Annotated in this window: 42 protein-coding genes, 2 tRNA genes and 1 riboswitch; of the genes, 4 read left to right on the top strand and 40 right to left on the bottom strand. The window is 30.9% G+C overall.

Annotation, left to right across the window (positions count from 1 at the left end; translation table 11 throughout):
- Nucleotides 1-156: 156 nt before the first annotated feature.
- The 9 genes from CRN98_RS14865 to CRN98_RS14825 form a co-directional block, all read right to left on the bottom strand.
- Nucleotides 157-951, bottom strand: coding sequence for an XdhC family protein (locus tag CRN98_RS14865; protein ID WP_097028213.1), 795 nt, complete (start codon nt 949-951; stop codon nt 157-159).
- Between the two features lie 56 nt (nt 952-1,007).
- Complete coding sequence (locus CRN98_RS14860; protein ID WP_097028212.1) at nt 1,008-3,269, bottom strand: xanthine dehydrogenase family protein molybdopterin-binding subunit; 2,262 nt, start codon at nt 3,267-3,269, stop codon at nt 1,008-1,010.
- A 15-nt stretch (nt 3,270-3,284) separates the two neighbouring features.
- Nucleotides 3,285-4,133 carry an FAD binding domain-containing protein gene (locus tag CRN98_RS14855; protein WP_179632181.1) on the bottom strand — a complete coding sequence of 283 codons (849 nt, stop codon included), beginning with the start codon at nt 4,131-4,133 and terminating at the stop codon, nt 3,285-3,287.
- A 24-nt stretch (nt 4,134-4,157) separates the two neighbouring features.
- Nucleotides 4,158-4,619 (bottom strand): (2Fe-2S)-binding protein, encoded by a 462-nt coding sequence (locus CRN98_RS14850; protein WP_097028218.1) that lies wholly within the window; start codon nt 4,617-4,619, stop codon nt 4,158-4,160.
- 177 nt (nt 4,620-4,796) lie between these two features.
- Nucleotides 4,797-6,323 (bottom strand): HAL/PAL/TAL family ammonia-lyase, encoded by a 1,527-nt coding sequence (locus tag CRN98_RS14845; RefSeq protein ID WP_097028210.1) that lies wholly within the window; start codon nt 6,321-6,323, stop codon nt 4,797-4,799.
- 138 nt (nt 6,324-6,461) lie between these two features.
- Nucleotides 6,462-8,075, bottom strand: a complete 1,614-nt coding sequence (locus CRN98_RS14840) for a BCCT family transporter (protein ID WP_097028209.1) — start codon at nt 8,073-8,075, stop codon at nt 6,462-6,464.
- Nucleotides 8,076-8,215: 140 nt separating this feature from the next.
- Complete coding sequence (locus CRN98_RS14835; RefSeq protein WP_097028208.1) at nt 8,216-11,116, bottom strand: AAA family ATPase; 2,901 nt, start codon at nt 11,114-11,116, stop codon at nt 8,216-8,218.
- A gap of 170 nt (nt 11,117-11,286) precedes the next feature.
- The gene (locus CRN98_RS14830; RefSeq protein ID WP_097028207.1) at nt 11,287-11,688 is read right to left on the bottom strand and encodes an HNH endonuclease signature motif containing protein; all 402 of its coding nucleotides are present in this window, start codon (nt 11,686-11,688) and stop codon (nt 11,287-11,289) included.
- Between the two features lie 137 nt (nt 11,689-11,825).
- The gene (locus CRN98_RS14825; protein WP_097028206.1) at nt 11,826-12,764 is read right to left on the bottom strand and encodes a metal ABC transporter substrate-binding protein; all 939 of its coding nucleotides are present in this window, start codon (nt 12,762-12,764) and stop codon (nt 11,826-11,828) included.
- 158 nt (nt 12,765-12,922) lie between these two features.
- Between CRN98_RS14825 and CRN98_RS14820 the strand changes: the two genes are divergently transcribed.
- The 3 genes from CRN98_RS14820 (at nt 12,923) to perR (ending at nt 14,985) form a co-directional block, all read left to right on the top strand.
- Nucleotides 12,923-13,621 (top strand): metal ABC transporter ATP-binding protein, encoded by a 699-nt coding sequence (locus tag CRN98_RS14820; protein WP_097028205.1) that lies wholly within the window; start codon nt 12,923-12,925, stop codon nt 13,619-13,621.
- A 16-nt stretch (nt 13,622-13,637) separates the two neighbouring features.
- Complete coding sequence (locus CRN98_RS14815; RefSeq protein WP_097028204.1) at nt 13,638-14,435, top strand: metal ABC transporter permease; 798 nt, start codon at nt 13,638-13,640, stop codon at nt 14,433-14,435.
- Nucleotides 14,436-14,547: 112 nt separating this feature from the next.
- The gene (gene perR / locus CRN98_RS14810; protein ID WP_097028203.1) at nt 14,548-14,985 is read left to right on the top strand and encodes a transcriptional regulator PerR; all 438 of its coding nucleotides are present in this window, start codon (nt 14,548-14,550) and stop codon (nt 14,983-14,985) included.
- 2 nt (nt 14,986-14,987) lie between these two features.
- Here the strand turns inward: perR and CRN98_RS14805 are convergent, their stop codons facing one another.
- Nucleotides 14,988-16,226, bottom strand: coding sequence for an ABC transporter substrate-binding protein (locus CRN98_RS14805; protein WP_097028202.1), 1,239 nt, complete (start codon nt 16,224-16,226; stop codon nt 14,988-14,990).
- Nucleotides 16,227-16,464: 238 nt separating this feature from the next.
- Entirely contained in the window at nt 16,465-17,421 is a 957-nt protein-coding gene (locus tag CRN98_RS14800; protein WP_097028201.1) for a helix-turn-helix transcriptional regulator, read from the bottom strand.
- Between the two features lie 166 nt (nt 17,422-17,587).
- Here CRN98_RS14800 and CRN98_RS14795 point away from each other — a divergent pair, with 166 nt between their 5' ends.
- Nucleotides 17,588-17,962 carry a bactofilin family protein gene (locus CRN98_RS14795; RefSeq protein WP_097028200.1) on the top strand — a complete coding sequence of 125 codons (375 nt, stop codon included), beginning with the start codon at nt 17,588-17,590 and terminating at the stop codon, nt 17,960-17,962.
- A 43-nt stretch (nt 17,963-18,005) separates the two neighbouring features.
- On the opposite strand, the gene CRN98_RS17980 is transcribed toward CRN98_RS14795, so the two are convergent.
- The 29 genes from CRN98_RS17980 to CRN98_RS14655 all read right to left on the bottom strand — a co-directional run bounded on the left by CRN98_RS17980 (nt 18,006) and on the right by CRN98_RS14655 (nt 48,696).
- A complete protein-coding gene (locus CRN98_RS17980) occupies nt 18,006-18,458 on the bottom strand; it encodes a hypothetical protein (protein ID WP_242960996.1) in 453 nt (150 codons plus the stop codon).
- Nucleotides 18,459-18,563: 105 nt separating this feature from the next.
- A complete protein-coding gene (locus CRN98_RS14785) occupies nt 18,564-18,839 on the bottom strand; it encodes a hypothetical protein (RefSeq protein WP_242960994.1) in 276 nt (91 codons plus the stop codon).
- A gap of 69 nt (nt 18,840-18,908) precedes the next feature.
- Nucleotides 18,909-19,451 (bottom strand): hypothetical protein, encoded by a 543-nt coding sequence (locus tag CRN98_RS17790; RefSeq protein WP_179632179.1) that lies wholly within the window; start codon nt 19,449-19,451, stop codon nt 18,909-18,911.
- A 336-nt stretch (nt 19,452-19,787) separates the two neighbouring features.
- Nucleotides 19,788-20,513, bottom strand: a complete 726-nt coding sequence (locus CRN98_RS14780; protein ID WP_097028199.1) for a CPBP family intramembrane glutamic endopeptidase — start codon at nt 20,511-20,513, stop codon at nt 19,788-19,790.
- A 169-nt stretch (nt 20,514-20,682) separates the two neighbouring features.
- Complete coding sequence (yihA, locus tag CRN98_RS14775; protein WP_097028198.1) at nt 20,683-21,279, bottom strand: ribosome biogenesis GTP-binding protein YihA/YsxC; 597 nt, start codon at nt 21,277-21,279, stop codon at nt 20,683-20,685.
- Between the two features lies 1 nt (nt 21,280).
- The gene (gene lon, locus CRN98_RS14770) at nt 21,281-23,617 is read right to left on the bottom strand and encodes an endopeptidase La (protein WP_097028197.1); all 2,337 of its coding nucleotides are present in this window, start codon (nt 23,615-23,617) and stop codon (nt 21,281-21,283) included.
- 171 nt (nt 23,618-23,788) lie between these two features.
- Complete coding sequence (gene lonB, locus CRN98_RS14765) at nt 23,789-25,480, bottom strand: ATP-dependent protease LonB (protein ID WP_097028196.1); 1,692 nt, start codon at nt 25,478-25,480, stop codon at nt 23,789-23,791.
- A gap of 117 nt (nt 25,481-25,597) precedes the next feature.
- A complete protein-coding gene (gene clpX, locus CRN98_RS14760) occupies nt 25,598-26,887 on the bottom strand; it encodes an ATP-dependent Clp protease ATP-binding subunit ClpX (protein WP_097028195.1) in 1,290 nt (429 codons plus the stop codon).
- Between the two features lie 20 nt (nt 26,888-26,907).
- Entirely contained in the window at nt 26,908-27,492 is a 585-nt protein-coding gene (clpP, locus tag CRN98_RS14755; RefSeq protein WP_097028194.1) for an ATP-dependent Clp endopeptidase proteolytic subunit ClpP, read from the bottom strand.
- 113 nt (nt 27,493-27,605) lie between these two features.
- Entirely contained in the window at nt 27,606-28,901 is a 1,296-nt protein-coding gene (tig, locus tag CRN98_RS14750; RefSeq protein WP_097028193.1) for a trigger factor, read from the bottom strand.
- Between the two features lie 172 nt (nt 28,902-29,073).
- Entirely contained in the window at nt 29,074-29,865 is a 792-nt protein-coding gene (locus CRN98_RS14745) for a sugar phosphate isomerase/epimerase family protein (RefSeq protein ID WP_097028215.1), read from the bottom strand.
- A gap of 20 nt (nt 29,866-29,885) precedes the next feature.
- On the bottom strand, nt 29,886-30,695 hold the full coding sequence (locus tag CRN98_RS14740) for a hypothetical protein (protein ID WP_097028192.1): 810 nt from the start codon (nt 30,693-30,695) through the stop codon (nt 29,886-29,888).
- A gap of 104 nt (nt 30,696-30,799) precedes the next feature.
- A complete protein-coding gene (gene carB, locus CRN98_RS14735) occupies nt 30,800-33,946 on the bottom strand; it encodes a carbamoyl-phosphate synthase (glutamine-hydrolyzing) large subunit (protein WP_097028191.1) in 3,147 nt (1,048 codons plus the stop codon).
- 16 nt (nt 33,947-33,962) lie between these two features.
- The gene (gene carA / locus CRN98_RS14730) at nt 33,963-35,045 is read right to left on the bottom strand and encodes a glutamine-hydrolyzing carbamoyl-phosphate synthase small subunit (protein WP_097028190.1); all 1,083 of its coding nucleotides are present in this window, start codon (nt 35,043-35,045) and stop codon (nt 33,963-33,965) included.
- A 12-nt stretch (nt 35,046-35,057) separates the two neighbouring features.
- The gene (pyrE, locus tag CRN98_RS14725; RefSeq protein WP_097028189.1) at nt 35,058-35,636 is read right to left on the bottom strand and encodes an orotate phosphoribosyltransferase; all 579 of its coding nucleotides are present in this window, start codon (nt 35,634-35,636) and stop codon (nt 35,058-35,060) included.
- A 20-nt stretch (nt 35,637-35,656) separates the two neighbouring features.
- The gene (locus tag CRN98_RS14720) at nt 35,657-36,550 is read right to left on the bottom strand and encodes a dihydroorotate dehydrogenase (RefSeq protein ID WP_097028188.1); all 894 of its coding nucleotides are present in this window, start codon (nt 36,548-36,550) and stop codon (nt 35,657-35,659) included.
- Nucleotides 36,551-36,552: 2 nt separating this feature from the next.
- A complete protein-coding gene (locus CRN98_RS14715; RefSeq protein WP_097028187.1) occupies nt 36,553-37,275 on the bottom strand; it encodes a dihydroorotate dehydrogenase electron transfer subunit in 723 nt (240 codons plus the stop codon).
- A gap of 91 nt (nt 37,276-37,366) precedes the next feature.
- A complete protein-coding gene (pyrF, locus tag CRN98_RS14710) occupies nt 37,367-38,245 on the bottom strand; it encodes an orotidine-5'-phosphate decarboxylase (protein ID WP_097028186.1) in 879 nt (292 codons plus the stop codon).
- Nucleotides 38,239-39,435: a dihydroorotase gene (locus tag CRN98_RS14705; protein WP_097028185.1), complete on the bottom strand. Its 1,197-nt coding sequence runs from the start codon at nt 39,433-39,435 to the stop codon at nt 38,239-38,241. The genes pyrF and CRN98_RS14705 overlap by 7 nt, the downstream gene beginning before the upstream one ends.
- A gap of 1 nt (nt 39,436) precedes the next feature.
- Entirely contained in the window at nt 39,437-40,360 is a 924-nt protein-coding gene (gene pyrB, locus CRN98_RS14700; protein ID WP_097028184.1) for an aspartate carbamoyltransferase, read from the bottom strand.
- Between the two features lie 245 nt (nt 40,361-40,605).
- On the bottom strand, nt 40,606-41,541 hold the full coding sequence (locus CRN98_RS14695) for an ABC transporter permease (protein WP_097028183.1): 936 nt from the start codon (nt 41,539-41,541) through the stop codon (nt 40,606-40,608).
- Between the two features lies 1 nt (nt 41,542).
- Nucleotides 41,543-42,616 carry an ABC transporter permease gene (locus tag CRN98_RS14690; RefSeq protein ID WP_097028182.1) on the bottom strand — a complete coding sequence of 358 codons (1,074 nt, stop codon included), beginning with the start codon at nt 42,614-42,616 and terminating at the stop codon, nt 41,543-41,545.
- Nucleotides 42,609-44,141: an ABC transporter ATP-binding protein gene (locus CRN98_RS14685; protein WP_097028181.1), complete on the bottom strand. Its 1,533-nt coding sequence runs from the start codon at nt 44,139-44,141 to the stop codon at nt 42,609-42,611. Before CRN98_RS14685 ends, CRN98_RS14690 begins: the two co-directional genes overlap by 8 nt.
- A gap of 21 nt (nt 44,142-44,162) precedes the next feature.
- On the bottom strand, nt 44,163-45,281 hold the full coding sequence (locus CRN98_RS14680; protein WP_097028180.1) for a BMP family ABC transporter substrate-binding protein: 1,119 nt from the start codon (nt 45,279-45,281) through the stop codon (nt 44,163-44,165).
- Nucleotides 45,282-45,345: 64 nt separating this feature from the next.
- Nucleotides 45,346-45,924 carry a xanthine phosphoribosyltransferase gene (locus tag CRN98_RS14675; RefSeq protein ID WP_097028179.1) on the bottom strand — a complete coding sequence of 193 codons (579 nt, stop codon included), beginning with the start codon at nt 45,922-45,924 and terminating at the stop codon, nt 45,346-45,348.
- Nucleotides 45,925-46,250: 326 nt separating this feature from the next.
- Nucleotides 46,251-46,352: riboswitch (purine riboswitch) on the bottom strand.
- A 182-nt stretch (nt 46,353-46,534) separates the two neighbouring features.
- Nucleotides 46,535-47,806, bottom strand: a complete 1,272-nt coding sequence (locus CRN98_RS14670; protein WP_341455819.1) for a dicarboxylate/amino acid:cation symporter — start codon at nt 47,804-47,806, stop codon at nt 46,535-46,537.
- A gap of 228 nt (nt 47,807-48,034) precedes the next feature.
- Nucleotides 48,035-48,298, bottom strand: coding sequence for a hypothetical protein (locus CRN98_RS14665; RefSeq protein ID WP_097028178.1), 264 nt, complete (start codon nt 48,296-48,298; stop codon nt 48,035-48,037).
- A 219-nt stretch (nt 48,299-48,517) separates the two neighbouring features.
- Nucleotides 48,518-48,594 (bottom strand) — tRNA-Arg (locus CRN98_RS14660).
- Between the two features lie 28 nt (nt 48,595-48,622).
- Nucleotides 48,623-48,696, bottom strand: a tRNA-Gly gene (locus CRN98_RS14655).
- Nucleotides 48,697-48,740: the final 44 nt, after the last annotated feature.

Raw genomic sequence — 48,740 nt, 5'->3', positions numbered from 1 at the left:
AAATGTCGTTAAGAACCTTCTACTGTCTGACCAAAGGGAGTTTAGAAGGTTTAGATATTTTAATTTCAGAAATATTAGACCTTTTTTGCGAAACGAACGCTTTCTTAAATGCAAATTCCCTGCGGGAGGTTCAACATTAAAAATGTCGCATTATTTCTAAAGTTTCATATGCTTCAAGGCCCCGCCGTTTTTAATCATTAAAATTTCTGCAAATATGCTTATAGCAATTTCATTTGGCTCATTACCTCCAAGCTTTAAGCCTATAGGAGCATATACCTTATTTAAAGCTTCTTTATCTACTCCCTTTTCTTGAAGTCTATTAATCATATTTATAACTTTGCCCTTACTTCCTATCATACCTATATATTTAGCTTTTGAATTAATTACACTTTCTAAAGCTATTTCATCACATAAATGCCCTCTAGTTACTATTATTATATAGGTGTTTTCATCAATAGGGTATTTACTTAAGTTTTCTTTAAAATCTCCTACAATGGTTTCTTCTACATCTTTAAATCTTTCTTTATTTGCATATTCTTCTCTATCATCAAATACTACTGTATAGTAATTTAAAAACTTACTAATTTTTGCAAGCTCTATTCCTATATGTCCACCCCCAACTATTAAAAGTTTAGGTGTAGGTAAAAAGGATTTTATAAATACTTTAGTCTGTCCCCCGCAGTCCATTTGTAGACCTCCTTCACCGGTCTGCAATGAATAGATAAATTCCTTACTTATTCCTTTTTCTATACATTCTAAAGAATCCTTAATTGTTGTATATTCAAGCTTTCCGCCGCCTACAGTTCCACAGGTTGTACCATCTTCAAAAACAGCCATCATTGCGTTTATTTTTCCTGGAGAGGATCCTTGTACTTCCGTTACCATTGCTAAAGCACATTTTTTATTTTCATTAACTTTCTTTAGTACTTCTTCCATTATCCTTGCTTCCATCTTTAATTAACCCCCAGTTTTTAATCATAATATTACTTATATTATAATTATATCCTTTATTTTCTATTTTTCAAAGCGGATATTATTCTCTCTGGAGTTGCTGGAAGCTCAGTTATGTTAACCTTAAGAGTATTATTTATAGCATTTATAATAGCCGGTCCCATCCCATTTGTTGCAATTTCCCCAACACTCTTTGCACCATAAGGACCATATTCATCTGGATATTCAATTAAATCAATATTCACTTTAGGCATATCAGGGGCATTTACTACGTGGTACTTGCTGAAACTGTTGTTCTTAATTCTTCCATTTTTATCTATTTCCATTTCCTCAGTTAATGCATAACCTATACCCATTTGTGCCGCTCCCTGTATTTGTCCTTCTACAAAAGTTTTGTTTATAGCTCTTCCTATATCATGTACAGCTAATATTTCATTAACCTTAGTCATTCCCGTTAAAGTATCCACTGTGACTTCTGCAAATACCACTGCATATACTCCAGGATTTGCTGGTGAGTGATAGGTATAAGTTACAGACATATCATCGCTAAACTTTTTCTCAGCTAAAACCACTATTTCTCCATAACTTAAAACCTTATCTTCATCGTTTTTATTCCATGCCTTTTCATTTTTTATAACTATATCTTCTTCACTGCATTCAAGTATTTTAGCAGCATAATTTTTTATTCTTTCCTTAAGTAATTCTGAAACCTTTTTAGCTGCTCCTCCATTTACATAGGTAACCCTACTTGCTTGAGTTCCTGCTGAATCATAAGGAGTTACAAAAGTATCCCCCTCTAGTGCTCTTACTTTTTCAATATCCATATCTAAAGCTTCTGCTACTATTTGCCTCATAACCGTTACAGTTCCACATCCCAAATCATGTACTGTTTCCTTTAAAAGTACGCTTCCATCAGTATCCATTTGTATTGTAGCTGTAGTAAAGTCTGGATGTGCTCCATAATAACCATTTCCATGAGTTACACAGGCCATTCCAACTCCTGTGGCATATCTTCCATCAAAGCTTGTGTCATTCCATCTCTCCTTCCAATTAAACCTTTCCATCCCTCTAACTACGCAATCGACTACTCTAGCATTGCCTAGGTCTACTCCTTTAGCTAAATCCTTATCATAAGGATGCACTAAATTTTTAAGTCTAAACTCTGCAGGATCCATATTTAATTTCCTTGCCACGTTATCCATATTTATTTCAGTTATGGCATGAACTTGAGGTGCCCCATATCCCCTGCAGGCTCCTCCTATAGGAGTATTTGTATAAACCACATGAGCTGTGTATTTTTGATTTTCTATTCTATAAAGTCTAGATAATTTTTTACCGATGGACATACAAATTGCATCACCATTAGTAAAATATGCTCCAGTATCTACTATAAGGTCAACTTCTCTTCCTAATATACTTCCATCCTTTGTTACAGCAGTTTTTACATTCCCTATTATATTATGTCTTGTTCTACTGCCTACTATGGTTTGACTTCTATCCAATTGAATTTTTATAGGTCTTTTTAAATCTAATGCCACATAGGCACATATTGGTTCTACTATAGGATGAGTTTTTCCCCCAAAGGAACCTCCCATAGGTGATTTTATTATCCTTATTTTTCTTTTAGGTATATTAAGTGCATCAGACACTACAAGCTGACTTTGAAAAACCTCCTGACATGGAGAATAAACTATTATATTATTAAATTCATCTATTTTAGCTATTGCTAAATGGGTTTCCATAGCTGCATGATGTATTTTAGGAGTAGTTATAGTATCCTCAACTATTAAATCTGCTTTCTCAAAAGCTCTTCTACTATCTCCATATTCAATTCTCTTGTCCATTACATGATTATCATTTTCTTCATGAATTTTAAAAGAACTTTTATTAAGAGCTTCTCTAGGGTCTACAACTACAGGAAGCTTCTCATATTCAACTTTTATGAGTTTAGCTGCTTTTTCTGCAGTTAAATTATCTTTAGCAACTACGAGCGCTACTCTATCTCCTACAAATCTTACTTCACTATCAAACATCAGCTCATCTTTTATAGTTTCTAATGCTTCATACCATCTATGTGAATTATAATAATTTTTAGGTGTGTTTTTATAGGTATATATCTTTACAACTCCTGGAAGTTTTTCAGCTTCTTTTGTATCTATATCCTTTATGATTCCATGAGCTACATCACTTAATAAAAGCTTTCCATGAAGCATTCCTTCAAATTTCATATCACTTACATACTTTAGCTTTCCTGTTACCTTTTCATTTACATCATGTACTGGAACATAATTTCCTATATATCTAAATTCCTCCGCCATATTATCACCATCCCATTATCTAAAAATATTTTTAAGTACATCCCCGCCAATTCCTCTTATTGCTTCTCTTTTATAAGGTCTAGATTCCCTTGTAGGTATTGATAAATCAACTTGTCTTTGGAGTGTATCTTTAAATTCTTCTAAAAGCTCCTGTGTAAAAACTTTACCTTCTAATAATTCCTCAGCTATTTTAGACCTAAAAGCCTTAGGCCCTAGTGATCCTATTGCTACTTTTACATCTTTCATTCTATCTTCATATTTTAAAGCTATAGAAATGCTTAATTTTGAAATAGTTACGCTGCTTCTACTTCCAACCTTCACAAATGAGGTGTTATATTCTTTGTATTTTAAAGGAACTAAGATTTCAGTGATAACTTCTCCAAGCTCTAAATTATTTTTATGAAGCCCTGCTACCACATCATCTAATTTTCTTATGTTTTCTTGTGCATATTTATTTAAGGTTTTCACCTCTGCATCTAAAGATAAAAGTGCTGGAATGGAATCTGCTGCTGGAGATGCATTTGCTATGTTTCCAGCTATGGTTGCAGTATTTCTTATTTGGGTAGAACCAACTTTTTCTGCAGATTCTTTTAAGCATTTAAAATATTTATTTACTGTAGGGTTATATTCTATTTCTGAAAAAGTAGTATTTGCACCTATCTTTAAAAAGTTATCTTCTTCTTTTATATATTTAAGTTTTTCTATTCCTGAAAGGTCTATTATATTGATATTATATAATCCCTTTTCTCTCATCTTTACAATAAAATCTGTGCCCCCAGATATAAAGTAAGTGTTATTGTCTATGTTCTTAAGCAAAGACTTAAATTCTTCTAAGTTCTTTGGAGTTTCTGCTTTCATAGTCATAATTTTACCTCCCATAAAGCTTTATTATTTTTCTACAGTGATAGCATCTATAACTGCTTCAATTATTTTTGTATATCCTGTACATCTGCATAAATTTCCTTCAATAGCTCTTTTTATCTCTTCAGATGTAGGGCTGGAATTTTTCATAAGAAGTGCCTTACAGGACATAAGCATTCCAGGTGTACAAAACCCACATTGTACTGCTCCTTTTTTTATGAAGGACTTTTGCAGCTGGTCAAGTTCTCCATCCTGCTCTAAATATTCTATAGTAAGTATTTCTTTATCCCTTGCTTGTATTCCAAGCACCATACAAGAATTTACTGCTTTACCGTTCATTATAACTGTACAAGCACCACATTCCCCTTCGCTGCATCCCTCTTTTGTACCTGTAAGCTCTAAATTTTCTCTTAATATATCAAGTAGCCTTTTAGCTGGATCTATATCTAATTCATGATTAATTCCATTTACTCTTAAGTGTAGTAGCATCTTTTTCAGCTCCTCATATTCATTATTTAAATTAATATTATCATCTAAAAGTCTAAAAAAAGTCACAAAGTAATTTCCTATTTAGTTATTAGTAATATAAGGCGATGTTTTAATATTATAAACATCGCCTTATATTTAAATCTTATTTACATTGGCCCAAAATTTATAGTTATATTTTTACTCGTTTTTACTCATTTCTTCCGTTACCCTATTTAAAATTTTGTTTGATTTTATAAGTTCATAAGCTTTTCTTATATCCTCTGTTAGGTTTCTGTCCTTATGATAAAATGGAATAACTTCTCTTATAGTTTCATATGCAATTTTCGTTCCTCTTCCTTGATGAATATCATTTCTCAAGTCAATTGCTTGTACTGCATGAAGCATTTCTATACCTAGTATATATCTTAAATTATCAACAATCTTTCTTGTCTTTTGTACTACATATGGTGAGTTATTAGCATGATCCTCTATATCTCCTGCAACAGAAAAGAAGTCACTAGTTGATGGATTTGATAAATGTCTTATCTCAGCATCCAATGATGTAAATGCCTTTTGTATAGTTCCATAGCATATTACATTATCCGCTGGAGATAAAAATCTTGGAAGCTTTGTAAAATCAGGATTACTTAACTTCATAGTTCTATAACAGCTAACCTTTGACAAATGACTTAACGCAATTCCTAACATTTCAAAACCAAGTACCCAAGTAGTTGGTTCAAAATTAGAGCAAGATATCATTCTTCTCTCATCTAATATTACACATGGATTATCGTCTGATGAGTTCATTTGTATTGTCAAATATTTTGTTACATACTCAAGTGCATCTCTTATAGATCCATGCACATGAGCCGAACCTCTAAAGCTTAATGGATCCTGTACTGGCTTTTTCCAATCTGGCTCCCAAATATAACTGCCCTCAAGATATTTTGTTATTTTTTCTGCACTATATCTTTGTCCTGGGAACGGTCTAACTTCATGAGTTTTAGGGTCAAGCGGTGAGGTATTTCCATTGAGTCCTTCAAGGGATAAGGCATATATTATATCTGCAATATCTAGTAAATCCTCTACATCTTTTACTACTAATGCTCCCTCTCCTGCTGCTAACGCATTAGAACTTACAATAGCAAGTCCATCTTTAGGCCCTAATATTACAGAATTTAGTCCTGCCTTTTCTAACGCTTCCTTTGCTGGCATTTTAAATCCATTATAGTAGGCATCTCCTTCACCAAGCATTGTGAGTCCTATATGAGATAAGCACGCTATATCTGCTTCACCTACGGAACCTCTTTCTGGCATAACTGGAGTTACATCACTATTTAACATTTCTGCATACATAAAAGCCACTTCTGGCTGAATTCCTGTACAACCGCAAAGCAACGTATTAAGTCTTGTAAGCATTATTGCTCTAACTTCTTCTATACTTGCCTCAGGCTCTATTGCTACACAATGAGCACGTATTAAATTGGTGTTGTACTCCTGAAAAAAATCCTTAAACACTCTTTTATCCTTATTCCAGCCTACCCCTGTATTAAATCCATATACTGGGACATTGCTATCTGCTAAATCAAATACAAGCTTTCTTGATTCATGTAATTTATTTTTTCCTTCTTCACTTATCTCTACTTTATATCCTTCTCTTGCAACTTTACTAAGATCATCTATAGTTAAATCCTTACCGTTTAACACTATTGTCTTTTCCTTCATAGTTTAAACTCTCCCTTCAAATTTCTTCCATAACCCCAGGGGTCATTACATATTTTACAAGATAAAGTATTAGTTAAAAGTCGGCCTGAGCCGACTTTTTTCAATAATTATTCATTGTTATATATTAATCATTATTTGCTATACTGTTTCCCCATTAGATTTTGTTTCTAATGAAATTTTTTCTACTTGAGCAGTATCAGGGTGATAAATAACATCATATTTTTCACTCTTAACTATTAATTTAACCGTACAATAAGCCATAATTAACATCAAAAACAATATTGGAAATCCTGCAACCGTTGATATTTGCTTTGTGGCATCTATTCCTGTTATCTTTCCTCCACCTGTACATAAAATGTTTATTATAGCCATAGAAGCCATTGCAATTCCCCAGTATATTTTAAGTGAGCTTGGTGCCTCTTGATTGTCGTCATTGTATGCAGTACTTGTAAGGGATGCAACTGTTGAAGTCATAGAATCACAAAGTGTTACTATTGAAATAAATATAGTTATTACAAAAACCCAAGAAATAACCTTTGAAAGTGGATAATGACTCAAGAATGCAAACACTGAGGCCTCTAGTCCACCCTTCTGTATAGCTTCCCATAATCCACCACCGTTTAATTGAACATTTATTGCAGCTCCTCCAAACACAGCAAACCAAACTATACCAAATATTGCAGGGCAAATGAGATTTACAATTATAAACTCTCTTATGGTTCTTCCTTTACATAATGAAGCAAAGAACATTCCTTCCATTGGAGCATATGCAAGCCATATTGCCCAATAGTATATAGGCCACCATCTTGGCCATTCTGAACCTTCAATAGGGCTTAAGTAGTGAGTTCTTGTAAAATAATTTTGTATAAAATCTCCTACTCCTTGTGTACCCATTTTTAATATAAATGTAGTTGGTCCAACCACTAATATAAATATCATTAAGAATAGATATATTTTGGAATTTTTATCTGACAACCATCTTATACCCTTTGTAAGGCCTGTCCAGCTACAAAATATATATGCTATTACTAAAAGTGCTAATAATATAACCCACAGAGTTTTCCCTGTTTGTATACCTGTAAGTACGTTAAGTCCACTTCCCATTTGCATAGCTCCAACTCCAAGTACTGCTGCTACAGCACCTACCATTGCAAACATACAAATATTATCTACTACTGCACCTACAGTTCCATAAACTCTTTTACCAAAAATAGGATAAAGTAATGAACTTATTTGATATGGAAGCTTCATATTGTGTACACAAAAGGCTATACCCAAACCTGCTATAGCATACATAGCATATGGAATAAATGTCCAGTGAATAAATGATGTAGTCATAGCAAAATTTGCAGCAGCTTCACTTCCTGGTTTGAGTCCCAATTCCTTTGGAGGATTCATAAAGTGAGTTATCGGCTCTGCAATTCCCCAAAAGCATATTCCAGTAGCTATACCTGCACAAAGTGTTATTGCAAACCAATCCCAATACTTAAGTGTAGGCTTTGCATCCGGTCCTCCAAATTTTATATCGCCATATTTAGAAAACATAAAGAAAATACAAATAAATAAAAATAAGTTACCAGATATTTGGAACAACCATCCAAAGTCTTCAAAAGCAAACTGAACTATTTTATTTTGCGCATTATAAAATTGCTCTGGTGCCACTACCCCTGTAATAATTGCAATTAAGAGTATTACGCTCATTGGTATAAATATAGACCATCTAATATGAGCCTTAACTTTTGATTTTTCCATGCTCTTTTCCCCCTTACATTATTATTGCTTTAATTTTCTGAAGATTTAAAATTTCATTTATAGTTTATCAAGCCTTAGTCAAAAAAAAGTCAAAACGTTATCATAAAAATAAGCCTTTAATAAAAATTAAAGGCTTATTTTTAAATGTTTATTCTTTGTTTTATGCCTTCTAATATGCCATATTCTTGTGGATTCTTTAGTAATTTATAATATGCCTCTGCTTTTGCAAAAGCCTTCAAAGCTTCTGTGTTATCTTTTGACTTTGATAAAATTAATGCAAGTATTCCATAAGCTGAAGCCTTCTCCCATATTACATCCATTTTTTCATACATATTTAAGGCCTTCTCTATATATACCTTCGATGTATCACTTATATTAAGTTCATGGGCTACATACGCTGCATGGGTATAAAATATAGGCAACCCCTGTTTTATATGATTCTCTTCGCACATAGCTATTGCCTTCTCATAATTTTTTAAGGCTTCTTCAAGTTTACCTTCTCTTTTTTTAATTTCACCCAAAAAGTCATAGGCTGCTGCTATATTTAATATATATTTATTTCTATCCCTTAATTCATTAAACTTATCTATAGAATTTTTTAAAATCACTTCAGCCTCTTCGTACTTGTTTTGCATTATATTTTGAAATCCTGTAAGCCTATATAAAATAGGTATTTCTTCTTTTAAATCGTTTTCAATTGTTATATCTAGTGCCCTCTTTAAATACTTGTCCATTTTAACTGAATCATATATATTCATTGAATAATATATCAGTTGTTTATATGCATTAAGTATATGTGTTATATGTACCTCTAAAGAACCTTCATTTATTATACTTTCCATTATTTCTACACCTTTGGTATAATTGCCGCTTCTTATATGATTTCTACCAATCATATACTCTAACGTAATTTTAAGTTCCTTTAATTCCTTTGCATTATCAGGAGTTTCATTTATTTCATAAAGTATATTATTAAACTTTTCAAATTTATCATAGGCTTCTGCATCCGTTAAAAAACCTAGAGTTGTATTTTTCAATTCTTCATTTACTATAGGGAATATTTCATGATGGCTTTGAAGATACATATTTAGTTCCTTTATCATATATTTTAAGGATTTAAGCTTATTTCCGCTTCTTTCAAAATGATATATAAGCTTAGAATTAAATATATTATCTGCTATACTGTGGTTTAAACTTTCTTCGATTAATTGCCCTATCTTTTCATGCAATACTTTTTTTTCTAATAGTCCTGCTTTCGAATACACAAATTCTCTCATCTTTTGATGTGTAAATTGAATATTTATGTTTTCATTTTTAAAGCTTTCTCTTATAATGCATCTATTTTTTAGTTCACCTAATATGTCAATAAGCTCAAAATCATCGTAATTACATAACTTTTTTAAATTCTGAAAGTTTACCTTATCAAAAAATACAGATATTATATCTAAAATTCTTCTTTCTCTTTTGTTTAAACTATATAATCTAGTTTGAAGTATATTTTCCATTTTAGGAGAAATCAAATTAAAATCTTTACTTTCCTTTATATTATTTAGCATTTCCGTTATAAAGAATATATTTCCCTCTGTTTCTTCATATATAGCCTCTATTTTTTTATTATTTAAATTAAAATTCGGTATATATTTTAATATGAATTCAATGGTTTGTTCCCTATTCAACCTATCCAGCTGAATTTCACTTGTAAGATTTTTAACCTGAAGCTGATTGAAAAAATTTATAATTTTATCATTATATTCTTCTCTTGATACTAATATAGGTAATATATTTTTATTCTTATTTTGCAATATTAAATTTTTAAGCATAGTTATACTTAGCTTATCTATCCATTGTATATCATCAAAAAATAATATTAGCTTTTTACTCTTTGCACACTCATTTAATATTTTTATGGCAGCTTCTTCCGCCGCTTGATATTTTATCATATCCATGCTTTTATAAATATTTGTATGATTACCCTTATTAAGCTGAAACGTTGGAAAAATACAACTTATAATTTCTATAAGTTCTTGGGATACTTTTATATTTTGAGAATGTATTATATTAGATATTTGATTAAATACATTATTCCATGGTTTTAAAAGATACTCTTCCTCTGCTTGATAACATACAGTACTTATGACATTTATTTTTTTAGTATTTATTGTACTTAAAAATTTACATACCAAACTGCTTTTGCCTATACCAGCTTCCCCAATTATAATAGGTGTTTTTACAGACTTATTTAATATAAAATTATTATAATTATTCTTAAGTAAATTTAATTCTTTATTTCTTCCATAAAAAAAACTAAATTCATCACATTCTTCACAAACTTTTTCAGAGTTTTTTATATGTATTATTTCTTTGTATAAATTTATGGTTTTTTCATCTGGGGAAACTTCTAATTCCTTTTTTAATAAGCCTAATAATTTATTATATATATATATTGCTTTATCATATTTTCCTTCTTCTTTATATGAATACATAATTGTTCTATATGCTTTTTCATTATATTCATCTACTAATATAAGGGCCTTACAATATTTCTTTAATTTTTTTATATCATTACTACTTTCATATTGTTCGATTATCTCTTGAAGTTTATGAATATATAAATCTTTATAATACTCCCTTAGCTGCAGTACCCATTCTTCAAAGCACTCCTCATATTTCAGATAAAATCCTTCTAAAAAATCTCCTTTATAACCCTCTATACTTTCTTCTAAAGATGATGATAAAAACTTTTCTATGTCTACTTCTACATTTATTTCTGGATTTAACATAATCACAGATCTTTTAGGTGAAATAAGAACTTCTTCATTAAATATCTTTTTTATAGAATACACAGCATTTCTTAAATTTTTCTTAGCTACTGCTTCTTCTAAATCTCCCCATAAAAGATTTACAATTGTATCTCTAGAGGCTTGTCTATAAAGAACCATATAAAAAATTAATGCTTCTGCTTTTTTAAATGGGAAATTTATTTTTTCTCCATCCTTAAATATTTCTGGATATGCAAAAAGATTTACTTTTATATTTGTCATTTTATCACCTCTGTCTTAATATTATAAAAATTAAGCATAATCTAATAATACCATTAATTTCAAGAAATTTTAATACTCTTTTAATATATAATAACTAAACAATAAATATATCCTCATGTTATAATTTGTAACATATAAAAAAGCAGTAGCAAACTTTTGCCACTGCTTTTTTATACTACTACTAAGGGTATAAAATCATCATATTCATCCATCATGTATTCATCATATACTCTATTGCCCATAAATCTTAAAATTATATCTTCTCTTTTGTAACCTTCTTTATGCAACTTTAACTGCTTAATTATCTTCTTAGCCTTACTTTTATTTAAGTGAAGTATTTCTTCTATTTCTTCTAAAGTATAAAACTCCTTACAGAAAAGCTTATTTAACTTTTCTTGAAGCTCTAACTTATACTCAAGATCAATTTTAGAGTCCTTATGAGGACTATTTCTACCTCTGTGATGCTCCGAACAAAGATACTTATAATTTACTTCACAATCCAATCCACCCTGGCATCGGTTGATTATGTGGTGTATCTCGGCTTTCTTGCCGCATACTTCACACTTAAGCAATAAGTTCACTCCTTTTTTATAATTTATTTTGTAATTTATAAATCATAGTTATTTATATTAATTCCCTTATATCAATTATACTATTTTTTTTATAAATTCAAAAATCCTTTTTCTGGTGAAAGAACTTTTAAAATAAATTATTTAAGGCTTTCATATACTTCCTTTATATTGCTTTCCATACTTTGTATGTAACTTTTATTGTCTTCACTGGCTTCCACAGTATATATAGTTTTTATATCTGCTCCAACTTCCTTTGCTAAGGTCTCAGACACCTTAGGACTTACCATATCTTCTACAAATATTGTTTTAACTTTATTTTCTTTACAGTAATCTGTAAGCGCCTTAAGCTTTTTAGGGGTTGGTTCTCCCTCTGCAAATACTCCTTCTACACTATTTTGCTTTAATCCAAAATCCCTACAAAAATATGCAAAAGCAGCATGCCCAGTAACAAAATTTTTATTTTTTAAAGCTTCAAATTTAGGCTTATATTCATTTAATAACTTATCTATTTCATTTTCAAATTCTTTATAATTTTTTTCATAAAAGTCTTTGTTTTTCCCATCAACCTTTATTAATGCATCCATTATATTTTTAGCTTGAACTTTTGCACTAGTAAGCCCTAGCCATATATGAGGGTCATAATCCCCATGGTCATTTTTTTCTGCATCCTCGTGCTTATTTTCTTCTATTTTTATAGCATTAACATTTTTAGATGATTCTACTTTTATTAAATCTTTATTCTGAAGATTAGAAATTACCCTATCTACCCATGGCTCCATATTGAGTCCATTATAAACAAATATATCTGCATTTTCTATATTTATTAAATCCTTTGCTCTAGGATCAAAGTCATGTGGTTCACTACCATTAGGAATAATCGTCTCCACTTGAACCTTATCTCCTCCAACAGCTTCTGCAAACTCTTTTAAAGGATTAAATGTAACAGCAATTTTTATTTTTTCATTTCCACTTGATTCTACTTTACTAGTTTGTTTTGTATCAGCACTTTTATTACATGCGACTAGAGACATTATTAATGATATTACAGTAACCAAATATAATAACTTTTTCTTCATAAATTTTCTCTCCTTAAATTATCACTTGCAAATGACTTGCATCTTAATAATATTATTCCACAATTTTACTAATGTCAAGTATATTTTTCAATGATGTTGCAAATAATTTGCAAATAGGTATATAATATTTATGATACTTTTAAGAAAGGAGTTAATTTATGATTGAAATAAATAATTTGCATTTTTCTTATACTGGAAAACATCCTTATATTTTAGAAAATGTAAATTTGAATATACACCGAGGAGATTATATTTCCGTAGTTGGAGAAAATGGAAGTAGCAAGAGCACCCTTGTTAAACTTATTTTAACTCTATTAAAACCATGTAGTGGTAAGATAAATCTGCATACAAGTAAAATAGGATACGTTCCTCAGCGTGGAGAAAACTTTAATTCAGAGTTTCCTATAACTGTAGAAGAAATATTGAAATTTCATCAAAAGGTCTTAAAGAAAAAAGAAAAAAATCTTATAAAAGATTCATTATCTCTTGTTGGAATGGAAAACTTTAAAAAACATTTGATAGGAAATCTCTCTGGAGGTCAACAACAAAAGGTCTTTATTGCAAGAGCTATTATGGGTAATCCTGATATTATAATACTTGATGAACCTTCAACCGGAATCGATACTAAAAGTCAACGGGATATATATTCATTTTTAAAAGACTTAAATATAAAAATTGGTACAACTATATTGTCTGTGGAACATAATATAGATGCAGTGCTGAAATATTCAACTCATGTAATTAGAATGGATAGAGGAAGCGCATATTTTTATACCATATCCGATTATAAAAGGTATTTAAATGACTCTAAGAAACACGACCCTAACTGCGATTGCTTAAAACTCGTAAACAAATAATTTTTGGGAGGTTACTATGCTTCAATATACATTTATACAAAATGCACTTATAGCAGCCTTCTTAATTGCACTTCTTTGTCCTTCTGTAGGAACATTTTTAGTGCTTAAGAGATATTCTATGATGGGAGATACCTTATCTCATGCTTCCTTTGCAGGAGTGGCCATAGGTCTTGTAGCAGGCTTTAATCCCATATTAAGTGCCTTTATATTTACTTCTATATGCGCTATATTTATAGAAGTGTTAAGAAACTACTATAAAAAATATTCAGAGCTTATACTTGTCATTGTAATGACATTATGTTTAGGAATTGCAATAACCCTAATAAGTACAGGAAAAACTTCTGCAAATGTTAATTCATTTTTATTTGGAAGTATACTTACTGTTACTCGCGAGGATTTATATACTATATTAATATTAAGTATAATATCTATTTGCTTATTAGTATCTTTATTTAATAAAATTGCCTATGTTACATTTGATGAGGATGGTGCAAAGATAGCAGGACTAAATGTTAAATTAATAAATTATATTTTTGCTCTTTTAGTAGGAACGACCATCGCCCTTTCCATGCGAATAATGGGAATACTTGTAGTATCTTCTATGATAGCAGTACCAGTAGCTACAGCAATGCAATTAAATAAAGGATTTAAGTTTACATTTATATATTCTTTAATATTTGGACTTATAGATATAATGATTGGATTATTCACTTCATTTTACATAGACTGCGCCCCTGGGGGAACTATTGCAATTACCTCAGTTATAATACTTATAATTACTATAGCTTTTTCAAAAATAAAATGTACAAATTAATTGTACATTTTATTTTTACATAATTTACTAATACATACTTTTAGCTAATACGAATTGACAGCTAATAATGTTTATTATATAATATATTTAATCTATAAGAAGGATGGTGTTTATGAATAATATTACTGCTATTTTTAAAGAAAAAAAATTAAAACTTACTCCTCAGCGTATTGCAGTATATAAGTATCTTAAATCCACAGAGGAACACCCTTCTGCAGAAACCATTTATAAGGCATTACAGCCTGAGTATCCTACAATGAGTTTAGCAACAGTATATAAAGCCTTAAAAACTCTTGTGGAAGTAGATTTAGTACAAGAGTTAAATGTTGGAGAAGGTAATTTTAGATATGATGGAAATACTTGTCCTCACTCCCACATACAATGTTTACAATGCGGAAGAGTAGACGATATTAAAGATGTATGTTTTTCAGATTTAAATGAAAAAATTGCACCTTATACAAATTATGAAGTTCTTACAAATCAAATTTATTTTTATGGTCTTTGTAATGAATGTAAGCAAAATAAAGACACATTAACAGAAGCAGACTAATATTAGCCTGCTTCTTCTATTAGTTCCTTCCATTCGCTTCCTGTGTGTTTTTTATTCAATACACTTTTTACTTTATTTGAAAATCCCTTTTGAATTTTCTCAGGTAAATTGTACATAAATAGTATACTGTTTTCATTGCTTTCTTCCAAATGTTTTACCACTAAAGCAGAATTGCCTATAAATATTTTATTTGCTTCCTTACTTCCTGTTAAAAAGCCTTGCTTAGCTAACTTTTCTTGCATCTTCTTTCCGTATAAAAATTCTATAAATTTACCTGCTTCAACAGGATTTTTTGATTTAAGAGGTATACATAATAAGCCGTTTACAATAACAGGCACATTTTCTTTAATGGATGCTGACTGAGCATAGCTAGTTACTAAACCTATATTCTCTTTTTCAAGTTCCTTCATGTAATAGGATATAGTTATGAGCATAGGTATTTCTCCTTCGGTAAGCTTATTTATAGAAGCTTTATTTCCCATCTCAAAAGTACCTTGATTAATTATTCCTTGTTTACTTAAGCTATCTAAATAATCAAATATATTTTGTACTTCCTTTTTTTCTAGATACTTTTCCTTTGAACTATTATATATATTATCTATATCATACATATTGCTTGTATTACCTGCTATAAGTGCTGCAATTACGTTATTTACATCAGCATCTTCTGTAACTACCACTGGAATTTTAATAGACTCTTCATTTACCTTCTTCATTATTTCATATGCTTCACCTAAAGTTTTGGGAGGGCTTACATTATACTTCTTTAGTACATCTTTATTATATGCAATTTCTAATGTGTATGGAATTAAGGACATTCCATAAGATTTATTTAAATATCTTCCATAAGAACCAACTACTTTATAATACTTCTCATCTAATTTTAGCTTGTCATAGTAAGACTGCATATCTTCAAGAAGTCCTTTGTTTTGCATTTCTATCATTTTGTTTCTAGAAGTAACTATTATATCTCCTTCTTGTTTATCTCCATCATTCATTATACTTTCCCCAAGTGAACTATTAATAATAATATTTACATCTTTATTTTCTTTCTTATATTCATCGATTATAGCTCTCAATATGCTAAGAGAATGATTATCTTTAATTTCCACTTGCATTATTAAGTCTTTATTTTTATTATCTCCCTTTTTTCCTTTATTGCAGCTTATGAAAACTATTGAAATACACACAAGTAATATCAATGCAATTAAAAATTTCTTTTTACGAAAGAAATTAGCCATTATATCACCTCAACTTTAACTTTATATAAAACATTATCTAAAGTATATTGTGTGCATTAATTATTATTTTTATTATATCAAAAAAAGAAACGGGACCGTTTTACGGTCCCAAAGGGGGATGGGGGGTTCTTGCATTAAACAAAATTATATAACTTTATTTAATGCTTAGGAGATTTTTATCTCCTTTACAATTATTATGATATCCCGTTTACTATCTTTTATACATCTATTAAAAACTTTATTTATAAAATTTTATTAACTTATTTATTTCTTCTTCTATTTCTTTTCTTAGACTTTTAGGCTCTAAAACTTCCGCTTCTCCCCCAAAACCTAGCACCCATGATTTTATATCTCCTATATCATCTAAGAATAAGCTCAATATTAGGCCTCCATTTTTTCCATCCTCTATAACTTGATTTGGACACCATTTTATTTCTTTTATGAACTTACTTAATGAATCATTAAATCTTATTTTTACTAAAGTTTTGTCTCCAGAAAAAATTCCCCACTGATTTTTCAAATATTCCTTTAATGAAAAATCACGAGGTTTTATAAATATAAAATTTATTATTTTAAATTCACAAATCCTAGATAGCTTTAAAACCTCCACTTCATTTTTTTCATGGCAATAGCAAATTACAAACCACTCTCCATCTTTATAAATCAAGTTATATGGGTCTATTATGCTTTCTCTTATTTCATTTTTGCTTTCAGAAAAACACCTTATGTTAAGAGATCTTCCCTTATCCATAGAAGCATTTATGTATTCTATCTTTTCATCTAAACTCAATTCGTTACCTAGTTTATTTAAATCAAATTTATGATTTTTATAAATATTATTTAACTCCTCATGCTCTTCTATGCAAGTAGTCCTTACTTTTATAATCGCGTTTTTAAAATCTTTTTTAAATGGAAATATACTATTACAACCTAATATTTCTTCTGCTGCTAAAATTGCATGTAATTCTTCCAAAGTCAATTTAGGAGGTTTCATATAAAATTCCTCATCTATATAAAAACCACCATATCTTCCCTTTTTGGTATGAATGGGTATATCCGCTAAATTCAGATTATTTATATATCTATAAATAGTTTTTTTATCTACATTTAAGGTTTCAGCTAGTTCTGAAGCTGTTGTAAATTTTTTATGTTGTAAAGTTAATAAAAGCTGCATCAAATGGGAAATCTTAGACATTAACTTATCCTCCTATATACTTATATATAGACTATCGTCCTTTAACGAATAAATTTTAGTTAATTTATTATAAAAGAATAAATTATATTATTTTTTATTCATAATGTTATAACTTATAAAATATAAATATCTTAATTGTACATATAAGTTATAGGAGGTATTTTGTATGTTTAAATCCAATGAAAAAGAAACTCCCATAAATAAAATTGAAACACTTATTGGTGAAGGATGTAGTGTTATTGGCTCCTTAAAAGGTGATGATTTGCTTAAAGTTGATGGATACGTGGAGGGTAATATAACATGGCAAAATGATATAATCTTTGGATCCACAGGATACTGCAAGGGAAATATATATTGTAAAGCAGCCTATATAAATGGAAAAATAGATGGAAATATAAATTGCGAGGAAACCCTTTGTATCGAGTCTTATGGAAAAATTACAGGCGATATTAACGTTAAAAATATAATAATAAAAGATGGTGGAATCTTTCAAGGAAATTGTTCAATACGAAATACAGATGATTTTAATAGTCTAGAATAGTATAAAAAATAATAGAAAGACCTATGCCTTTCTATTATTTTTATTATCTATTCATTACCTTACCTAAGGAATAGATTTGTATTATTCTATCTATAAGCATTGCTTTATCTGGAGTTAACATAGGCTTTAAAGTATAAAGTAGTTGAACAGTTTTATCTTGTACTGGAGGCATATTTGCCATATTTCCCGCGTTAGCCATATCACCCGTATTTTCCATGTTACCCATAAATGGATTATTTACTCCTAAGCTTTGCATGAAGTTATTTAATTGCTCTTGGTCTATATTATTCAACATATCCATTATATTATTGCCATTCATATTACTTATATTATTCATATTGTTCATATTATTCATAGCACTATTTATATTATTAGAATTTTGTACATTTTCCCTATTACCATTTCTATCTCTACGCCCATCTCTACCTCTTTCAATGTCTTCATCTCTATCTCTATCTATATCTCTATTATGTCCATGCCTTCTATGTTTAGCCATCCTAATCCTCCTATATAAAATTAATAAGTAAACATCTCCACTGGCTTGAGATATGATCATTTATTTAATAAGGAGGGCTATAAAAAGCCCCCCAATTAGTCAATATTAGAAACCGAAACCGTCACATCCACAACCTAAGGTAAATCTATTGCTGTGGCATACTAAGAAGAATAAAGTGATAAGGAATAATATACTATTGTCTATAACTCCTGAACGACAATCGTCATCGTCGTCATGATGACCTCTTCTACAGTTTTTAAATTGAAGTGCTATTAATATTAATATTAATAGGCCATTGCCGCTTCCGCAACTGTTAACGCCGCCTATGCCGAACTCTCTACGTGGTGTTCTGCAACAACAACAACATCTTTCTCTTGACATGTTAAACCCCCCTTTCTATGGGCATTGGTTTTGATTTTATTTTGATTTTATTTTGATTTTTATTCTAATTTATTCTTCATCCTGTGTTCTTGTATTTACTTGACCTAAGTTCATTATACTGCCTAAGCCATTATCATCTCTTCTACAGTCATCATCATCTCTTCTGCATAAAAAGAGAAGTATAATTATAGCTATTATGAATATGAAATTACCTCCTCCAAAGCCATTGCCACAGCCACAGCCATTGCCAAAGCCATTTCCAAAGCCAAAGCCACCACCACCGCAACAATTATTATTGAAGCCATTATCGCAGCAGTTAGTTGGGCAGCAGAAGAAGCACTCTTCCTCTTCATCATGACAGCGTTTCCTCTTATGTTTTCGATGTCTACGACGTCTTCTGCAACAGCAGCAATCATCATCATCATCATTATCCAAAGGGCAGCATACGAAGCCATTATTTCTGTTTCCTACATTCCCAAATCCACATAGTATTAAGATTACTATGATAATGAGAAAGAAATTGTTAGATCTTCCTCCCCCTCCGAGCAATGACTTTGCTGAGAAGTTGCCGTCCTCACTCATTAAAGAGTTTAACAAGCTGTTGAAATCCAATTCACTTCCTCCTTTCAGAAGTTTCTTCTACTCTTTTGTACTTCTAATATATACTATTCTGCTTTTTTATTTTTGCTACTGTTCTAAAAACAATTTTTTGTACATATACTTTATATTTTTTCTTTTGAGTTTTTATGAAATGATTTATTCATGATTTATGAAATCCTTGATTTCTTTATAAATCATTGGATCTCAACCCCTTGGACTAATCTCTTATAAATCATTCATAATATATACTATGAATATGTCAAAGATTTGTGATTAAAATAATCCCTATTAATACATATTTAAAAAAGGTATATTGAAAGCATTAACTTTCAATATACCTTTGAGTCTCTATCCTAAATTTATATATCCTAGTTTTTGAAATAGTATCAAAAAAGTAGAAACGGAATTAAACACCATGTGATTAAATACAGAATACCAATACCCTTTCTTATGAATTAGATAGCAGTTGAAGAGTCCTATTCCAAAAATAACAAAGGATGATTTTAAGTTAAAGTGAGTAGCACTGAACATTAAGCTTGTAATTATAGCCCCTAGTATTACACCAATTCTTCTTTTACAAATTCTTTCAAAGAATAGCCATCTAAATACAAACTCTTCTACTATTGGCGCAAAAATCACAGTAACTGGAATAAGTATAATAAATGTTCTAAGAGGAACATCTATCATAATAGATACAATTTCTTGTTCCTTTACAGATAGCTTAAAATATTCAAACACTTGCATACCTATTGCTCCAAGTATTATCACCATAATATAAGAAACCATAGCATACTTTAAGCCCTTGAATAAATTAAACCCTCTTAATGAAAAACCATATTTCCTGTAATCTTTATAATAAATTTCACTTCTTCTAAAACTAACTATACATATCGTTGTTGCTATAAAAGGAAGTAAATTTTGAGTAAATAAGCTAATTGCTATATATATTATCCCTAGAAATAATAATAAAAACTTATTCATTCCTTTTTCTCTTAAAACCTTCCATAGTATAAGCAAAGGAGGCAAACAAACCACCGCAAATACTATAATATCTTTAGCAAGATTCAAATTCACCTTTTTTCCTCCTTGAAATTGAAATTTACTTTATATTATATTGTTATTTTATCATAAAAAGCACCTATACTTTATGTATTTAATAAATATTAGTAAAGTAAAAAATAATAAGGTATGCTGTGAGCATACCTTATTACTTTTTAAGTGTTCAAAACATATCCTCAGCTTACTAAAGCATTTCACCATTTAATGAAAGCTCTATATCATCTAATACTTGTTCTTTGCCTATCTTCTTTAGAGTAGAATAAAATATTATCTTTTCCTCTGCACTCATTCCTAAAGTTTCTCTAATTGTCTTAATACTCTTAGCCATTTCGCTCTTTTTTATCTTATCACACTTAGTAGCTATTATTGTAGATTCATAGCCATAGTGTTTTATCCAATTATACATAATTATATCATCTTCAGTAGGCTTATGTCTTGAATCTACTAGTAACATAATCTTCTTTAATTGAGGTCTATTTAAAAGGTATGTTTCTATAGTTTTACCCCAAGTAGCCTGTTCTACCTTAGATACTTTAGCATAACCATATCCCGGCAAATCCACAAAGTAAAAACTATTATTTATTATAAAAAAGTTAACCAACCTAGTTTTTCCTGGTGTACCACTTACCTTTACTAGCTTTCTTCTATTTGTTAAATTATTTATTAATGAAGACTTTCCCACATTTGATCTACCTACAAAAGCTATCTCTAACATACTATCTATAGGATATTGATTTAGACTTACAGCCGATGTTACGAACTCTGACTGTTTTATTTCCATATCATTTCCACTCCTTACCACTTTCTTCTAAAAGAGCATTATCTAAAACTTTATCTATATACTCAGCTAGAATTATATTTAATTTACCTTTTATGCTCTTTGGAATCTTTAGCAAGTCCTTTTCATTTTCTTTAGGAATTATAATAGTATCTATACCTGCTCTAAAGGCAGCAAGTGTTTTTTCTTTCAATCCACCTATTGCTAAAACCTTACCTGTTAATGTAATTTCTCCAGTCATAGCAACATTATGCTTAACCTTTCTACCACTTAACGCAGATACCATGGCTGTAATCATGGTTACTCCTGCAGAGGGACCATCTTTAGGAACTGCTCCCTCTGGGACATGTATATGTATATCCTTTTCTTTATAAAAGTCTGGATTTATATTATACTTTTCTGCATGTGCTCTAACATAACTATATCCCGCTCTAGCAGATTCCTTCATTACATCTCCTAATTGCCCTGTAAGTTCTAGTTTCCCACTGCCTGACATGACTGTGACTTCTATTGGAAGTGTATCTCCACCATAACCAGTCCATGCCATTCCCATAACTACTCCTACTTGATCTTCTTTGTTTGCTTTTTCATAGCTATAAACTTCAGGTCCTAGATATTTCTTAACATGATTTATTGTTATATTTATATTCTCTTTATCCTTTTCAACCATTTCTGCGATAGATTTTCTTACTACAGCAGAAATTTTTCTTTCAAGATTTCTAACTCCTGATTCTCTTGTATAATTTTCTATGATGTAATATATAGCGGATTCAGAAAATTTTATTACATCTTCTTCTAAATTATGCTCCTTAATAATTTTATTTATTAAATGATCCTTAGCTATATAGAATTTTTCCTCAGTTGTATATCCTGATACCTCTATAACTTCCATTCTATCTAATAAAGGTCTAGGAATAGTATCTAATGTATTTGCTGTAGTTATAAATAAAACATTAGAAAGATCAAATTCTAGCTCCAGGTAATGATCTCTGAAAGTACTATTTTGTTCACTATCTAGAACTTCTAAAAGTGCCCCTGATGGATCACCTCTAAAATCATTACTCATTTTATCAATTTCATCCAAAAGAAATAACGGATTTTTAGACTTTGCCTGTCTCATTCCGTATATGATACGGCCTGGTATAGCTCCCACATAAGTCTTTCTATGTCCTCTTATTTCAGCTTCATCCCTTACTCCACCTAAAGACATTCTTACAAAGTTTCTATTTAATGCATTAGCAATGGATTTACCTATGGAAGTTTTCCCAACTCCAGGAGGTCCTACAAGACATAATATAGGCCCCTTTAAAGTATTACTCATCTTTTTGACAGCTAAATATTCGATTATTCTGGTCTTTACATCTTCTAATCCATGATGTTCAGCCTCTAAAGTTTTCCTGGCTGCTTTTATATCAAGATCATCTTCTGTTTCATTATTCCATGGAAGTTCTAATATCCAGTCTAAATATGTTCTTATAACTCCGCCTTCAGCTGAATATGTACCACTATTTTTTAATCTATCTAACTCATAGAGTGCCTTTTCTTTAACGTCTTTAGGTAACTTTGCCTTATTTATTTTATTTTTATATCTTTTTATTTCCTTTTTATCTTCGTCTTCTTCCCCTAATTCTTCTTGTATAGCTTTTAATTGTTCCCTAAGATAATATTCTTTTTGAACTTTATCAATCTTATTTTTTACCTTTATTCCTATCTTCTTTTCTACTTTTAAAATATCTATTTCATTTTTTAATACAATTAGAAGTCCTTCTAATCTTTTTTCAACATCAAAAGCTTCGAGAAGTTCTTGCTTCTTGCTTTGTTTTAATATCATATAGGAACTTATAACATCTGAGAGTCTTCCAGGGCTTTCTATATCCTCTAAAGAAAGTATTACTTCTGTTGGAATGTTTCCTGATAACTTTATGTATTCTTCAAAAGATTTTCTAACTGTTCTCATAAGTGCTTCACACTTACTGTCTTCTGCACACTCTTCTTCTTCTAATATATGTATTTCAGCCTTAAAAAAAGGATCCATTTGTACTATATTTTTTATAGTAGCTCTTTTTTCTCCTTCAACTAATACTCTTACTGTATCACCTGGCAGCTTTAATATCTGCTTTATATTGCAAAATGTACCAACTGTAGATATATCCTCTTCTCCTGGCTCCTCTATTTTTGCTTCTTTTTGAGTAGCCAAAAAGATCTTCTGTCCATTTAACATAGCCTCTTCTAAAGCTAAAACTGATTTTTCCCTACCTACATCAAAATGCATAACCATATATGGAAATATAGTTATACCTCTTAGAGGAATTAGAGGAAGAATTATCAATTCATTTTCCATATTTCTCCCCTCACTTCTTAAAATTATAATATGTAACAATTACCTAAATATAATTAGACTAATATATTATACCTATAAAAGAAAGTTTTTTCAATTAAAATGTAAATCAAGCTATGCTTTAATAATATACCTTAAAGCATAGCTATCTATAATAATTAGCTTTTATATTAATTAGCTATTTATTGTATTATTTAATGGCTTAGCAGAAAGCACTTCTCCTGTAGTTTCAATATATACCGAAGAGTTGTTGTTACTTTCTTTAATTAATGACATTTCTAACACCTGCTGAATACTTTTAACTCCTATAACAGTTGCTTCTTTTATACTGCCAAAGCTATCTTGCCAATTCTCTTCTGGAATTATAATCTTTTTTGCTCCTGCTTTAATGGCTGCTTGTATTTTGCTATTTACTCCTCCTACAGGCTTTACTTCTCCATGAAGAGATATCTCACCGGTCATAGCCACTTTATTATCTATATAGGTATTAGTTATGGCACTATATAAAGCCGTTGCCATACTTATACCTGCAGAAGGGCCATCTACAGGCACTCCTCCTGGAAAATTTATATGTATATTGTGATCTTCAAAATTAAAGTCAAATATATTTTCTAAAGCAGTCATTACATTTTCAACCGAGCATCTTGCCATGCTTTTTCTTCTTATTTTCTTGCCGTAACTACTTATTTGTTCTTCCTCTACTATTCCTGTTATATTTATCTTACCTTTTCCAAATCTATTTTTTGCAGCAGCTACCTCAATCTCCATAACTGTTCCTAGATTAGCTCCATATACTGCTAAACCATTTACATATCCTACCCTTGGCTCATCCTGTATCTTTATCTCTGGTCTAGGGCTATAATGACCATTTTCTATTATCCACTCCACATCTTCTACTGTAATGTTTTTTCTGTTATCACTTAATGCAATACCTGCAGCTAACTGTACCAAATTTACTGCTTCTCTTCCATTACCTGCATATCTCCCTATAGTTCTTAATGCCTTTTCTTCTAATTCATAATCCACCTTTAGAGATGCATTTAATGCAATTTTTTCTATTTCTTCTGGAAGAAGAGATCTAAAAAATATTTCTACACATCTAGATCTTATGGCTGGAGCTATTTCCTCTGGGCTTCTAGTTGTTGCTCCTACCAGTCTAAAATCTGCTGGAAGTCCGTTATCAAATATATCTTTTATATAATTAGGTACATTTGGATCTGATGAATTATAATATGCACTGTCCAAGAATACCTTTCTATCCTCTAAAACCTTTAAAAGTTTATTCATTTCTATAGGATGTAATTCACCTATTTCATCTATAAATAACACTCCTCCATGCGCCTTAGTTACAGCTCCTGGCTTTGGTTGAGGAACTCCAGCAACTCCTAATGGACCTGCTCCTTGATATATTGGATCATGCACTGAACCTATAAGTGGGTCTGCTATTCCCCTGTCATCAAACCGTACAGTTGTAGCATCTATTTCTATAAATTTAGATTCTGGTTTAAAAGGCGAATAAGTTCTTTTTTTTGCATCTTCTAGTACCAATCTTGCTGCAGCGGTTTTCCCTATGCCTGGAGGTCCATATATTATTACATGTTGTGGGTTAGGTCCGCACAAAGCTGCTTGTAATGCCTTTATTCCCTTCTCTTGCCCTATTATATCTTCAAATGAAGTAGGTCTACTTTTTTCACTTAATGGCACAGTAAGGTTTATATCTCTTAGTTTCTTTAAATTTTCTGTTTCCTTTCTGTTTTCTTTATCAACTACTACTTTATTACTTTGTTGTCCTTTAAGGGCATTAAAAAAATAAAGCCCCATTATTATAGTTATTGCAAATTGAACCATCCACAGCACATTATTCATAAAAGCTTCCTCCCATTCATAACTTTTCTTTTTTTTATTATGCACTAAATTTTTTTTAATATTCTTAAGGAAACAAAAAAAGGAATGGAGTTTTCTCCATTCCTTTTATATGATATTTTAAGCTGTTTCAGGTCCCTTTTTAGTTCTAGGTTTTTTTACTTTTACAGGAGTCCTTTTCCCATCTTCAGATTTAATAACTTCGGGATTCTTATTTTCGATTGTATCCTTTGTTATTATAACCTTAGTTATACTTTCTTCGGAAGGTATATCAAACATGATATTTTGCATTACATCTTCCATTATAGCTCTAAGTCCTCTAGCTCCAGTATTTCTCTTTATAGCTTCCTCAGCTATGGCTTCTAACGCATCATTATTAAATTCTAATTCTACGTCATCTAACTCAAAAAGCTTTCTATACTGTTTTACTAAAGCATTTTTAGGCTTAGAAAGTATATTTATTAAAGCTTCCTTATCCAAAGCATTTAATGTAACTATAATCGGTAATCTTCCTACAAACTCTGGAATTAAACCAAACTTTAACAAATCTCCTGGCATTATATCTTTTAAAAGCTTTCCTGCTTCATTTTCTTTTTTAGATTTTACATCTGCTCCAAATCCTAAAGAACTATTTGTGGTTCTTTTTTCTATTATTTTTTCAACTCCATCAAAAGCTCCTCCACAAATAAATAGTACATTTGTAGTGTTTATTTGTATAAATTCTTGATGAGGATGTTTTCTTCCTCCTTGAGGCGGTACAGATGCTATAGTTCCTTCTAAAATCTTTAGAAGTGCCTGCTGAACACCTTCACCTGATACATCTCTAGTAATAGACGGATTTTCTGACTTTCTAGCTATCTTATCTATTTCGTCTATATATATTATACCTCTTTCTGCTCTTTCTATATCATAATCAGAATTTTGTATAAGCTTCAAAAGTATATTTTCAACATCTTCACCTACATATCCTGCTTCAGTTAAAGTAGTTGCATCTGCTATAGCAAAAGGTACATTTAAAAATTTTGCTAAAGTTTGAGCAAGTAGCGTTTTACCTGAACCTGTAGGTCCTAATAATAATATATTACTCTTTTGTAATTCTACATCATCATTATTAGCGTTAGAATTTATTCTTTTATAATGATTATATACTGCCACCGAAAGTGCTTTTTTTGCTTGATCCTGTCCTATTACATATTGATCCAAGTAGGTCTTTATTTCCATAGGTTTTGGAAGTGCACCCATTTCTACGTTTACATCTTCTTCAAACTCATCAGTTATTATTTCAGAACAAAGTTCTATACATTCATCACAAATATATACTCCTGGCCCTGCAATAAGTCTTCTTACTTGATCTTGTGTTTTACCACAAAAAGAACATTTTAATTGTTTCTTGTCATCTAATTTGGCCATATTCACACCTCACAATAAGGTTATTTTTTCTTGGTCATAACTTCATCTATTAGTCCATATTCCTTAGCTTCGTAAGCTTCCATAAAGTTATCTCTTTCAGTATCTCTTTCAATTACTTCTAGCGGCTGACCAGTTCTTTCACTTAGTATTGTATTTAACTTCTTCTTGATATTTAAAATTCTCTTTGCATGTATGCCTATATCTGTAGCTTGACCTTGGAATCCTCCAAGTGGTTGATGTATCATTATTTCACTGTTAGGTAGCGCATATCTTTTTCCCTTTGCTCCTGCTACAAGTAAAAATGCTCCCATTGAGGCTGCCATACCAACACAAATAGTACATACATCAGGTTTAATATATTGCATAGTATCATAAATTGCCATACCAGAAGTAATAGAACCTCCTGGACTATTTATGTACAAATATATATCTTTGTCTGGATCTTCTGCTTCTAAGAATAATAACTGTGATACTACTAAGCTTGCAGTAACATCGTTTACTTCATCACTTAGCATTATTATTCTATCCTTTAAAAGTCTAGAATAAATATCATAGGATCTTTCCCCTCTATTTGTTTGTTCTACAACAACTGGAACTAAACTCATAAACATTCTCCTCCCTGTTATAAATGTTATAGTATATTTTGATTATTCCCCTTATTTAGTAAATTAAAATTAATTGCCAGAAATTCTTCCTGGCAATTAATTGTAAATACATATTAAGCTATAGTTTTGCTATTGTCAACTAATAATTTTATAACTTTTTCATTCACTACATCCATTTTAAGAGCTGACTTTTGAGAAGTAGCTATTAACTTAGCAGTTTTTTCAACTTCATTTCCACCATATTGTTCAGCCATTTCTTTAGCTTTTTCCATTATTTCTTCATCAGTTGCTTCTATGTTTTCTGCTTTTGAAATTTCATTTAAAACTAAATCAGTTTTTACTCTTTTCACAGCAGTATCATTCATATATTCTCTAACTTTTTCTTCACTGCTATTAGTATATTGATAGTATGTGTTAAGATCTAATCCTTGATATTTTAATCTCATTTCAAGATCCTTTAACATGTTATTTGTTTCATTAGTTACCATAACTTCTGGTATTTCAACTGTTGCATTTTCACAAGCTGCATTTATAACAGCCTCTTCATATTCTCTTTGAGCTCTTAAGCTGTTTTCTTCTTCTTTTTTCTTTCTTAAATCAGCCTTCATTTCTTCTAATGTATCAAACTCTGAAACTTCCTTAGCAAATTCATCATCTAATGCTGGAAGTTCCTTAGCTTTTATTTCTTTTATAGTAACTACAAATTTAGCTGGCTTGCTATTTAAATCATCTCTGCCATACTGTTCTGGGAAATTAACATTAACGTCTTTTGTTTCTCCCACTTTCATTCCCACTAATTGCTCTTCAAAAGTATCAATGAATGTACCTGAACCTATTTCTAGTGGATAATCAAAACCTTCTCCACCTTCAAAAGCAACTTCATCTACATATCCTTTGAAATCTATAGTAGCTATATTACCATTTTCAACTACAGCATCTTCTGCTTTAACTTCAATTCTTGCATTTCTTTCTTGCATAGTTTTTAATTCATTTTCTATTTCTTCATCATTTACTTCGTATGTGTTTTTCTTAACTTCTATTCCTTTATATTCACCTAATTCTACTTCTGGAACTACTGTAACTGTAGCAGAATATTTGAAATCCTTTCCTTCGCCTATTTCAAGTATGTCTATAGATGGATAATCAACTGGCTTTATATCATATTGCTTTAATGCTTCTGGATAAGTTTCATCACAGCAGAAATTTATAGCATCTTCATAAAATACGCCTTCTCCATAATGCTTTTTGATTATATTCATAGGAGCTTTACCTTTTCTAAAGCCTGGAATATTAAATTGCTTAACATTTTTTGAATATGCCTTTTTAACAGCTTCATTAAATTTTGCTGCTTCTACCGTTATTTCTAATTTAACAACATTCTTTTCTATTTTTTCCATATTAACGTTCATAATGTTACTCCTCCTAATTACCTCTTATGTTTTAAACCACAATATTATAACATATATTTTTAATTATTTATATATGTTTACAATCATTTTACTTTAATCCTAACTTTTAGCCTTATCCTTTAAATAATTATATACAAATACTTCAAATTTTACAAATAAATTTTCTTTTATATTATGTATATATTATGCATTTTTTTAAAAAATCTCTTGATTCTATTATTTCATCATATTTATTATAATTCTCACTGTAAACTTCTATTACACCTGGACCCTTATAATTCATGTCTTTAAGCTTTAAAAATAAGCCTTTGAAATCAACTTTTCCTCTACCTGGAAGCTTACATAAACTTTTTTCATCTTTATCATTCAAATGAAGGTTTACAAGCCTTCCATTCATAACCTTTAGATATTCATCTATTGGAACAGATGCTCTATAGGATTGCTTAATATCTAATGTAAAGTATATAGGATATTTGCATTTTTCAATTAAGTTTTGTAAAAAATTTATATTAGAAGACATACACCATGCTACATTTTCTTGTGCTAACTTTATTCCTTCTTCTGCAGCTGTATATATGAGCTTATTATATAAGTCTATAACTAAATTCCAATTTACATTTTCTATATTTCCAATACGCATTCCATGAAAAGTGTAGCATGTAGCTCCCATTATTCTAGCAGCTCTACACATCTTTTTAAAATATTTAAACATATCATCTCTTCTTCTTTTATAGTCATCAAAAAGATAAGGCTCAAAAGAAGAAGAAAAGCTATGTACAGATTTAATATTAAAATCGTACATTAGCTTCTCTTGTAGAACCTTTTTTGCAAAATCTTCTTCATACTCTTGATAAGTATTTAAAAAAAGTTCTCCCGAATCAAATCCCAGTTCCTTCATAACTTTTATGCTGTCTTCTACTTGTATATGAGGATAGAAACTTGCTGAGGATAAACCTATTTTCATGGCATCTTCATTATGTATCATTATTTTATAACCTCTCCAGTAGTTTTTAGGTAAAATACATTGCCATCTATTGTAATAGCTAACCCCTTTGGATCAATGTTATTAAACTTTATATTTTCTCCACTAACACTTGTAACATAAACATGATTACTTCCCTGTGTATTTGTTATCCATATATATTTAGTAGACTTATTTAACCATGGAAGCTGACTTATATATGCTATGTTATTATCATCAATAAATTTAGGCGACGTGCACCATATGTAATCCGATCTAGATTGAAGCAATTCATCATGATTTACTACTACATTTCCACCAGTTGAAACATATTGATTTCTTGTTATATCTGTTATCTTTCCAGATATGTCTATGTATTTTATTCTTTGTACTTTATCATCAAACACAACTGCCGCTTTTCCATTAGGGCTTATATCATATTGTGTCTTACTTTCTAAAGGTAATATGTGTTTAAACTTTTTTTCTTCTCCTTGCCCTTCATATACAACTTTTATCTTTGATCCATTTGCAAGAGCTAGATCATATGCTTCTTCTTTATTTTCCTTTACAGTTTTTTCAGTTGGAGATTTAACTTCATTTTGTTTTTTATTTAAATTCTTTTGGCTTTCCTTATCTATTTGTTTGCTTATATTATTTTCCTTTGTCAAAAAATCAGTTTTAATATCTGTCACTTTTTTCTTAAAACTATCTTTTGTAAGTAACCAAGTGGCTGTTACTGCTAATATAGCACAAATTACTATCAAACCTATGAATATTCTTCGTTTTTTCATTCTTCGATTATAATTGCTACTAAAAATACTTGGTTTCCCCACACCAAATCCCTCCTAATAATTTTCTACAATATTTAACCAAATATGCTATGCACAATTTATTATAACTCAATTAGGAGGTATTTAGTAATAGTTTTTTATAAAAATTAATTTTTTGAAAAATAAGAATCTGCAAATATTTTAGCTGTATCCATACAAGTAAATAGTGGGATTTTACAAGCTGTACAAATACTTCTTAATTTAAACCCTTGCCTACTGGAATCATTACCCTTATTAGGTATATTTATAACTAATGAAATTTTATTTTTCCTTATACAATTTACTATTTCCTTAAAAGATGCTTCCATAGAATCTATTCCATTTGAATTTAAAAATCTTGTAGTTCCTTCAGATGCTATAATTGAAAATCCTAAGCTGTTGTATTTTTTTAATATATCTAAAGTTTCCTGATTTTTTTCAAATTCATTTAAGGATACATAAATATGATTGTTTTCATTTAAATTAATTCCTGTAGATCTAAATGCCTTATAAACTGCTTTATTAAAATCTTCATCTATGCCTAATACTTCACCTGTAGACTTCATTTCTGGTCCTAGATATATATCCGCATTATTTAACTTTTCACCTGAAAATACAGGTGCCTTTACTGCATAGTAATTTTTATTTGGAAGAATTCCCGTTCCATAATTAGACTCCTTCAGACTTTTTCCTAGCTTTATTTCCAAGGAAATATCAATCATAGGTACTTTTGTCACTTTACTTAATATAGGCACTGTTCTTGATGCTCGTGGATTAACTTCTATAACATAAACCCTTTCTCCGTCAAAAGCATATTGTATATTTACTAGTCCTTTTATATTTAATCCTACTGCTATTTGTTTTGTATGATGGACCAAAGTGTCTATTACTTCCTTACTTAAACTCACTGGTGGATATACAGTTATACTATCTCCGGAATGCACTCCAGTTCTTTCTATATGCTCCATTATTCCTGGGATTAATATTTCCTCTCCATCACAAAGTGCATCTACTTCTATTTCCGTACCCATTATATATCTATCTATAAGAATAGGATGTTCCTTAGATACTTTTACAGCTTCAGTTATATATTTTAAGAGTCCTTCATCGTTATGAATTATCTCCATAGCTCTTCCACCTATAACATAAGAAGGTCTAAGTACAAGAGGATATCCAAGTTCCTCTGCTGCTGCAATGGCTTCTTCCCTATTTCTTGCACACTTTCCTTCTGGTGCATATATGCCTAAACTCTTAAGGAATTTACCGAATTTATCTCTATCTTCTGCTATATCAATGGATTCAAAGGAAGTTCCAAATATTTTTATTCCCCTTTTATTAAGTTCCATTGCTAAATTTATAGAAGTTTGCCCTCCAAATTCTAATATAACTCCTTCTATTTTTTCTCTTTGTATTATATCTATAACATTTTCTATTGTTATAGGTTCAAAGTATAATTTATCCGCTATATCAAAATCTGTACTAACTGTTTCTGGATTACTATTTATTATTATAGGTGAATATCCATTCTTTTTAACTGCCCATATTCCATGCACAGAGCAGTAATCAAACTCTATTCCCTGACCTATTCTTATAGGACCTGACCCAACTATTAATATCTTTCTTTCACTACTTATTATATTTTCATCCTCTTCACCATAAGTAGAATAATAATATGGAGTAGTTGCTTCAAATTCCCCGCTGCAAGTATCTACTATTTTATAGGATGGTACTATATTATTTTCTCTTCTCATTTCCTCTATATATTCTTCACTAAGGTCTACAATCTTACTTATATCCTTATCTGAAAAGCCCATTTTTTTGCATTCTCTTAAGTTATATATATTTAATCCTTCACTTTGAAGTTTTCTTTCCATACTTATTATGTTATTTATTCCATCTAAGAACCACATATCAATTTTAGTTATTTCATGTATTTCATTTAAAGACATGTCTCTTCTTATAGCTTCTGCTATAAAAAATAATCTTCTATCATCTTGGCATCTTATGCCATCCTTTATTTCATCTAAGGACAATCTCATAATTTCATCTACTAAAAGAGAATTTATATTTCCATCTAAAGATGCTACAGCCTTCATAAGAGATGCTTCAAAGCTTCTCGCCAATGCCATAACTTCCCCTGTTGCCTTCATTTGTGTTCCAAGTTTTCTATCTGCCCTTTCAAATTTATCAAAAGGCCATCTAGGTATCTTAGTTACTATATAGTCTATAGCTGGTTCAAAACATGCACTAGAATTTCCTGTAACAGGATTCCTAAGTTCATCTAAGCTATATCCTAACGCAATTTTTGATGCTATTTTTGCTATAGGATATCCTGTAGCTTTAGAAGCTAGTGCGCTAGATCTGCTTACCCTTGGATTTACTTCAATTACTACATATTTATTCTCATTAGGATTTAATGCAAGTTGTACATTACATCCTCCTTCTATTTTTAAGCTTCTTACTATATCTGTAGAAGCTTTTCTAAGCATTTGATATTCTTTATCTCTTAAAGTTTGTGATGGAGCAACTACTATACTATCACCTGTATGTATTCCTACAGGATCCATATTTTCCATATTACATACTATAATACAGTTATCTTTTTTATCTCTTATAACTTCGTATTCTATTTCTTTCCATCCTGCAACACTTTGCTCTAATAATATTTGATTTATAGGACTCATATTTATTCCTCTTGAGCATATTTCTACAAGCTCTTCTATGTTAGAAGCAATTCCACCACCTGTTCCTCCTAAGGTAAAGGCTGGTCTTATTATTACAGGAAATCCGTGAGTAGTTACAAATTCCTTACACTCATCAACATTTGTAGCTATGATGCTTTCTGGAATAGGCTGTCCTATTTCTAGCATTAACTTTTTAAATTCTTCTCTATCCTCTGATTTTTTTATGGCATCACTATTTATACCAAGAAGCTTAACTTGAAACTTATCAAGTACCCCTTGATCTTTAAGTTCCATAGCAAGATTTAAAGCTGTTTGTCCTCCAAATCCAGCCATAATACCTTCAGGTCTTTCCTTTTCTATTATCTCTTCTATAGACTCTACATCAAGGGGCTCTATATATACTTTATCTGCTATTTCAGTATCAGTCATTATAGTAGCAGGGTTACTATTTACTAGAACTACCTCAATTCCCTCTTCTCTTACAGCAGTACAAGCTTGAGTTCCTGAGTAATCAAATTCAGCAGCCTGTCCGATTATTATAGGACCTGAACCTAGTATTAAAACCTTCTTTAAACTTTTATCTAATGCCATAATTTTTACCTCCTATTTATGCACTTATTGTTTTATTACTGCTTGCCATATTATCTAAAAATTTTTCAAAGAGATATGCTGAATCCTGTGGTCCTGGACATCCCTCTGGATGAAATTGTACAGAAAAAACTTTATAGTGCTTGTGTCTTATTCCCTCTATAGTTCCATCATTTAAATTTACATGAGTAATTACTATATCTTTATCCTTAATACTTTCTTCTTGTACTGCATAACTATGATTTTGGGAAGTTATGAACACCTTATCTTTCTCTATATCGTGAACGCCATGATTTCCGCCTCTGTGTCCATATTTTAATTTATATGTATCTCCGCCTAATGCTAATGAAAGCATTTGATGTCCTAAACATATTCCAAATACAGGTACTTTATCTATAAGCTTTTTTATATTTTCTACAGCTTCAGTCATCTCTTTTGGATCTCCTGGCCCATTACTTAAAAGCACTCCATCTGGCTGTATACTTAATATTTCTTCCGCAGATGTATTGTATGGAAATATTGTTATGTCACATTTTCTTTCTTTTAAACTTCTAATTATATTGGCCTTAGCTCCGAAATCCATTAAAGCAACTTTAAATCCATCGCCTTTTATATGAACTACTTCTTTAGTACTTACTTGTTTTACAAAATCACTTCCAAAATCCTTTTGAAATAATTCCTTAAGCTTTTCTTCACTATATATTTCATTGGATATTACACACTTCATAGTTCCTTTTTCTCTTATTCTTTTAGTTATTGCTCTTGTATCCACATCATATAGTACAGTTATCCCCATATTGTTTAAGAAATTATTTAAATCCTGTTCATTTAAATAATGTGAAGGAGTTTTGCTTAATTCCTTTACAACTAAGCCCTTAGCATGAACCTTATTACTTTCTACATCAAAGCTATTTATTCCGTAGTTTCCTATTAGGGGATAAGTCATGTTTATAATCTGTCCTGCATAAGATGGATCTGTAAGTATTTCTTCATATCCTGTCATAGAAGTATTAAATACTATCTCTCCTAAGGTTTCTTTAACTTCTCCAGCTATTTTTCCTTCATAGACCTTTCCATCTTCTAAATATAGATATCCCTTCATGTATATCCCCCCTTATTTTATATTTCTGCTTCCTGGCTTTACGTATGGTATATTTGCGCTGCAAAGTGGACATTCTTCCTTTTCATAAGAATTTACTTCTAGCTTTATAGCACTATATACAGGATAAGGAACTTCCACTCCTTCTCCCCTTCTATCTACTATTGAACAAAGTGCAACCACTTCTCCGCCTAATTCTTCTATTAATTTAGCTACTTCTAAGGAAGATTTTCCTGTAGTTATTACATCTTCAGATATTATTACCTTTTGTCCCTTTTTAATTTCAAATCCTCTTCTTAAGGTCATTATCCCTTCTTGTCTTTCTGTAAATATTCCAGGCTTATTTAACTGCCTTGCTAGCTCATAAGCTACGACTACTCCTCCCATAGCTGGGCCAACTACTATATCAAACTCAATATTTTTTAGCTTATCTGCTACAATGCTTAAAACCTTTGCTGCCTTATCTGGATATTGTAAAAGTCTTGCACATTGGCAGTATTTATCACTATGTCTTCCTGATGATAATAAAAAGTGTCCCTCTAGTAGTGCTTCACATTCTCTTAATATATCTATTACATTTATATCTTTTCCCATAAATTATCTCTCCTTTAATTTTAAATAATTCCTCTTATTTCTGATAAATCTTTTATTCCCTCTTTGTTCATATACTCTTTTATTCCCTGTACAATTTCTAAAGCTGCATAAGGATTCATAAAATTAGCAGTTCCCACTTGTATAGCATGCGCTCCTGCCATAATAAATTCTACGGCATCCTTCCAAGTTGTTATGCCTCCCATTCCAATTACAGGTATGGAAACTTCCTTACATACCTCATATACCATTCTTAAAGCTATAGGTTTTATAGCCGGTCCCGAAAGCCCTGCAGTGACATTGTTGAATACAGGTTTTTTAGTCTTTATATCTATAGCCATGCCCTTAAATGTATTTACTAGAGATATGGAATCCGCTCCAGCTTCTTGACACTTCACCGCCATATCTACTATATCTTCAGCATTAGGAGATAACTTTACAATAAGTGGTTTTTTGCATATACTTCTTACCTTACTTACCACTTCATAAGCCACTTTAGATTTTATTCCAAATGCCATACCTCCGTCCTTTACATTAGGACAAGATATGTTTAGTTCTATCATGTCTACGTCAGTTTTATTAATTTTATCTACAGCCTGAAGATAATCTTCTAAAGTTCCGCCCCCTATATTGGCCATTATCACTGTATTCATCTTCATCATCTCAGGTAATTCTTCATTTATAAAACTTTCTATTCCTGGATTCTGCAGTCCTACACTGTTTAATATTCCTGAAGATGTTTCATGTATTCTAATTCCTTCATTTCCTTCTTTTTTATTTATCGTAAGTCCCTTTGTACTTATTCCTCCCAGTTCACCTACATCATAAAACTCACTGTATTCTTTTCCAAATCCATAGGTTCCTGATGCAGCTATAACTGGATTTTTAAACTCAATTCCACATATATTAACCTTCATATCTATTCCTCCAATTCTTCTGCTAAGAATACAGGGCCATCTTTACAACTTTTTTTATTTCCATCCTTTGTCTTGCAAGTACATACAAGACATGCTCCTATACCACAAGCCATCTTCTTTTCTAAGGATACATATAAAGGTACTTTCTTTTCCTTACACATTTCAATGACCTTATTCATCATAATTTCCGGGCCGCAACATAGTACTATTTCATACTTATCAGGATTAAATATCTCTGTTATATATCCCTTATGTCCTTGTACACCATTTTCAGTAGATATATATAAGTCTTTTACATAAGACTTCAGCTCTTCCATTCCGTATACTTCTTCCCTGAAACCTGAATATAAGTCTATATCACAATTTTTAAGGTTTTTTACAACATAGTTCATAGGAGCTATTCCTATTCCTCCAGTTATAACTGCAACTTTCCCGCTTATATTTTCTAATGGAAAGCCGTTACCGAGTGGCCCCATAACCTTTACTTCATCGTTAGTTTTCAGATTTTTAAATATTTCCGTTCCTTTTCCACATACATGATATAAAAAGCTTATTCCTTCATCATCTATATCATGTATACTTATAGGTCTGTTAAGTATAGGTTCTTGTTCCCAAGCTCTTAGCATAAAAAATTGTCCTGGCTTTCCAGTAAAATTTCCTTCTAATTTTAATTTATATATATCTTCAGATATATATTTATTTTCTAAAACTTTCACATTTTTCATATATAAAACCTACACCCTTTCCTATTTATATACAGCATGTATTTTTAGTGAAACATCTCACTGTCTTGAGATGTACTGATTTATAACGAAATCACAGATTTCTATAAATCATGCAGCTTTTTTTTATTTTATCTCTCATACTTAAGGCTTCAGCGCGAGAGCACTCTTCAAAGCTTAAAGAAGAATCTTTATATTTTTTATAAGCAAGTAGAATTCCTCTTGAAGAATTTACTACTCCTCCATTTCCCTCATTGAGATATAAGCTTACATCTTCTTCTGTGCCGCCTTGTGCTCCGTAACCTGGTATTAAAAAGAAGGTATTATTAAACTTTTCTCTAATCTTTAATGCATCTTCTCTATGAGTACAACCAATTACTCCGCCTATAGAGCTGTATCCACAGTCTCCCATAAAATTTTCACCTATGGCTTCAATTTTTTCTCCAACTGTTTCATATACTTTTTTTCCATCTTTAGTATTTAAAAATTCTATGTCTTTTGCTCCTTCATTAGACGTTCTTACAAGTACAAAGATACCCTTTTCTTTGTCTTTTACATAATCTAAATATGGCTCTATGCTGTCCATCCCCATGTAAGGACTTAATGTTATAAAATCCGTTTCAAAATCTCCTTCAAAATGAGCCTTAGCATACATGCTTGCTGTTGAAGAAATATCTCCTCTTTTTATATCAGATATGGCTATATTTCCTTGGCTTCTTATATATTCTAAGGTTTTCTTATATGCCATCATTCCCTTAATTCCTAATGCCTCATAATAGGCTATTTGAACTTTAAAGCAAGCTGCAATATCATAAGTGGCATCTATAATTCTTTGGTTAAACCTAAATATTGCATCTTCTTCAAAATGATATTTATCTTTAAACTCCTTTGGGATATACTCCATACACGTATCAAGTCCTACACATACATTTCCCTTTGATTCCACTTCTTCATATAATCTATCTATTAACATTCAAGATTCTCCTTTTCATAAACTATTTCGCCATATCTTATAGTCTTCAATATTTCCCCGTAAACGCTCATTCCTTCAAACGGTGTATTTTTACCCTTTGATTTAAATTTACTAGCATCTATTTCTATTTTCTTATCTATATCTATTAAAACCAAATCTCCATCTTTTCCAATCTCTATTTCTCCCTTATTTATTCCCATTATCCTTGATGGATTTTTAGACATAACTTCTGATAGTTTATTTAAACTTAATCCTTCTTCTTTTACAAGCCTTGTATAGCATACTGAAAAAGATGTTTCTATTCCTGAAATTCCTGGGCTTCCTTTTAACTTATCCTCTATGGTATGTGGAGCATGATCTGTGGCTATAGCATCTACATATCCTTCTCTTATAGCACTTACTATATAATCTACATCTTCTTTATTTCTTATAGGTGGATTTACGCTATAATCTGAGTCCCATAGTGCTATGTGATGAGGGGTTACCTCACAGGTTAACTTAGTTTCTTTATCCTTAGCTTCCTTAATATAATCAATTGCTTCCTTTGTACTTACATGGCAAAGATGCATTTTACATCCTGTATACTTAGATAATGTTATATTTCTCCAAGTCATTAAATTTTCTGCCATTCTAGAATCTGTGGAAGCTAAAGTTTCATCTTCAGAATGACAAAGTACTGTAAAGTTATTCTCCTTTGCCTTTATCATTGCATTCATCATAACTTTGCTATTTAATACATCTTTTCCATCTTCCGAAATCATTCTTACCTCATTACCTAATTCATCAAAACTAGTTAATGTATTTCCATCAAAGCCTTTGGTTATAGAGGCTACTTGATGCACATCTACTAAGGCTACTTCACGACTCTTATTAAGTACATACTCTATAGTTTCTTTATTGCTGCACACTGGATTTGTATTTGCCATAAGATTTACTGCAGTATATCCGCCCTTTACAGCCGCCTTACTTCCACTTAGCATATCTTCTTTATGAGTAAATCCTGGATCTCTAAAATGAGTGTGCAAGTCTACAAAAGATGGCATCAGTAATTTTCCTCTTGCATCTATAGTGCTGCAATTTTTAATTAAATCTGATCCTATTTCATATATAAGTCCATCTTTTATATAAACATCTCCTATGAAATCGCTACTCCAATCTACAACTCTTGCTCCCTTAATTAAAAGTTCCATGTTATATCACCCCCAAAAGCTTTGATATAAGAGCCATTCTTACATACATTCCATATCGTGCTTGTTTAAAATACGCCGCTCTTTTATCTAAATCTATCTCAGGATGTATTTCATTAACTCTTGGTAGAGGATGAAGTACTAACATATCATCTTTAGCATTTTTTAATTTTTCTTTAGTTAATATATAGCTGTCTTTAAGCCTTAAGTATTCCTCTTCACTGCTGAATCTTTCTTTTTGTATTCTAGTCATATAAAGTATATCTAGATTATCTATGACTTCTTCTAAAGATTTAACTTCTTGAATTTCCATTGAAGTGTTTTTTAAAGCTTCCTCTTTAATATAATCTGGAATTTTTAATTCGTCAGGTGATATTAAAATAATTTTATTATTTGAATATCTAGACAAAGCCTTTATAAGAGAGTGAACTGTTCTACCAAACTTCAAGTCTCCACAAAGCCCTACTGTAAGATTTGATAATCTTCCTTTTAAATTTTGAATAGTTGATAAATCTGTTAATGTTTGAGTAGGATGTTGATTAGCTCCATCCCCTGCATTTATTACAGGGACATCAGAGTATAGAGAAGCCCTCTTTGCAGAGCCTTCCTGAGGATGTCTTATAGCAATAATATCCGAATAACAAGATATAATTTTTATAGTATCTTCAAGACTTTCTCCCTTGGATATAGAAGTTGAATTAGGCTCTGAAAAACCTATAATTCTTCCTCCAAGTCTTAGCATTGCTGCTTCAAAACTTAATCTTGTTCTAGTGCTTGGTTCATAGAATAGTGCAGCAAGTATTTTGCCACTACATAGATTTGAATACCTCTCTGGATTTTTTTCCATATCTTGAGCTAGTATTAAAATTTCATTTATTTCATCTGTTGAGAAGTCAGTTGGGTCAATTAAATCTCTTACCTTTATCATTATTATCTCCTCCTTTTTAGTATCACAGTACTATCTTAAAGGCATAAAAAAACCTTCCTTTTATCAAAAGGAAGGTATAGTCTCGCACCTAACATAAAATTAATTTAACATATCATTTAAATTAATTTTATACACACTAATTACCATTCCTTTTAGGTCTCACAGAACCTTTCTTAAAGGAAAACATTTATATTACTCTTTGTAAAAAGAGTACCACTTGTCTTGTTAAAAGTCAAGTATAATTTTTATCTCTCTTCTCTAAAATATGATACTCCAAGTCCCTTAGGTGGTAAACTATTAATAGAATTTTTAGCCGAAACTACTACCATAGCAATTATAGTAACTACATATGGCATCATATCTATTATATACTGAGAAATATTTATATTTAATCCCTGCATTCTAAATCCCACTATATCCAATGCCCCAAATACATATGCACCTATTAACGCCTTATATGGATTCCAGGATACAAATATAACTAAGGCTACAGCTATCCATCCTCTTCCTGCGGTTATTCCCTCCTGCCAAGCTGGCACATACACTAGTGATAAATAAGCACCGCCAAGTCCACATAAAGCTCCTCCTATAAGAAGATGAATGTATTTATATAAATTTATGTTTATTCCCGCTGCATCAGCAGATTTTGGATTCTCTCCTACAGCCCTTAAATTTAATCCTTTTGAGGTACAATACATATATATTCCCATTGCAACTGCTAATACATATCCTAAATACACAAATAAATCCTGTCTAAAGAATATTTCACCTATAAAAGGAATATGCCCAAGTATTGGCACAAATACAGGCTTAAAGAAATCTTTTATTGCATTTGGTGCTACTTGGCCTATTAAGCTTTTTCCTACCATACTTGAAAATCCTGTACCAAATATGGTTAAGGTAAGACCTGATACTACTTGATTTGCCCTTAAGGATACTGTTAAAAATGAATATATAAGCGCGCCTAAAGCTCCGGCTATCATTGCACCTAATATTGCAATTATAGGATTTTCTGTTTTAATTCCAACCATGAATCCTATAACTGCTCCCATAAGCATCATACCTTCTACTCCGAGATTTAAATTTCCAGATTTCTCTGAAATAAGTTCTCCTAAAGTTGCAAATAAGAGTGGAGTTCCGGCTACTATGGAAGCTTGAAGTAAAGAAATTATCATATCCATATTAAGCTGCCTCCTTAAGTACTTTCATTGTATTTTTTGCTACTACCTTATACTTTATAAAAAATTCACTTCCTAGTACAAAGAAAAGTATAGTTGATTGTAATATTAACGCTGCAGCTTCAGGTATTCCAAAGGCTGTTTGTATAAATGCTCCTCCTTCTAAAAGAGCCGCAAATAATACTCCCACGATTAATATAACTGGTGCCTTTAAAGCTGAAAGCCAAGCTACTATTATAGCAGTGTATCCTACTCCTCCAGATACTTCTACGGATAAAGTGCCACTCACTGCGGATGCTTGAATCATACCCGTAAGGCCACATAATCCTCCACTTAAAAGCATTGCTATAATAAGTGTTCTTTTTATATTAATTCCTGCATAAATAGCTGTTTTCTCACTTTCTCCAAGCACAGATATTTCGTATCCCTTTTTAGTATGATTTATAAATACATGCACAGCTATAACCAGTATTAAAGTTATAATCCATCCTAAATGCACTCCCATAACTTCAGGAAGTACTGCATTATCAGAAAAGCTAGCTATCTTAGGAAAGCCCTGAGCTTTAGGGTCTTTCCATGGTCCATATTGAAGATACGTAACAAACTTTAAAGCTATATAATTCATCATAAGAGTTACTATCGTTTCATTGGTATTAAATTTAAACTTTAAAATTGAAGGAATATACGCCCATATTGCTCCACCTACCATACCTGCTACAGCCATAATGGTTAATAGTAAAAATTTATTCATATCAGAAAAATTTAATGCAAAATATGATGAAAAGAGGGCCCCCATAACTATTTGACCTTCTCCTCCAATATTCCAAAACTGCATCTTAAATGCTATAGAAACTCCAAGAGCGGTTATTATGAGAGGAATAGACTTTACTATTGTCTCTTTTATACTATATAAAGATCCAAAAGAGCCTTTTAGCATTGCTCCATATACTTTAATAGGATTTAATCCTAAAATGCTTATAAATGCAGCTACTACTAAAAAGGCTAATGCTATGGAAATACATCTTATGAGTATACTTCTTTTAGTTGTAATTTCTTCTATCTTAATTATTTTAAACAACTTCGTATTCCTCGCCTTCTATTTTATTTCCTGCCATTAAATATCCTACCTTTTCTCTTGTAGCTTCTTTACCCTTAAGTTCCCCTGTAACCTCTCCATTACAAAGCACAATAATTCTATCACATAAATTTATAAGAACATCTATGTCTTCACCAATATATAACGTGGATACTCCGCTTTTCTTTTGTTCATCAATTAAGTTATATATGGTATAACATGTATTTATATCAAGTCCTCTAACCGGATAAGCCATTATAAGAAGTTTCGGCTTTAAATCTAATTCTCTTCCTAAAAGTATCTTTTGAATATTTCCGCCAGAAAGATTTTTTACTGGGTAATATATACTAGGAGTTTTTATATCAAAGTGTTTTTTTATATTAATTGCCTTTTCTTCAGCTTCTTTCTTTCTAAGTAAAAATCCTTTTTGTTTGTGATAAGATTTCAAGAGAAGATTATTTACTATATCCATTGAACCTATGAGTCCCATGCCAAGTCTATCCTCTGGTACAAAGCTCATACTTATGCCCTTTTTAATAATATCTCTTGGTGAAAGGCCAACCATATTTTCACCTTCCATAGTTATTTCTCCAGATTCTATAGGATATATTCCAGATATTGCTTCACATATTTCCTTTTGACCACTTCCTGCTACTCCTGCAATTCCAACTACTTCTCCCTTTTTAACATTGAATGTTATTCCCTTTACAGCTTTAGCTTTTTCTTCATTTAAAACTACTAAATCTTTTACTTTTAAAAGTTCTTCTTTAAAATTTACATCAGCTCTTTTTATAGATAAGTTTAATGCCTTTCCAACCATAAGCTCTGCCAATATTTTAGGAGAAGCTTCTTTTATATCGATAGTTGATACTGTTTCTCCTTTTCTTAAAATAGTTATCTTATCGCATATTTCCATAACCTCATCCATTTTGTGAGATATAAAAATTACAGCACAATTATTTTCTCTCATTTTATTTATTATTTTAAACAACTTACTTACTTCTTGAGGTGTAAAAACCGTAGTTGGTTCATCAAATATAAGTATATCTGCTCCCCTATATAAAACCTTAATTATTTCTACTATTTGTTTTTCTCCTACGGACATATCCTTTATCAATTTATCTAATGAAATATCTATTCCAAACTTATCACATATTTCATTTATTTTATTTAATGCAGCCCCTTTATTTATAAAAAAACTATTTTTTTGACCAATTATTATGTTTTGAAATACCGTCATGTTATCTACTAATTTAAAATGTTGATATATCATTCCTATTCCATGGTTTATGGAATCCTTAGGAGATGAAAAAAATGTATCTTTTCCATGTACACAAATGCTTCCGCTATCTGGAGTATAAACCCCAGATAGCATATTCATAAGTGTACTCTTTCCTGCTCCATTTTCCCCTAAAAGAGCATGAACTTCTCCGCCATGAACTTTAAAGTTTATATTTTTATTTGCTATGACTTTTCCGAAGCTTTTATTTATATCTTTCATAACTATATATGGAACAGTTTTATTCATAATCATCACCTATACTTTTATTTATTTTGCTAATTGACCCTTTACACCTTCTACAAACCAATCAAAGCTTAATAGTTCTTCATCTGTCATAACCTTATCTTTTTCAACCTTTATATTTCCGCTTTGATCCTTTATTGGTCCTACAAATATTTTATTCTTTCCGTCCATTATTTCCTTCTGAGCCTTTTCAACTGCTTCCTTTGCTCCAGCCGGTGCATTTTCAGTTAATGGAGCAAGTGCTACCATACCTGTTTCCAGTCCACCCCAAACGTTTTGTGATTTCCATGTTCCTTCTTTAATTGCCTTTACTTGCTCAACATAATATGGTCCCCAGTTCCATACAGGCGCTGTCATATATGCCTTTGGCGCTTTATCTTTCATATCTGTGTTATATCCTATAGAAAATGCTCCTTTTTCTTCTGCTGCTTGCTGTGGTCCTGCTGTATCTTGGTGCTGAGTTATTACATCTGCTCCTTCTGCAAGTAATGCCTTAGCTGCTTCCTTTTCTTTTGCAGGGTCATACCAAGTATTTGTCCATTTAACTGAAACCTCTGCCTTTGGATTAACTGATTTTACTCCTAGTGTAAATGCATTTATTCCTCTTACAACCTCTGGAATTGAAAATGCACCTACGTATCCTATTTTATTTGTTTTTGTTTTCATTCCTGCAACTATACCTGAAAGATATCTTGCTTGATATATTCTTCCAAAATAATTAGCCATATTTTCTGAAGACTTGTATCCTGATGCGTGTAAAAACTTAACATCTTTGTGCTTTTGAGCTTCTTTTTCCATTCCATCCATAAATCCAAAGCTTGTACCAATTATTACATTACAGCCTTGATTTATCATGTCTTCTACAACTTTTTGTACTTCAGCAGTATCCTCTTTAACAGATTCTTTATAAATAGTTGGAACCTTTAGCTCTTTTTCTAAGTACTTTCTGCCTTCATCGTGAGAATATGTCCATCCGCCATCTCCTACAGGTCCTACATACAAAAATCCTACCTTTGTGTCATTTTTGTCTGATGCAGCAGTTTGAGTACTTGCTTCTTTTTTGCTACTTCCACATCCTGCTAAAGCTAATCCTATACACATTACAGATGCTAATAATAAAGATGTTATTTTAAATTTTTTCATCTTAATGTTCCCCCTATATAATTTTTATATTAAAATTTTATTTAGAATCAAAATTAAAAGCATATTATTCTTTGCTAAATACAACTTTTCCATCTTCTAATGCTTCAACTATTGCTAAGGATTCTAATTGTATTCCCTTATTTAATATTTCCTGTCTTCCTTGTTGAAACTTCTTTTCTATTGCTATTCCTATTCCTTCTACAGCTGCCCCTGCTTGTTCGCATAAACTAATAAGTCCTGCTGATGCGCTTCCCATGGCTAGAAAATCATCTATTATAAGTACCTTATCATTCTCGTTCAAATAATTCTTAGAAACTCTTATCTTATAATCCTTGTTTTTTGTAAAGGAATATACATCTGCTTCATATACATTTGCATCCATATTAGTACCTGAATGTTTTTTTGCAAATACTACTGGTACATTATCAAAATATTGCGCTACTATACATGCAATACCTATCCCAGAGGTTTCCAAAGTCATTATTTTGTTTATATCTTTATCCTTAAATCTTTCTTTAAATTCTTTTCCCATCCAGTTAAACAATTCTACATCAATTTGATGATTTAAAAAATTATCAACTTTTAATATTCTATCTTCTATAACCTTACCTTCTCGGATAATTTTATTTACTAATTTATTCATATTTTCATCCCTTTCTATGTATGATTTATTAGTAAATTATACATAATTCAATCTATTTTAAGCATTTATTATAAAAAAAGCTCCTACGTCGCTTTCGCTATGGAACCCTAGGTTCCCTTCGACGACGCTATGCGTCTGAGCACCCTCCTGAAAGCGGCGGGAAGTGCCTTCCCTGCACCCATCTTTTTACTCTATAGAAGTATCTTTTTAATAGATATAAAAGTTATTCACAAATATAAAAATATATAATTTCCTATAGAGTAAAAATAAAAACTCCCAAAAAAATTTGGGAGTTTAAAAAGCTAATTGCATTAAAAAATAACAACAATAGCTCAATAAACACCCATAGCCCAGCAATTTACGGTTGCCTGGTAGAAACACTTAGACCCTATTTCTAAGCATATATGAGTGCGAATATTTTATTTTTATTCAAGTATAATGTTCGTTAATTACTTTGTTAAAAATATAATACAATACTTCTTAATAAAAATCAAGTGTTACTTGCATGATTTCGCTATAAATCAGCAAATTTCACTTTGTTAAATATTTCATCTTTTTTATAAAAAAGATGATACAATCATCACAAATTGATGATTGTACCATCTTTATATTACGCTGCTTCTTCAATTTTATTCATATCATTATATACTTCTAAATCTATTTCGCCTTCAGACTTAGCTACAATTAATGTACCTACAGCATCTCCTGTGATATTTACTGCAGTTCTTGCCATATCTACAAGTCTATCTATACTCAATACTAAAGCCACTCCCTCTAAAGGAAGTCCTACTTGCTGAAGTACCATAGAAAGCATTACTACTCCAGAACTTGGAACCCCTGCTGTTCCGATAGATGCTAGTGTTGCTGTAAGAATTATCATTAGCTGTTGCTGCATACTTAAGTCTATTCCATATATTTGAGCAATAAATAACGCTGCTACCCCCTGCATTATTGAAGTTCCATCCATATTTATAGTAGCTCCAAATGGAATTGTAAAACTTGCCACAGGTTTTGAAATACCTAACTTTTTTTCACAAGTATCTAAATTCATAGGTATAGTAGCATTACTACTAGAAGTACTTAAAGCTAGTACCATAACCGGCCAAAACTTTTTGAAAAATTTAATAGGACTTAACTTTCCTAAAACCTTTAATAATCCTCCATATACGACTACTACATGTATTACCATTACAAATAAACATACAAAGAAATATTTTAAAAGTGGTATTAAAACTTTTATCCCCTGACTAGCCACTACACTAGAAATGAGTGCAAAAACACCATAAGGTGCTAAATTCATAATTAATCCTATCATTTTTAATAATACTTCATTTATTTGATTTAAAATATTTACAAGTGGTTTTACTGGATTTCCTATGATATTAATAGCTATACCAAAAACAATAGAAAATACTATTATTTGAAGCATGTCCCCTTTTACCATAGCTTCTATAGGATTTGTTGGAACCATATTCACAAGTATATCCATAATAAAAGGTGGAGCAGCACTCTTTATTTCACTGCTTCCTGCGGTCAAAGCTACCCCAACACCTGGCTTTAGCAAATTCGCAAAAAATAACGCTATTGTTACTCCTATGGCAGTAGTTAACATATAGTATGAAAATATCTTTCCTCCAACTCTGCCAAGCTTACCCATATCACTTATACTAGTTACTCCACATATTAAAGAAAACATAACCAAAGGAACTACTAACATTTTAATAGCCCTTAAGAAAATATTTCCCACAGGCTGTAATATCCACATATTCAAAGTTAACTTAACTTGTTCCGAAAAAGCAAAATTAGATATTATTCCAAAGACAATACCCATAATTAATGCAATTAATATCTTAGTTGTATTAGACATCTTCTTAATATGCAATTTTTATCATCCTCCTGATATATTATTCAGCATAATATTTCATTTGCCATTGTCTATAATAACAAAAACCTACAATTATCGCAATAAATAATTTTCCCAAATGTATTTTTCGAAATATTTCAAATTATATATGATAGTTTTAACATGTCTTTCCTTCATTTCGAATTATATTTTATATAAATAAAAAAAAGCTATTAGTACACTAATAGCTTCTAACTTTTTTTGTAATTAACAAATGCCCATGCTTAATTCATTATTGTGATTCATATTTTCTTTTGCTAGAATTCTTCCCTTTTCAGTTAAATATGCAACACTACAGGAGTTTTCTTCTCCTACCATTATATATCCTTTTCTCTTTAAAATAGCTATATTAAAATCAGATATAACTCTATCAGATAAGGCCATTTTATTTTCTGAAATATTATAAAGATTTATTAAAAAATTTATTCTATTAGATATTTCCTTCAAAAAAAGTGATGTATATGTCTTCATGTTCTCACCAACCTCAATCTGTAATCGTTATCTATATTATAATATAAAAATTAATTAAGTTCAAGTTAAAAAATTAACTTAGATTTAACAATAAATTTGCATTATGATTTAAAAATCACAAGCAGTATATCTGCTGGGTAAATAAAAAAGAGCTTGTAAAACTTTAAAAAAATTTTACAAGCTCCTATATATCAACCTATTACGTAATGCCGTATGTTATGGTGCGCCCAACAGGAGTCGAACCTGCGACCTCCGGATTCGAAGTCCGTCACTCTATCCAGCTGAGCTATGGGCGCTTAAAGCGCATCTAAGTATCTAAAAATTTGGAGCGGGTGAAGGGAATCGAACCCTCGTAACTAGCTTGGAAGGCTAGCACTCTACCATTGAGTTACACCCGCATATTTGGAGCGGAAGACGAGATTCGAACTCGCGACGTTCACCT

The organism is Clostridium peptidivorans, assembly GCF_900205925.1.
GTDB lineage: Bacteria > Bacillota > Clostridia > Clostridiales > Clostridiaceae > Clostridium_AK > Clostridium_AK peptidivorans.
Note: the sequence above shows the minus strand (reverse complement) of the source record. Positions and strands in the feature narration are given on the sequence as shown.

Coding starts and splice junctions, on each gene's coding strand:
- yihA (WP_097028198.1), bottom strand. CDS start 21,279: ATGGAAATAAAACAGTCAGAGTTCGTAACATCGGCTGTAAGTCTAAAT.
- CRN98_RS14715 (WP_097028187.1), bottom strand. CDS start 37,275: ATGAAAAATGTGAAAGTTTTAGAAAATAAATATATATCTGAAGATATA.
- CRN98_RS14705 (WP_097028185.1), bottom strand. CDS start 39,435: ATGGAACTTTTAATTAAGGGAGCAAGAGTTGTAGATTGGAGTAGCGAT.
- lon (WP_097028197.1), bottom strand. CDS start 23,617: ATGGAAAATGAATTGATAATTCTTCCTCTAATTCCTCTAAGAGGTATA.
- pyrE (WP_097028189.1), bottom strand. CDS start 35,636: ATGGGAAAAGATATAAATGTAATAGATATATTAAGAGAATGTGAAGCA.
- CRN98_RS14745 (WP_097028215.1), bottom strand. CDS start 29,865: ATGAAAATAGGTTTATCCTCAGCAAGTTTCTATCCTCATATACAAGTA.
- CRN98_RS14820 (WP_097028205.1), top strand. CDS start 12,923: ATGATTGAAATAAATAATTTGCATTTTTCTTATACTGGAAAACATCCT.
- CRN98_RS14695 (WP_097028183.1), bottom strand. CDS start 41,541: ATGGATATGATAATTTCTTTACTTCAAGCTTCCATAGTAGCCGGAACT.
- CRN98_RS14675 (WP_097028179.1), bottom strand. CDS start 45,924: ATGAATAAATTAGTAAATAAAATTATCCGAGAAGGTAAGGTTATAGAA.
- pyrF (WP_097028186.1), bottom strand. CDS start 38,245: ATGTTAATAGATAGATTATATGAAGAAGTGGAATCAAAGGGAAATGTA.
- CRN98_RS14815 (WP_097028204.1), top strand. CDS start 13,638: ATGCTTCAATATACATTTATACAAAATGCACTTATAGCAGCCTTCTTA.
- CRN98_RS14845 (WP_097028210.1), bottom strand. CDS start 6,323: ATGAAGGAAAAGACAATAGTGTTAAACGGTAAGGATTTAACTATAGAT.
- CRN98_RS14685 (WP_097028181.1), bottom strand. CDS start 44,141: ATGAATAAAACTGTTCCATATATAGTTATGAAAGATATAAATAAAAGC.
- CRN98_RS14800 (WP_097028201.1), bottom strand. CDS start 17,421: ATGTCTAAGATTTCCCATTTGATGCAGCTTTTATTAACTTTACAACAT.
- carB (WP_097028191.1), bottom strand. CDS start 33,946: ATGGCATTAGATAAAAGTTTAAAGAAGGTTTTAATACTAGGTTCAGGT.
- pyrB (WP_097028184.1), bottom strand. CDS start 40,360: ATGATAAAGGTAAGAGATTTAATTGACCCAACTGACTTCTCAACAGAT.
- carA (WP_097028190.1), bottom strand. CDS start 35,045: ATGAAGGGATATCTATATTTAGAAGATGGAAAGGTCTATGAAGGAAAA.
- CRN98_RS14805 (WP_097028202.1), bottom strand. CDS start 16,226: ATGGCTAATTTCTTTCGTAAAAAGAAATTTTTAATTGCATTGATATTA.
- CRN98_RS14680 (WP_097028180.1), bottom strand. CDS start 45,281: ATGAAAAAATTTAAAATAACATCTTTATTATTAGCATCTGTAATGTGT.
- CRN98_RS14825 (WP_097028206.1), bottom strand. CDS start 12,764: ATGAAGAAAAAGTTATTATATTTGGTTACTGTAATATCATTAATAATG.
- lonB (WP_097028196.1), bottom strand. CDS start 25,480: ATGAATAATGTGCTGTGGATGGTTCAATTTGCAATAACTATAATAATG.
- CRN98_RS14720 (WP_097028188.1), bottom strand. CDS start 36,550: ATGAAGGTTAATATATGTGGAATTGAGTTTAAAAATCCAGTTATAGCT.
- CRN98_RS14865 (WP_097028213.1), bottom strand. CDS start 951: ATGGAAGCAAGGATAATGGAAGAAGTACTAAAGAAAGTTAATGAAAAT.
- clpP (WP_097028194.1), bottom strand. CDS start 27,492: ATGAGTTTAGTTCCAGTTGTTGTAGAACAAACAAATAGAGGGGAAAGA.
- perR (WP_097028203.1), top strand. CDS start 14,548: ATGAATAATATTACTGCTATTTTTAAAGAAAAAAAATTAAAACTTACT.
- CRN98_RS14860 (WP_097028212.1), bottom strand. CDS start 3,269: ATGGCGGAGGAATTTAGATATATAGGAAATTATGTTCCAGTACATGAT.
- CRN98_RS14840 (WP_097028209.1), bottom strand. CDS start 8,075: ATGGAAAAATCAAAAGTTAAGGCTCATATTAGATGGTCTATATTTATA.
- CRN98_RS14835 (WP_097028208.1), bottom strand. CDS start 11,116: ATGACAAATATAAAAGTAAATCTTTTTGCATATCCAGAAATATTTAAG.
- CRN98_RS14795 (WP_097028200.1), top strand. CDS start 17,588: ATGTTTAAATCCAATGAAAAAGAAACTCCCATAAATAAAATTGAAACA.
- CRN98_RS14850 (WP_097028218.1), bottom strand. CDS start 4,619: ATGCTACTACACTTAAGAGTAAATGGAATTAATCATGAATTAGATATA.
- CRN98_RS14855 (WP_179632181.1), bottom strand. CDS start 4,133: ATGACTATGAAAGCAGAAACTCCAAAGAACTTAGAAGAATTTAAGTCT.
- clpX (WP_097028195.1), bottom strand. CDS start 26,887: ATGGCCAAATTAGATGACAAGAAACAATTAAAATGTTCTTTTTGTGGT.
- CRN98_RS14785 (WP_242960994.1), bottom strand. CDS start 18,839: ATGTCAAGAGAAAGATGTTGTTGTTGTTGCAGAACACCACGTAGAGAG.
- CRN98_RS17980 (WP_242960996.1), bottom strand. CDS start 18,458: ATGGCTAAACATAGAAGGCATGGACATAATAGAGATATAGATAGAGAT.
- tig (WP_097028193.1), bottom strand. CDS start 28,901: ATGAACGTTAATATGGAAAAAATAGAAAAGAATGTTGTTAAATTAGAA.
- CRN98_RS14665 (WP_097028178.1), bottom strand. CDS start 48,298: ATGAAGACATATACATCACTTTTTTTGAAGGAAATATCTAATAGAATA.